Source organism: Fictibacillus sp. B-59209, assembly GCF_036216745.1.
Taxonomy (GTDB): Bacteria; Bacillota; Bacilli; order Bacillales; family Fictibacillaceae; genus Fictibacillus_C; species Fictibacillus_C marinisediminis.
Window position 1 is genome coordinate 1 of the sequence record NZ_JARMMC010000029.1, and the last position, 50821, is coordinate 50821.

At 41.3% G+C, this 50821-nt stretch carries 56 protein-coding genes and 2 pseudogenes; 36 read left to right on the forward strand and 22 right to left on the reverse strand.

Annotated elements, in window-relative coordinates; translation table 11 throughout:
* Positions 1 to 237: 237 nt before the first annotated feature.
* Positions 238 to 1206 (reverse strand): NAD(P)-dependent alcohol dehydrogenase, encoded by a 969-nt coding sequence (locus tag P4361_RS20145; RefSeq protein ID WP_328090707.1) that lies wholly within the window; start codon positions 1204 to 1206, stop codon positions 238 to 240.
* 344 nt (positions 1207 to 1550) lie between these two features.
* On the opposite strand from P4361_RS20145, the gene P4361_RS20150 reads away from it, so the two are divergent.
* Positions 1551 to 2006 carry a GNAT family N-acetyltransferase gene (locus P4361_RS20150; protein WP_328090708.1) on the forward strand — a complete coding sequence of 152 codons (456 nt, stop codon included), beginning with the start codon at positions 1551 to 1553 and terminating at the stop codon, positions 2004 to 2006.
* Positions 2007 to 2113: 107 nt separating this feature from the next.
* Entirely contained in the window at positions 2114 to 3199 is a 1086-nt protein-coding gene (locus tag P4361_RS20155) for a glycerophosphodiester phosphodiesterase (protein ID WP_328090709.1), read from the forward strand.
* 93 nt (positions 3200 to 3292) lie between these two features.
* On the opposite strand, the gene P4361_RS20160 is transcribed toward P4361_RS20155, so the two are convergent.
* Together P4361_RS20160 and P4361_RS20165 are read right to left on the reverse strand one after the other, a co-directional pair.
* Complete coding sequence (locus tag P4361_RS20160) at positions 3293 to 3730, reverse strand: YybH family protein (RefSeq protein WP_328090710.1); 438 nt, start codon at positions 3728 to 3730, stop codon at positions 3293 to 3295.
* Positions 3731 to 3900: 170 nt separating this feature from the next.
* A complete protein-coding gene (locus P4361_RS20165) occupies positions 3901 to 4296 on the reverse strand; it encodes an SRPBCC domain-containing protein (protein WP_328090711.1) in 396 nt (131 codons plus the stop codon).
* Between the two features lie 337 nt (positions 4297 to 4633).
* On the opposite strand from P4361_RS20165, the gene P4361_RS20170 reads away from it, so the two are divergent.
* The 4 genes from P4361_RS20170 to P4361_RS20185 all read left to right on the forward strand — a co-directional run bounded on the left by P4361_RS20170 (position 4634) and on the right by P4361_RS20185 (position 7779).
* Positions 4634 to 5293 carry a hypothetical protein gene (locus P4361_RS20170; protein ID WP_328090712.1) on the forward strand — a complete coding sequence of 220 codons (660 nt, stop codon included), beginning with the start codon at positions 4634 to 4636 and terminating at the stop codon, positions 5291 to 5293.
* 21 nt (positions 5294 to 5314) lie between these two features.
* Positions 5315 to 5698 carry a nucleoside 2-deoxyribosyltransferase gene (locus P4361_RS20175; RefSeq protein ID WP_328090714.1) on the forward strand — a complete coding sequence of 128 codons (384 nt, stop codon included), beginning with the start codon at positions 5315 to 5317 and terminating at the stop codon, positions 5696 to 5698.
* An 18-nt stretch (positions 5699 to 5716) separates the two neighbouring features.
* Positions 5717 to 6241, forward strand: a complete 525-nt coding sequence (locus tag P4361_RS20180) for an ATP-binding protein (protein WP_328090715.1) — start codon at positions 5717 to 5719, stop codon at positions 6239 to 6241.
* Positions 6242 to 6822: 581 nt separating this feature from the next.
* On the forward strand, positions 6823 to 7779 hold the full coding sequence (locus P4361_RS20185) for a patatin-like phospholipase family protein (protein WP_062239081.1): 957 nt from the start codon (positions 6823 to 6825) through the stop codon (positions 7777 to 7779).
* A 133-nt stretch (positions 7780 to 7912) separates the two neighbouring features.
* Here P4361_RS20185 and P4361_RS20190 read toward each other — a convergent pair whose 3' ends face one another.
* The 3 genes from P4361_RS20190 to P4361_RS20200 form a co-directional block, all read right to left on the reverse strand.
* On the reverse strand, positions 7913 to 8248 hold the full coding sequence (locus P4361_RS20190; RefSeq protein ID WP_053355958.1) for a DUF1516 family protein: 336 nt from the start codon (positions 8246 to 8248) through the stop codon (positions 7913 to 7915).
* Positions 8249 to 8388: 140 nt separating this feature from the next.
* Complete coding sequence (locus P4361_RS20195) at positions 8389 to 8919, reverse strand: HXXEE domain-containing protein (RefSeq protein WP_328090717.1); 531 nt, start codon at positions 8917 to 8919, stop codon at positions 8389 to 8391.
* Positions 8912 to 9409 (reverse strand): GNAT family N-acetyltransferase, encoded by a 498-nt coding sequence (locus P4361_RS20200; protein WP_328090718.1) that lies wholly within the window; start codon positions 9407 to 9409, stop codon positions 8912 to 8914. The genes P4361_RS20195 and P4361_RS20200 overlap by 8 nt, the downstream gene beginning before the upstream one ends.
* 125 nt (positions 9410 to 9534) lie before the next feature.
* On the opposite strand from P4361_RS20200, the gene P4361_RS20205 reads away from it, so the two are divergent.
* The 5 genes from P4361_RS20205 to rlmD all read left to right on the forward strand — a co-directional run bounded on the left by P4361_RS20205 (position 9535) and on the right by rlmD (position 13619).
* Positions 9535 to 10104, forward strand: a complete 570-nt coding sequence (locus P4361_RS20205) for a TetR/AcrR family transcriptional regulator (protein WP_328090719.1) — start codon at positions 9535 to 9537, stop codon at positions 10102 to 10104.
* Positions 10105 to 10117: 13 nt separating this feature from the next.
* The gene (locus P4361_RS20210; protein WP_265408777.1) at positions 10118 to 10459 is read left to right on the forward strand and encodes a DMT family transporter; all 342 of its coding nucleotides are present in this window, start codon (positions 10118 to 10120) and stop codon (positions 10457 to 10459) included.
* The gene (locus P4361_RS20215) at positions 10459 to 10773 is read left to right on the forward strand and encodes a DMT family transporter (RefSeq protein ID WP_053355953.1); all 315 of its coding nucleotides are present in this window, start codon (positions 10459 to 10461) and stop codon (positions 10771 to 10773) included. The genes P4361_RS20210 and P4361_RS20215 overlap by 1 nt, the downstream gene beginning before the upstream one ends.
* A 146-nt stretch (positions 10774 to 10919) precedes the next feature.
* Positions 10920 to 11840 carry a diacylglycerol kinase gene (locus P4361_RS20220; protein ID WP_328090720.1) on the forward strand — a complete coding sequence of 307 codons (921 nt, stop codon included), beginning with the start codon at positions 10920 to 10922 and terminating at the stop codon, positions 11838 to 11840.
* Between the two features lie 384 nt (positions 11841 to 12224).
* Positions 12225 to 13619, forward strand: a complete 1395-nt coding sequence (gene rlmD, locus P4361_RS20225; RefSeq protein WP_328090721.1) for a 23S rRNA (uracil(1939)-C(5))-methyltransferase RlmD — start codon at positions 12225 to 12227, stop codon at positions 13617 to 13619.
* Between the two features lie 85 nt (positions 13620 to 13704).
* Here the strand turns inward: rlmD and P4361_RS20230 are convergent, their stop codons facing one another.
* The 4 genes and pseudogenes from P4361_RS20230 to P4361_RS20245 form a co-directional block, all read right to left on the reverse strand.
* Complete coding sequence (locus P4361_RS20230; RefSeq protein WP_328090795.1) at positions 13705 to 14595, reverse strand: recombinase family protein; 891 nt, start codon at positions 14593 to 14595, stop codon at positions 13705 to 13707.
* 150 nt (positions 14596 to 14745) lie between these two features.
* On the reverse strand, positions 14746 to 15378 hold the full coding sequence (locus P4361_RS20235) for a type 1 glutamine amidotransferase family protein (protein WP_248251256.1): 633 nt from the start codon (positions 15376 to 15378) through the stop codon (positions 14746 to 14748).
* Between the two features lie 75 nt (positions 15379 to 15453).
* Positions 15454 to 16416, reverse strand: a complete 963-nt coding sequence (locus tag P4361_RS20240) for a YafY family protein (protein WP_328090722.1) — start codon at positions 16414 to 16416, stop codon at positions 15454 to 15456.
* Between the two features lie 64 nt (positions 16417 to 16480).
* Positions 16481 to 16675, reverse strand: a pseudogene (locus P4361_RS20245) (helix-turn-helix domain-containing protein); the annotation flags it as partial.
* Positions 16676 to 16819: 144 nt separating this feature from the next.
* Between P4361_RS20245 and P4361_RS20250 the strand changes: the two are divergent.
* Together P4361_RS20250 and P4361_RS20255 are read left to right on the forward strand one after the other, a co-directional pair.
* Positions 16820 to 17767: a YafY family protein gene (locus P4361_RS20250; protein WP_328090724.1), complete on the forward strand. Its 948-nt coding sequence runs from the start codon at positions 16820 to 16822 to the stop codon at positions 17765 to 17767.
* A 78-nt stretch (positions 17768 to 17845) separates the two neighbouring features.
* Positions 17846 to 18250 carry a VOC family protein gene (locus tag P4361_RS20255; protein WP_248254562.1) on the forward strand — a complete coding sequence of 135 codons (405 nt, stop codon included), beginning with the start codon at positions 17846 to 17848 and terminating at the stop codon, positions 18248 to 18250.
* Positions 18251 to 18493: 243 nt separating this feature from the next.
* On the opposite strand, the gene P4361_RS20260 is transcribed toward P4361_RS20255, so the two are convergent.
* Positions 18494 to 18988, reverse strand: coding sequence for a DinB family protein (locus P4361_RS20260; protein WP_328090726.1), 495 nt, complete (start codon positions 18986 to 18988; stop codon positions 18494 to 18496).
* 292 nt (positions 18989 to 19280) lie between these two features.
* On the opposite strand from P4361_RS20260, the gene P4361_RS20265 reads away from it, so the two are divergent.
* Positions 19281 to 19943, forward strand: a complete 663-nt coding sequence (locus tag P4361_RS20265; RefSeq protein ID WP_328090727.1) for a Type 1 glutamine amidotransferase-like domain-containing protein — start codon at positions 19281 to 19283, stop codon at positions 19941 to 19943.
* A gap of 176 nt (positions 19944 to 20119) precedes the next feature.
* On the opposite strand, the gene P4361_RS20270 is transcribed toward P4361_RS20265, so the two are convergent.
* The 4 genes from P4361_RS20270 to P4361_RS20285 all read right to left on the reverse strand — a co-directional run bounded on the left by P4361_RS20270 (position 20120) and on the right by P4361_RS20285 (position 21854).
* A complete protein-coding gene (locus P4361_RS20270) occupies positions 20120 to 20368 on the reverse strand; it encodes a hypothetical protein (protein ID WP_328090728.1) in 249 nt (82 codons plus the stop codon).
* Positions 20355 to 20507 (reverse strand): hypothetical protein, encoded by a 153-nt coding sequence (locus P4361_RS20275; RefSeq protein ID WP_328090730.1) that lies wholly within the window; start codon positions 20505 to 20507, stop codon positions 20355 to 20357. The genes P4361_RS20270 and P4361_RS20275 overlap by 14 nt, the downstream gene beginning before the upstream one ends.
* Before the next feature lie 70 nt (positions 20508 to 20577).
* On the reverse strand, positions 20578 to 20988 hold the full coding sequence (locus P4361_RS20280) for a cupin domain-containing protein (RefSeq protein WP_328090731.1): 411 nt from the start codon (positions 20986 to 20988) through the stop codon (positions 20578 to 20580).
* A 119-nt stretch (positions 20989 to 21107) separates the two neighbouring features.
* The gene (locus tag P4361_RS20285) at positions 21108 to 21854 is read right to left on the reverse strand and encodes an SDR family oxidoreductase (protein ID WP_328090732.1); all 747 of its coding nucleotides are present in this window, start codon (positions 21852 to 21854) and stop codon (positions 21108 to 21110) included.
* A 177-nt stretch (positions 21855 to 22031) separates the two neighbouring features.
* On the opposite strand from P4361_RS20285, the gene P4361_RS20290 reads away from it, so the two are divergent.
* From P4361_RS20290 to P4361_RS20320, 7 genes are all read left to right on the forward strand, one after another.
* Positions 22032 to 22577 (forward strand): TetR/AcrR family transcriptional regulator C-terminal domain-containing protein, encoded by a 546-nt coding sequence (locus P4361_RS20290; protein ID WP_328090733.1) that lies wholly within the window; start codon positions 22032 to 22034, stop codon positions 22575 to 22577.
* Between the two features lie 148 nt (positions 22578 to 22725).
* Entirely contained in the window at positions 22726 to 23709 is a 984-nt protein-coding gene (locus tag P4361_RS20295; protein WP_328090734.1) for a tRNA-dihydrouridine synthase, read from the forward strand.
* A gap of 421 nt (positions 23710 to 24130) precedes the next feature.
* Entirely contained in the window at positions 24131 to 24967 is an 837-nt protein-coding gene (locus P4361_RS20300; protein WP_328090736.1) for a metallophosphoesterase family protein, read from the forward strand.
* Positions 24968 to 25041: 74 nt separating this feature from the next.
* On the forward strand, positions 25042 to 25341 hold the full coding sequence (locus tag P4361_RS20305) for a hypothetical protein (RefSeq protein WP_328090737.1): 300 nt from the start codon (positions 25042 to 25044) through the stop codon (positions 25339 to 25341).
* Positions 25342 to 25490: 149 nt separating this feature from the next.
* Positions 25491 to 26462 (forward strand): SHOCT domain-containing protein, encoded by a 972-nt coding sequence (locus P4361_RS20310; protein ID WP_328090738.1) that lies wholly within the window; start codon positions 25491 to 25493, stop codon positions 26460 to 26462.
* A 66-nt stretch (positions 26463 to 26528) separates the two neighbouring features.
* The gene (locus P4361_RS20315; RefSeq protein ID WP_328090739.1) at positions 26529 to 26903 is read left to right on the forward strand and encodes a hypothetical protein; all 375 of its coding nucleotides are present in this window, start codon (positions 26529 to 26531) and stop codon (positions 26901 to 26903) included.
* 79 nt (positions 26904 to 26982) lie between these two features.
* A complete protein-coding gene (locus P4361_RS20320; protein ID WP_328090740.1) occupies positions 26983 to 27246 on the forward strand; it encodes a hypothetical protein in 264 nt (87 codons plus the stop codon).
* Positions 27247 to 27342: 96 nt separating this feature from the next.
* Here P4361_RS20320 and P4361_RS20325 read toward each other — a convergent pair whose 3' ends face one another.
* The gene (locus P4361_RS20325; RefSeq protein WP_328090741.1) at positions 27343 to 27780 is read right to left on the reverse strand and encodes a VOC family protein; all 438 of its coding nucleotides are present in this window, start codon (positions 27778 to 27780) and stop codon (positions 27343 to 27345) included.
* Positions 27781 to 27897: 117 nt separating this feature from the next.
* Positions 27898 to 28848 carry a helix-turn-helix transcriptional regulator gene (locus tag P4361_RS20330; RefSeq protein WP_328090742.1) on the reverse strand — a complete coding sequence of 317 codons (951 nt, stop codon included), beginning with the start codon at positions 28846 to 28848 and terminating at the stop codon, positions 27898 to 27900.
* A gap of 106 nt (positions 28849 to 28954) precedes the next feature.
* On the opposite strand from P4361_RS20330, the gene P4361_RS20335 reads away from it, so the two are divergent.
* Positions 28955 to 29434: a GyrI-like domain-containing protein gene (locus tag P4361_RS20335; RefSeq protein WP_328090744.1), complete on the forward strand. Its 480-nt coding sequence runs from the start codon at positions 28955 to 28957 to the stop codon at positions 29432 to 29434.
* A gap of 22 nt (positions 29435 to 29456) precedes the next feature.
* Positions 29457 to 29918 (forward strand): phage tail protein, encoded by a 462-nt coding sequence (locus tag P4361_RS20340; RefSeq protein ID WP_328090745.1) that lies wholly within the window; start codon positions 29457 to 29459, stop codon positions 29916 to 29918.
* Between the two features lie 105 nt (positions 29919 to 30023).
* On the opposite strand, the gene P4361_RS20345 is transcribed toward P4361_RS20340, so the two are convergent.
* A complete protein-coding gene (locus P4361_RS20345) occupies positions 30024 to 30896 on the reverse strand; it encodes a LysR family transcriptional regulator (protein ID WP_062239034.1) in 873 nt (290 codons plus the stop codon).
* 176 nt (positions 30897 to 31072) lie between these two features.
* Between P4361_RS20345 and P4361_RS20350 the strand changes: the two genes are divergently transcribed.
* The gene (locus P4361_RS20350; RefSeq protein WP_328090748.1) at positions 31073 to 32281 is read left to right on the forward strand and encodes an MFS transporter; all 1209 of its coding nucleotides are present in this window, start codon (positions 31073 to 31075) and stop codon (positions 32279 to 32281) included.
* Between the two features lie 106 nt (positions 32282 to 32387).
* On the opposite strand, the gene P4361_RS20355 is transcribed toward P4361_RS20350, so the two are convergent.
* Both P4361_RS20355 and P4361_RS20360 read right to left on the reverse strand, forming a co-directional pair.
* On the reverse strand, positions 32388 to 32756 hold the full coding sequence (locus P4361_RS20355) for a MerR family transcriptional regulator (RefSeq protein WP_328090749.1): 369 nt from the start codon (positions 32754 to 32756) through the stop codon (positions 32388 to 32390).
* Between the two features lie 10 nt (positions 32757 to 32766).
* Positions 32767 to 33477, reverse strand: a complete 711-nt coding sequence (locus P4361_RS20360; RefSeq protein ID WP_328090750.1) for an SDR family NAD(P)-dependent oxidoreductase — start codon at positions 33475 to 33477, stop codon at positions 32767 to 32769.
* A gap of 321 nt (positions 33478 to 33798) precedes the next feature.
* On the opposite strand from P4361_RS20360, the gene P4361_RS20365 reads away from it, so the two are divergent.
* Positions 33799 to 36609 carry a DEAD/DEAH box helicase gene (locus P4361_RS20365; protein ID WP_328090751.1) on the forward strand — a complete coding sequence of 937 codons (2811 nt, stop codon included), beginning with the start codon at positions 33799 to 33801 and terminating at the stop codon, positions 36607 to 36609.
* A gap of 5 nt (positions 36610 to 36614) precedes the next feature.
* Here P4361_RS20365 and P4361_RS20370 read toward each other — a convergent pair whose 3' ends face one another.
* Positions 36615 to 37028, reverse strand: a complete 414-nt coding sequence (locus P4361_RS20370) for a (deoxy)nucleoside triphosphate pyrophosphohydrolase (protein ID WP_328090753.1) — start codon at positions 37026 to 37028, stop codon at positions 36615 to 36617.
* Positions 37029 to 37196: 168 nt separating this feature from the next.
* On the opposite strand from P4361_RS20370, the gene P4361_RS20375 reads away from it, so the two are divergent.
* From P4361_RS20375 to rbsK, 7 genes are all read left to right on the forward strand, one after another.
* The gene (locus tag P4361_RS20375) at positions 37197 to 38261 is read left to right on the forward strand and encodes a hypothetical protein (protein WP_328090755.1); all 1065 of its coding nucleotides are present in this window, start codon (positions 37197 to 37199) and stop codon (positions 38259 to 38261) included.
* A gap of 2 nt (positions 38262 to 38263) precedes the next feature.
* Positions 38264 to 40270, forward strand: coding sequence for an McrB family protein (locus P4361_RS20380; RefSeq protein ID WP_328090756.1), 2007 nt, complete (start codon positions 38264 to 38266; stop codon positions 40268 to 40270).
* Entirely contained in the window at positions 40254 to 42038 is a 1785-nt protein-coding gene (locus P4361_RS20385; RefSeq protein WP_328090757.1) for a DUF2357 domain-containing protein, read from the forward strand. The genes P4361_RS20380 and P4361_RS20385 overlap by 17 nt, the downstream gene beginning before the upstream one ends.
* Positions 42039 to 42280: 242 nt before the next feature.
* Positions 42281 to 43330, forward strand: coding sequence for a LacI family DNA-binding transcriptional regulator (locus P4361_RS20390; protein ID WP_328090758.1), 1050 nt, complete (start codon positions 42281 to 42283; stop codon positions 43328 to 43330).
* A gap of 384 nt (positions 43331 to 43714) precedes the next feature.
* Positions 43715 to 45061: an L-fucose:H+ symporter permease gene (fucP, locus tag P4361_RS20395; RefSeq protein ID WP_328090759.1), complete on the forward strand. Its 1347-nt coding sequence runs from the start codon at positions 43715 to 43717 to the stop codon at positions 45059 to 45061.
* Between the two features lie 64 nt (positions 45062 to 45125).
* Positions 45126 to 46148: an aldose 1-epimerase family protein gene (locus tag P4361_RS20400; RefSeq protein WP_328090761.1), complete on the forward strand. Its 1023-nt coding sequence runs from the start codon at positions 45126 to 45128 to the stop codon at positions 46146 to 46148.
* A gap of 12 nt (positions 46149 to 46160) precedes the next feature.
* Positions 46161 to 47081 (forward strand): ribokinase, encoded by a 921-nt coding sequence (rbsK, locus tag P4361_RS20405; protein WP_328090762.1) that lies wholly within the window; start codon positions 46161 to 46163, stop codon positions 47079 to 47081.
* A 51-nt stretch (positions 47082 to 47132) separates the two neighbouring features.
* On the opposite strand, the gene P4361_RS20410 is transcribed toward rbsK, so the two are convergent.
* Positions 47133 to 47333: a hypothetical protein gene (locus tag P4361_RS20410; RefSeq protein ID WP_328090764.1), complete on the reverse strand. Its 201-nt coding sequence runs from the start codon at positions 47331 to 47333 to the stop codon at positions 47133 to 47135.
* Between the two features lie 77 nt (positions 47334 to 47410).
* On the opposite strand from P4361_RS20410, the gene P4361_RS20415 reads away from it, so the two are divergent.
* From P4361_RS20415 to P4361_RS20430, 4 genes and pseudogenes are all read left to right on the forward strand, one after another.
* Positions 47411 to 47635, forward strand: a complete 225-nt coding sequence (locus P4361_RS20415; protein ID WP_328090765.1) for a hypothetical protein — start codon at positions 47411 to 47413, stop codon at positions 47633 to 47635.
* A 170-nt stretch (positions 47636 to 47805) separates the two neighbouring features.
* Entirely contained in the window at positions 47806 to 49893 is a 2088-nt protein-coding gene (locus tag P4361_RS20420; protein ID WP_328090766.1) for a DUF262 and DUF1524 domain-containing protein, read from the forward strand.
* Between the two features lie 186 nt (positions 49894 to 50079).
* Positions 50080 to 50475: a VOC family protein gene (locus P4361_RS20425; RefSeq protein ID WP_053355925.1), complete on the forward strand. Its 396-nt coding sequence runs from the start codon at positions 50080 to 50082 to the stop codon at positions 50473 to 50475.
* 130 nt (positions 50476 to 50605) lie between these two features.
* Positions 50606 to 50680: pseudogene (locus tag P4361_RS20430) on the forward strand (DUF1801 domain-containing protein); the annotation flags it as partial.
* Positions 50681 to 50821: the final 141 nt, after the last annotated feature.

Consider the following 50821-nt stretch of genomic DNA (forward strand, 5'->3'; position numbering starts at 1 on the left):
CTGTCCAGAAAGTCGAAAATTGACCTTCAGGCAGCCCCTTTTTGGCTTGAAAAATCTTCAATGAAAAGTTAATTGAAGTGGAAGATGCGAGACTCCTGCGGGACTAGCGTGACAGGTGAGACTCCCGCCGGTGCTTGCACCAAGAGGCTCACCGCACGCCCCGCGGAAAGCGAGCAGCCTGGAACGGAAATCAACAGCTTACAGACTTCTTGGACAGCCCCTTTTCTTGCTTATGAATCACATAGTGATGACAACTTTTCCTTGGGAGTGTCCTTCTGCAAAATACCTGAATGCTTCGGGAACTTCACTCAGCTTATAACTTCTATCAATAACTGGTTTTACTTTGCCGGACTCAAGAAGTTCTTTCATAAAAACCAGATCCTTTTGGTTTTGCCTTTGTAAGATGTTACCCATTTTCTTACTTCCGGCCATTGAAATCCAAGGCCCAAATGCCATGGCTTGGAACATTTGAGCACCGGAACCTCCAACCATAACATAATTTCCATTGGGACTTAATAAACGCTTATAAGCTGAAATCGGCTGATATCCGTTAGCGGCAAGAATCAGGTCATAACTTTCCGCTTTCCGGGTAAAATCCTCCTTTGTATAATCAATGGCATGGTCTGCGCCAATCGACCGGACAATCGTTAGATTTCTTGTACTGCACACAGCCGTTACCTCAGCCCCGAACGATTTGGCGATCTGTACTGCGAAAGTCCCCACACCACCAGAGGCACCATTAATCAAAATCTTTTGCCCCGGCTGAATCTTGCCTTTATCCCGCAGAGCCTGCAGGGCCGTTACTGCCGCCATAGGCACAGCAGCCGCTTCCTCGAAAGATAGATTGGCTGGTTTTAGTGCCAATGTATTTTCGGGAACAGAAACATATTCGGCAAAACCACCCCAGCCACAACGGGATAAATCACCGAACACCTCATCGCCAGGTTGAAACTGCTTAACATCTTTGCCAACCGCTTCAACCCGGCCTGCTATGTCACCACCGGGTATGGAGTATTTAGGTTTTAGAAGACCGAAAGCAAAGCGGGCCAAGAGCGGCTCCCCTTTCAAAAGAACCAGGTTCCCATAATTCACAGACGCAGCATGAATTTTCACCAGTACTTGGTTGTCCTCAGGAATAGGCTTTTCCACCTCTGTTAATTCAAGAACATCCGGCGGACCATATTTGTGATAAACAATAGCTTTCATAACATTCCTCCCTACTAAACTTTGATTTGTTCATTTTTTCTCATGAATAAATAAAAATATCGCTTAAAAAACCTACAAAAGACCCATTAATCTAAAGATATTCGAACTAAGAAGAAGGTAGTCATGCGTGCCAAATTCTTTTAAGGTAAAATAAAAACGATTGTATGAAAAAAATTCAACGTTGTATTAAGTATAATCCTGAAAAATCGGTATTGAAGTACAATGCCGGAGATGCCATTCATTTAAATGAAAAAGATTTCGAATTATTATCGAAGGCTTTTTTTGCTGAAATGGAAAGTGCCTTTATTAATTAATGGACCAAAAATCAAGGAGTGTTCTTTTTCATGGAGATCAAAGCAGATAATCTAACAGGACCTGAAATAGCCAGATTAATAGGGGAGCATCTTCAGGGGATGGAGCTTCATTCTCCGCCAGAAAGCAGGCATGCCCTTAACCTTGAAGGACTAAGGAAACCGGATATTACGTTCTGGAGTGCTTGGGAGGATGGAGAATTATTGGGCTGCGGGGCACTGAAAGAACTGGACCGCCAGCATGGAGAGATCAAATCCATGCGAACGTCGGCTGTCCATTTAAGAAAGGGAGTTGCGAAGCGGATGCTGCAGCACATTATGGAGGAAGCGAAGCGGCGCGGCTATCGGAGGCTCAGTTTGGAAACGGGCTCCATGAAAGCCTTTGAACCGGCAAGGAGTCTTTATGCCAGCTTCGGGTTTCAATATTGTGAGCCATTTGCAGATTACATAGAGGATCCGAACAGTGCATTTATGACAAAAGAATTATGATTTCATTTAAAACCATATAATTTCTTTACGTTTGCTTCAATAAGGCTTTATATACCCTCTTTACACTTTAAAAGTAAAACACTTTAAAGTTTTGAGGAGATGAGCAAATGACGAGGAAAAAGTTTATTTTAGCAACAATTACAGCAGTCATGGTGAGTTCACTATCAAGTTTAGGGATGGGGCAGTCCGTTTCAGCAGCTGAGCAAAACGGAAGTGATTTTGGTCCTGAAGGATTTGATCTCCAGGCTCACCGCGGCGGGATGGGACTTACTGTTGAATCGACGATCGCATCGTTTTCCCATGCACTTGAGCTAGGAGTCAGCACACTTGAACTGGATGTCCAAATTACGCAGGATCATAAAGCGGTTGTTACGCATGACCGTAAAATTTCAAGCGGGAACTGTAAGGATACCAAGCCTGCGTATCCAGGAGATCCGGAGTATCCTTATGTCGGCAAATATATAAAAGATCTGACGCTCAAACAGATTCGTACCCTTGATTGCGGTTCAACCACCAAGCCGCAGTTTCCAGGGCAGGTGACAAGTCCGGGAGCGAAGATGCCATTGCTGACGGAAATCTTCGACCTGGTCAAACGCTATAAGGCAGATAACGTTTGGATGAACATCGAAACAAAGGTGGAAGCTGGTGCTCCCGAGGAGACCGCACCCCGCGAAGAATTTGTCCAAACGGTAGCCCGCCAAGTTCGTGAGGCAGGCATGCTGAATCGGGTATCGATTCAAAGCTTTGACTGGGGTTCACTCATGCGCATGCGTGAAATAGAGCCGAGATTGCCTTTAGTGGCACTTACCAATGGACCGCAGTTTCTTCAGCCTGGCCAGCCGGGAGCCTCTCCGTGGTTAGGCGGAATTGACATTGACGACTTTAACGGGGATTTGGTTGCAGCTGCCCACTCTTTCGGTGCAAACGCAATATCTCCAGTGCATGGCTTTCCGCAGGATGGCAAAGTAACCGATGACAACTATGAGCCTTACGTAACAAAACAAATGGTTGAAAAGGCACATAAAGCAGGGATGAAAGTTATTCCTTGGACGGTTGATGACAAGCCAACAATGAACAAACTATTCAACGACGGTGTAGACGGAATGATTACCGACTATCCGGACCGGCTGCGTGAAGTGATGGCAGAGCATGGCTTGGAGCTGCCTAAGCAATATCCTGCACCAACCAAATAGTTTGCTAGAAAAGAAAGGCGGTATTGCTGAAAAGCATGCCGCCTTTTTTGTTGTGCAAACGTTCAAGCAGCCCATAGGGAGCTTGTATCGTTCTTACTTTAAGTTGAAAATACCCTTCCCAGTTTCCATATTTATTGGCAATGATGAATGTTCATGTGTGATGGTCCAGGATTCGTTTTCTTTTCTTAAACCGAATGTGAATCGATTTGTCAGCTGACGAAGTTTCTCTCCAGATTCGTTGTGAGCAGCGAACGTAACAGCACAATGAACGAAAGCGAGATTCGTATTTTCTTCAACTACTAAATCATTAAAATCTATTTTGAGTACAACACCTTCCTCACGTAAACCACTAAACCAGCCATTCACCATTTCCTTCCATTGGGAAATGCCGATACTCTCCCAGTTTTCCCAACAATCATACACATGTATGTCAGAATTGTATGCAGATAAAAATCTCTCAACATCTTTCTCATATACTGCAGACCGGTAATTTTCCAGAACGTCCTGAACTTTATTTAAACCAACCCTCATGAATTCATCTCCTTTACTTATAAATTTAAGTTTATTTATAACCATTACTATATTCGATGGCCACAACATTCTTCCTTCCTCAACGATCGTGACCCTTAAGTTCAGGATTCTGAAGAACTCTATCACCCCTACTATTTGGCTGAGAAGTACTATTCTTCATTTTATTTCTATCATTCGGTGTAGACAGCAAGATTCTCCAGAGTAGACCTCAAACCAACGTCGTGATCTTCCTTCCGTATTCCTTCAGGCACGTTCTCGCAAATGATGGTAACTTTGGTGCCTGCCGGAACGGCTGCTAATGTCCATGTCATGATCATCTCTCCCGCGAAAACTGGGTCCTCGGACTCGAATTCTACTAACTGCACAATCCGCTCGTTTGGGGTGAACTCCAAGAATCTCCCTTTGACGACGTCAGCATGTTCCGAGGTCTTGCCTTGCGTTGAATGGTCCGTTCCGGTATAGGTTAGGGACATTCGATAGGCACCGCCGGCCCGAGCGTCAAACTCGCAGATATTGCCTTTCATTCCTTTCGGTGGAAGCCACGCAATCAGAGCTCCCGGAACCAAGAATGCCTTATAGATAGTATGTGGTAATGCCTTTATAACCCTCGAAGAGAGTCAGTTCTCTTCTTGCTTGATGCATTTGTCATGACTTGAACCTCCTTTTTGGTAGTTCGTTCAGGTCTTGATGACTTCTGCGCTATCCACATAATACCATATGCCAATCAGCCTTCTACACGCCCTGAAGGTACACATCTGTCGGATACAAACCAGTTGGAATCAAGCCTTTGACCCGAGCATATCGATAGAAATGAAGAACTTGTAAAGCATTCATGTGAAATTCCCGCTGTAATTTTTGTTATCATTTACCTGAAACTACTCTTTCGTGATGGAGGATATTCAATTGATAAAGAATAAAAGATTACTATACATCTCCTTCGTTTTTATGGTTGTCTCGATGGCTTTAAATTTCCCGTTTCCAAACGCAAGTCCCTATGGCGAAGAAATGGTTTCAGTTTTAGATCGGTCCGTTGAGACCGTGAATGGTTTAAATGTTGTTGGGTTGACTTCATTAGGAGTATTAATTGCAGGGCTTTATTTTCTTGTGCAATCATTGGGGAAATATCATGCACGATTTGTAATCCTGGCTTGTCTGGTTTCAATGCTTGCTCCTCATTATTTAGCAAATTCCTTTCAGAAACACTTTGCAACAGGCATCTACGCCATTTCTTATAAAAGTGATAAAGGCAATTGCCATTTTGAAATGGCGAAGAAAACGACATTGCATGCGGTATGTAAACTTCCTCTGATAAATTACAGTCAAAAGGATGTTCGATTTACGGTAGAACTTAGGGAAAAGAACGGAGATAACGATATAAAGAAAATGTTCTCGCTTTTAAACGCCAATGCCCCTTATGACGTCATGTTAAGAGCAGGAGAAAGTAAATCCATAAAAATTGAAAGAGATATTGATGTATCACATATAAAGAATCATTTGGAAAGCGGGGAATTAACTTCAGTCAATATCATCATTAAATCGGGGAAAAAGACGAGAAAATTATGAGTAGAAACGGTGTGATAAAGAATGAAGTTTTATATCGCCTCAAGCTTTAAAAATATACCAAGTGTGACTTATGTTAGTGAAAAGCTGAAAAGCAAGGGCTTTATACATACCTATGATTGGACGAAAGAAAGAGCCTCAACGATTGAAGATTTAAAGGATATCGGGCAAAAGGAAAGGGAGGCTGTGATCGAAGCTGATTTTTTAGTCGTGCTGCTCCCCGCAGGAAAAGGAAGCCATATCGAACTTGGAATTGCACTGGGCACAGGCAAAAAAGTATATCTTTATTCACCAAATGAAGCAATCTATGACTTTGAAGCAACGGGTACGTTTTATCACTTGCCTGAAGTGGAGCATGTAATGGGGACGCTCGATGATTTAGTTTTTATTCTTACAGGTTCTTCTTAAAAATCGGGGGGTCATTCGATGTTTTTTGTGCAAATGTCAGGTTTTCCGGGTTCCGGCAAGTCCACACTTGCTCGAGAAATAGCAAAAAGATCGGGAGCAGTCATTATTGATCATGACATCGTAAAGTCTGCTTTATTGTATAGTATGGAGGAAATCCAAATAGATTCAAGGGCAGCAGGCAGGGTTTCCTATGAAATTGAATGGGCGTTGATTGACTTTCACTTATCCCAAGGACATGCTGTTATATTGGATAGTCCTTGCTTGTATGATGAAATGGTTGATAAGGGAACAGCACTTGCTGAAAAATATCATGTGAAATACAGGTACGTGGAGTGCTGCCTTGATGATCTAAGTAAAATAAACGCCAGGCTGAAAAACCGTAAACAAATGATCAGCCAAATAAAAGATATTAAGTCTGAAGCTGCCTTTGAAGAAACGATGGGAAACAGCAAAAAACCAGCCAATCATCAGTGTCTTGTTGTTGACACTGGACAGCCTTTAGAAAGTTACATTGCCGAGGTTATGAACTACATTAACGAGTGAAAAAGGGGATGGAAATAGAGGTGGCTCGGTTGTTCGGGAGAAAATTCGATCAGTTCTACATGTAATTTTGAAGCAATATATGTACCATCCACCCAAGTTTAAGAACTCGACAAAAATAGTAGATTTACTCGTAAAAATATGGAGCACCTAGTGATTTAATGATCAAGTGGCCTTTTTGGCGACCCTCAAATGGCTTGTGCAGAACCGTTACTTGCGGTTCGACACATGTTACTTGCGAAAATGATGAGTTTACTTGCAGAAATCCTCCATTTACTTGCGAAAACCCAGCTTTTACTTGCAGAACGCATCATTTTCATAAAAAATCGATCTGCCATACGCGTGCACCCATTGCGAGAGCGAGGCTAAACAGTATAGGACTTAGATTACGAAAACTAATTCGAAGGACCTGGGGGCGGAGGATTGTTTTATTAATATTGACGCTAAGGATCAGCTGCATGCTTGTTTAGAGAGTATGTATTGTCTTCAAAGAGAACTCAAAATTCAAAGGTATTCATTGCCCATACAAGATAGACATATACTGAATGGATACTTGTGATCGGATGAGAAAGGAGCTATCACCTTTGACAAAATATCGGATCATGACCTTTGATGGAGGCGGTACCCTAGGTGCTTTAAGTTTACAGCTTTTGAATAGACTGGCTCAGCAAAATCCAAAATTAATTAGTCGGACCCATGTTTTCGCGGGAAATTCAATCGGTTCATTTACTGCCCTTGCGTTGGCAAGTGGGAGATCACCGAAGGAGACTTTCCAGTTCTTTAAGGAAAAAATCCTGCCGGCATTCAGCATTTCCCGACCAGGTGGACCTGTGTTTAATCAACAATTGCCATATTCTGGTTTCATTAAAGCGGTACGAACATTTTTTCCATCAGATCTTCGTCTCAAAGACTTAAAAAGACGAATTGTTGTCCCTTCATTTCAATTATTCTCACCGGAGCTGAATCGTTGGACTCCTGTGCTATTCCACAACTTCCCTGGCTCTCCCTATTTAAATGAAAAAGCGAGTGATGTGATACTGCGGAGCAGCGGTGCTCCCGCAACGCAACGAGCCTATCAAAACTACGTGGATGGGTATACAGTAGCAACCAACCCCAGTACAGCCAGTATCGCGTTTGCAGTGGGTAAAGCCAAAGTGCCGTTAGATCAAATTGCGGTATTATCCATTGGAACAGGTGAAGCCCCGACTCAGTTAAGAAGAGATACGAAGGGGTGGGGAATGGTGAGTGCAGATAACATACGCCCCGAAAATCTGAAGAACCTTCCTCCAAATTGGGGAGTCCTTTTGGACCGATCGCCCAATGAACCCTTACTGCCATTTCTTCAGATTGTCGCGGGTGGAAATGGTTACTATGAATCCATGGTCAGTTCTAATCTTCTGGGAAATCGTTTTTTTCGGTTAGATCCACGGATTCCTAACTTCTCCAAAACGGACCCTGCCGTGGTTCCGGCTGTCATTGAAATTGCGAACAAAACCAATTTACAGCCTGCCGTTCAATTTATAGAGAAAAACTGGAACTAATAGTACTTACATCTCCTTAACTTTCAACTTTCCCCCACGAAAAACAGCTAAAAGCAGTGTGATTTCACCTCCGAAATCCACTGCTTTTAGCTGTTTTTATACAATACCTACTGCGGGAGCCATGATTTTTCAGTTAAAACGAAATAACGCCGTATCCCATCATTACAATGACGACGAGCAGGATGATCAATACAATCCACATCGCAGGCATCGGGCTGCCTTTGCGTTTGCGGGCAACGAGCATTTCCATAACACCGATCAAGACGATCGCGAGTACGCCTTTTAGGACGTAAGTTAGCGGGAAGTGAAGGATGGATAGCATCCATACCCCTGTAACGATCATGATGAGGTAGAACAGACGCTGCAGCATGAGCGTGATCTTTTGGCTCTTTGTAAAGTAGGTGATCAGGAACAAGATGACCATAATCGCCCATGAACCCGAGTGAGTATGTAATAGCGCATTAAACATTGGTTTTCCTCCTTTTAAACGTAATAACCGTATAAGTGCATATGAAACAATTCACATATTCATAGTATCGGTTCCCATCTGTTAAAACAAGGGAAAGCCATCAACGTCCCAAAAATGTTCAAATGTGGTGCCAGGCACCATTACAATAGCAGACTCCCCGCGATAAGCGCTCCAACTGCAAGCGGAATCTGCAGCACCATTCCGGCCGCTAAATATTTGGCTAACTCCACGCCATGAACTTTATTCATCGATCTCCATGCCCAGATCGAATAAGGGAAAATGATGAGAACAGCCGTGGCCACCCCGGGGGTATAGCCTCTAAAGTACAGTGCTTGTAGCACATGCGTCACACCGTTCATAAAAAGCGTCGAAGCCAACAGCAGAAAAAGCGGCTGGCCCGAGTGGCGGTTTTTCGTAATATACGAGCACAATCCCACAATAACAAACAGGATGAGCAGGACGCTCATCGCAAACGTACCCGTGGTCATCTGGCTGACCGGCAGTCTGTTAAATGGCGCCTCTTGGCGGTGTGCGCCCAGAAACGCTTTAATGGTTAACGTCTCCTCGGCATCATGAACGATAAAAGCGGCAGGAAAGAGCCAGATCAGCTTCATTGAAATCGTGGATCTGGTACCCGCCTGTTTCTGTTGATTCAGTTCTGCCCTAGTCATCCAGCATTTTATACATCATGATGTCATCCACATATTTGCCATCGATATAAAATTCATTCACCAGCAGACCTTGTTTGATAAAGCCGTACTTTTCATAAAAACGAACGGCTTTCGGGTTTGTCGCCATCACCCGGAGTGACAGCTTCTTTTTGCCGAGGCGCTTCATCCAGTCTTCGCCGGACTTCATTAATTCCTGAGCGACACCTTGACCCTGAAAATCAGGATGGATGGCCAATGCCAGCTCAGCGACATGCTTGTTGCTGTCGAGCGGGGTAGGGATACGGTAGGAAAAATAGCCGCAGATCCGGTCACCGGAAAGGGCCAGGAGCTGGCTGCCTTCTGGACAGTGCTGGGCATATTCTTCAGTCGAATGCCAATAGATTTCAGCCGGAGCGGTATTTGTATTCCATACAAGGTTCTCCAGTTCAACCAGCTGCGGAAAGTCAAAGCGGCTGGACAGACGAAAGGTAAGATTGGTGATAGTCATCATATTCTCTCCTTCAAAGATTTCCACCCTTCTACTTCGTGCTTTTCATCATAAAACCCTTCTTCTTTTGACAAGTGAAGAAGAGTGTGAGATGATTTAACTAACGAACATTAGTTAGGTGATGAGATATGACAGCAGATAAAATTAAAGCAGCAGCACTTGCCCATTTTGCGAACCACGGCTACAGCGGGGCATCTCTATCGGGAATTGCATCCGACGTTGGAATTAAAACACCGTCGATCTATGCCCATTTTAAAAACAAGGATGAATTGTTTTTAGCGGTGACAGAAGAGGCGATCGTACACGAATGGGAAAAGGCAACCGCCTATTTTAACGACAGCTGCCTTTCGTTTAGAGAGAAGCTGTACGGATTTTTACAGCTGCAAATGGAAAACTACGAGCAGGATGAGCGGGCAAAATTTTGGCTGCGCACGTCGTTTTTTCCCCCAGAACATTTGGAGGAACAACTGATGGATCATGTGTACAGCTATCTGGATAAAATGGAGAGTCTGCTGCTTCAGGAATTTAAAGAAGCGAAAGAACCCGGGCTTCAGGAATTAAACATCAAGCAGGCGGCCAAAGCGTACATCGCGCTTCTGGACGGCGTGTTTGTGGAGATGCTCTATGGCGGAGAGGGAAGCGCGGAAGAACGCCTTGAAGCATCATGGTATATGTACGAACGCGCGTTATTCAACTAAGAGGTGAACAGAAATGAATCGATATTGGACATTGGTCATCATGGGAGGCATTCTGGAGGTGCTGTGGGTCAGCGGACTGAAGCATGCGGATTCTGCCCTCGGATGGATCGGAACCGGACTTGTGATCGTCGTCAGCTTTTTTCTGATGATCCCATGCCTGGGTAAACTGCCGGTCGGTACGGTGTATGCCGTCTTTACCGGAATCGGAACCGCAGGAACCGTGCTGGCGGAGATGCTGTTCTACGGGGAACCGGTCAGCTGGGCGAAAATTTCACTGATCGCGCTCTTGCTCGCCGGAGTTATGGGTCTAAAAGCCGTAACGGGAGAACCGAAAGAGAAAGGGAGTGAAGCGTAATGGGCTGGCTGTATGTGGTGCTTGCCGGAGGCTTTGAAGTCTTGGGGGTCATTGGCCTGAACAAGGTGAGCCAGAAGAAAAGCTTTATGACGTTCCTTTTTCTCATACTCGGATTTGCCTGCAGCTTCTCGCTTCTGTCCCTCGCCATGGAAACCCTGTCCATGGGAACCGCCTATGCGGTATGGACGGGAATCGGTACGGTCGGCGGTGTGCTTGTCGGCATGCTCGTGTACGGGGAATCACGGGACTGGAAACGCATTTTATTTATGGCGATGGTGCTGAGCGCGGCCATTGGTCTGAAGGTAATTTCATAAAAATTTCCTTTTTTGAGTTTTGCTTTTTTTATGGGGAATCACTATAATAAGAGTTGGTAATAAACAGTCCAAATTCGGGCTGTTTTTTCTGGTTAGAGCGTATCATGTTTATAAGAAACCAATAGAAAATAAATCAGGTGAAAAGTATGAAACGAGCACGATTAATATACAATCCAACATCAGGAAGAGAAGCGATCAAGAAGCAGCTTCCTTATATTTTAGAGCGGCTTGAAATTGCAGGCTACGAAACGTCCACCCATGCAACGACACCGGAGGAAGGCAGTGCGACCCGTGCAGCCAGGCTAGCCGGTGAACGCGGCTTTGACCTTGTTATCGCAGCCGGCGGGGACGGAACCATCTATGAGGTAGTCAACGGTCTTGCCGATCTTGAACACCGTCCGAAGCTCGGACTCATTCCGGCGGGAACGACGAACGACTTTGCCCGTGCCCTTGGCGTGCCAAGAACGATTGAAGGCGCGTGTGACGTCCTTTGTCAGGGTGCTGAAATGCCGGTCGACATCGGAAAAGTGAATGATAAGTTCTTCATCAACATTGCAGGCGGCGGCCGTATTACCGAGCTGACGTATGAAGTGCCGAGCAAGCTGAAGACGATGATCGGGCAGCTCGCCTATTTCCTCAAAGGCATCGAGATGCTTCCGTCCATCCGTCCGACGTACGTTGAGATCGAGTATGACGGCAAGCTGTTCCAGGGCGAGATCATGCTGTTCCTCGTGGCCAACACGAACTCCATCGGCGGTTTTGAAAAACTCGCGCCGACGTCCGAGTTCAACGACGGCATGTTTGACCTTATTATATTGAAGAAAACGAATCTGGCTGAATTTGTCCGTATCGCGTCCATGGCGCTAAAAGGTGACCATATCAATGATGATCATATCATCTACACGAAAGCGAACCGGATCAAAGTACGGCCAACCGATAAAATGCAGCTCAACCTGGACGGTGAATTCGGCGGACTCTTGCCGGGCGAATTTGTGAACCTTCGCCACCACTTCCAGATGCTCGTGCCAAAAGAGCGCGTGAAACTAACAGAGGATGAGGCTCTATAACTAGAGCCCCATCTTTTCTTTTTGCCCGTTACGGGGAGAGTGATGTGGGTATACTCTTGCTAGAGCGGAAGGGATTTGCGGGTATGGAATGGGTGACCAGCTTGGAGTTGTGATCCTTTAACTAAGCGAGCTTAGTTACGGTTCACAACTCGGCTGGTCATTTGCTTCACAAATCTCCTGGCTCATGCTTCGCCAGCGTCCCATTCCAGTCTATATAGAAGAAAAAGATTTGTCGTCTCTTTCAGGCATCAGTTTGCGATGAGTAATTGGAAGAGGACTCAAACTAATGTTTAAATTAAACGACTGTTTAATTAAACGATCGTTTAACAAGAGAAGAGTTGTGCTACAATCAGGAAAGAACTGAAGATAAAGGAACGATGTCTAATGACAAAGGCAAATGTGCCGGTCTCAAAAAATGAAATCATAGATGTGGAATTCGTGGATTTGACCCATGACGGAGCCGGAGTGGCGAAAGTCGATGGGTTTCCGCTGTTTGTACCGAACGGTCTGCCGGGCGAGAAAGCCAAGATAAAGGTCGTTAACGTGAAAAAAGGATACGGCTTTGGCCGATTGATGGAACTAACCGAAGAAAGCGGGCAGCGGATCGAACCGCCATGCCCGATCTATAAATGGTGCGGAGGCTGCCAGCTTCAGCATCTGTCATACGAAGGCCAGTTGGAGTTCAAACGCAAGCAGGTCGAGGACGTGCTGCAGCGGATTGGAAAACTGGAAAACGTTCCGGTGCTTCCAACGCTTGGCATGGGAGACGAGCCTTGGCGCTACCGCAACAAAGCCCAGGTGCCGGTCGGTGAACGTGAGGGCCGTCTGATCACAGGCTTCTATCAAAAGCGAAGCCATGAGATCGTGGAGATGGACAGCTGCATCATTACAGGAGATACGGCCGATGAAGCAATCCAGGCGGTCAAGGACATCCTGAACAAGTACGGCATTTCTCCGTATGAAGAGAAGCGCCACAAAGGAATCATCCGCCACATTATCGCCCGCTTCGGTAAAACAACGAACGAGCTGATGATCGTCCTCGTGACGAATGGAAAAGAACTGCCGAACCGAAAAAAAATCGTGGATGATATCGTATCGACGATTCCACAGATTAAATCGGTCGTGCAAAACGTGAACACACGGCGTACAAACGTGATCTTCGGAGACGAAACGAAAGTCCTCTGGGGCTCTGAATATATTTACGATTACATCGGCGACATCAAATTCGCCATCTCCGCCCGCTCGTTCTATCAGATCAATCAGCAGCAAACGAAGGTTCTGTACGGTCAGGCCCTGAAATACGCGGAGCTGACTGGTGGCGAAACGGTCATCGACGCCTATTGCGGCATCGGAACGATTTCTTTATTCCTGGCGCAAAAAGCGAAAAAGGTATACGGCGTAGAAATTGTACCGGAAGCGATAGAAGACGCCCGCCGAAACGCCGAACTGAACGGGATGGACAACGCCGAGTTTGCGGTTGGTGAATCCGAAGTCGTCATTCCAAAATGGAAAGAACAAGGCATCACACCAGACGTCATTGTCGTCGACCCGCCGAGAAAAGGATGCGACGAAGCCCTGCTTCAAACTATTATTGAAATGAAGCCGAAGCGCGTGGTGTATGTGAGCTGCAATCCATCAACATTGGCGAGGGACATGAGGATTTTGGAAGACGGCGGATTCAAAACAGTGGAAGTCCAGCCGGTGGACATGTTTCCGCAGACGACGCACGTTGAGGTAGTATCGCAGATGATTTTAAAAGAAGAAGCAGGCTCCCGTTAAGGGGAAAACCTGCTTCTATTCAAATGTTGGGGCGGCAAATCGGTAATGAATTACAGGTGTGCCGTCTTCTTTTACATCGATCCGATTAATCAGGTGATGAAAAATTTTGTGTTAATTCATCAAAGTCTAGAAATTGGAGAAGCTCTTGTTTTAGTTTGTCGATATTATCCATGACTGTCTCACTTTCCAGTATTGAGAGCATTTCATTTTTCTTTTCCGAAAGTTGAGCAAGTTCTTGATTGTTATCTTCCACCATCTCCAAATACTCGTCATGTGTGATTTTTTCATCGGCGAGCATATTGATGAATTTCTTTTTTCGAGTTTTTAACATTTCGATTTGCTTGTTGAACTTATCCATCTTTTGTTGGATATCCTTCTTTGATTTCTTCGACTTTGCTTCCAACTCTTTCAAATACTGTTCTTTATCAATTTCTTGAACGAGTTTTCGTATATCATACAAAATCGTTTCTTTAAGATGCTCCTCTTTAATCGTGTGAGCGCTACAAGCTTTTTTACCATGACGAGCATAATTGCAGCAAATGTAACCACTCGGTCGATTACTCCTATACCACATTCCCTTTCCGCAATCCGCGCAAGAAAGAATGTTCGTAAATAAGTGAAGCTTCGGTGCTGTAATGAATTTCTTCCGCTGCTTCATCAAATTTTGCACGGCTTCAAACATATCTCGTGAGATGATGGGTTCATGAGTATTCTCAATGATATACATATCATCTTTGTCTTGATTCTTTCGTTTTTTACTTGTAACACTTACTGTGGTGGTGCGCCCTTGAACTAAATCCCCAACGTAATGAGGGTTTGTGAGAATGAGCTTGATCGTGGAATCATTCCATTTGTTACTCGCATTTTTCTTCCCAGCAACATCAGCTGGTGTTTTGACACCTTCATTGTAAAGTCGTCGTGCGATACTTTCGCGACCGCTTCCTTCAGGGTACTCCTTGTATATTCGTCGGACAATATCAGGCGTCCCAGTTTCCTAGTTCTTCAAACCACTCCATGTAAGGGTAGCGTCAGGAAAATGCGGATTTACAACGATAAGGAAATCCCAAATTAAAAAGCCCAACTTCTCTGCAAATCAAAATAGAGAAATTGAGCTTTTTTAGTTACTTCATTTATTTATGGAATTCATTAACTGGAAGAAGTATTCAGGTTTATGAGTCTTATTCAGGTTATACCATGAATGTAATGTATCTGATGCAAATACATCTAATTTTTTCAGTACTTCCATCGCAAATTCAAGAGGAGCTATTCCTGATGCAGTAACTAAATTCGCATCAGATACCGCAGATCCCATCTCATAGAACTTTTCTCCTTTATAGTTAGGACAAACCATTTTAGTGTATTCTAAATTATTACTTGTATGCTTTCTAGTATCTAAGTATCCCATATTCGCAAGGGCCTCAGTTGCACCACAAATTGCAGCAACAATAGTGCCAAGCTTTAAAGCTTGGCCAATTCTTTCCAAGATAGGCTGATGAATTTCTTCACTCCAAGTAGTCCCTCCTGGTAAAATTAAAAGATCTTTACTCTCAAGAGTACATTCATCAAGGGAAATATCTGGTTTTATGCTCAGTCCTCCCATCGTAGTAATCATTTCTTTATTAGCTCCTACTGTAATTACTGTTAAAGGTGATAAATCTTTTTTGAAATATCTTCCTGAGTTTAGTTCAGCAATTAAATATCCATATTCCCAGTCCGACATTGTATTAAATACATATAGAAAAACTTTTTTTGTTTGCATCCAATAACACTCCCAATCACAATTGATACAGCAATTATAATAAAACTTCCCTGACAGCTATCGTCAGGGAAGTTATCATACTTGATGAAATTTTATTAATTCCGACAGAACTTCAACAAGTCTTTTCTTAAGACTTATTGGCTCAATAACTTTAATCGATTTATTGTACGGTAAAAGTAGATAAGGTACATATGTATGTATTATATCTTTTTCAAGAAGAAAAACGGCTTGATTTGAAGTCCGTTCTTGTAAATAATGTCCTAAAAACCAATGTTGGCAAATATCATTCAGCGTACTTTCATTTCCATTAATAACTAAAGAAGTAATCCCTTCCTTATCTTCTATAGTTGGAAGAAGATTTTTTATAAAAAAGTCACGTGCTGAAAAATTTTCTGGCCGGTTAAACTTATTTTCGGTTAGCATGAGACTTTCAATTCGATCTACTCTAAAACTACGGATATCATTCCTAAGATGACAAAATCCAATCACATACCACTTATTATTCCAATAGATAATTCTGTACGGATCGACCAATCTATCATTTAATTGCTTTTCGCCGCTTTTATGGTAAAGAATTTTTACTGAGTACCCGTCAGCTACGGCCTGCTCCAACTCCTTCAAAAAAGGTTCCGTAGAGAGTGAACTTAATCGACTTATTACTTCAAGACTAGTTAAATGTTGGTTTAACTTTGTTTCCTGCTCTTGATTTGAGTATTTACTTAGTTTTGAAATGGCCCTATTTAGTGCTTCACCTCCATAATACCCGGCTTCTTCTGCAAAAACAGCAGCGTGAAATAGTGAAGTTTGCTCCTCAATATCAAAAAAAAGAGGAGCCTCAATAAAATGGTTCATTAAAGTGTATCCACCGTTATGTCCTGGTTCTGAAATGATAGGTACGCCACTTATTGAAATTGTATCAATATAACGATACACAGTCCTTATATTCATCTCTAACTTTTCTGAAATTTGTTTTGCAGTAATTTTTTCACCTGAACGAAGCATCCATAGAATGGCTAACATATTGTCAATTTTAGGCATATAACTCCACCTCTATATGAAACTTATTTTCTATTATATATTTCCTATTTTTTGGTATGAACCATCAACTTTTCCTTTCCGATGGCTTTCTATATAATGAGGCCCTAGACACATTCGTAATTTCACAAATTTGATTTACAGTCATATCTCCCTCTTTATAAAGCTTAACCGCATAATTCAATCTTGCATGATTTTTATGGTACATCTTTAACAGACCTTTAAAATTTCCTTCTTTCTTAGCCGGTTCAATCGAATAACGCCAACAGAAGCCTTTAATTATTTTTAGAGATTCTCACTTAGATGTCAATACAATTCAATGTAAAAAAACTCCAGATTCACTAAATCATCTTCTCCATTAAGATATGGTATGTTTATTTTACAATGAACATGTAAGGGAGAACCGATGAACAAAACAGACCGTTTGTTAGCCATCGTACTGAATTTACAACGTAAAGACGTTGTACGGGCCGGAGATTTAGCAACCCAATTTGAAACTAGCGTGCGAACCATCTACCGCGACATCCAAGCACTGTGTGAAGCCGGCGTACCGATAATAGGAGCCCCTGGGACAGGATATTCCCTTATGAAAGGCTATTTCCTGCCCCCAATTAGTTTTACGGTTCCAGAAGCCGTGAGTTTGCTGATTGGAACGGACTTTATCGAACAACAATTTGATGATGATTATCGTGTCAAGGCTCAAGATGCCCGCGGCAAAATTGAGGCCATTCTTCCTGAGAGCGTACTCGATGAAACATTTCGTGTACGCAAGGCTATCCGTTTGCTCATTTCTGATAAGCATCTTAATCAGTCAAAAGAAAAAGAATATCTAGAAAAGATCCGTCGAGCGATATTAGATGAGAGAAAGATTGGATTTCATTATTCAAAAAGACATGCAGATTCGGAGGGGAAACGACATAGTGTTCGTGTCGTTGCTCCCTATGGATTGGTGCTAGTTGAAGGATCCTGGATGCTCGTAGCCCGGTGTGATCTGCGCCAAGAAATTCGTCATTTTCGCTTGTCCCGGATGACAGAATTGATAGATTTGGGGGAACGATTCGAATTACCAATACATTTTAACTTAAGGGAGTACACCCCTCTGGATGATCGACACTTACTCGTCCGCCTTCGATTTAACAATGAAATCGCTGATAAGGTGAAGGAATCAAACTTTTATTACATAGAGGATATGGAAGAGCATCAAGATGGATTTCATGTGGTCTTACGTGTTCGTCACTTGGACGAAGTGTTGCAATGGGTCCTTGGTTGGGGGAGTGATGCATTTGTTTTGGAACCTAAATCACTCCGAAATGTGATTCGTGAGGAAGCCCAAAAAATCTTAAAACGCTACTGACATACTGGTGTCAGTAGCATCATTTTATAATCGGAGTAAGTAAACATAAAGAGGTGAGAGATAGGAAGGATGGTAACTGTGAATTTTGCTTCTGTACGTATCATTACCGACGACGTGGATCGTCTTGTCTATTTCTATGAAAAAGTCATGGGTGTTTCGGCGGAACGCCCTGCGCCTGTATTTGCCGAACTTGTTGTGCCATCGTGTACCCTTGCGATCGGCCATTCGCAGACGGTACCACTGTTTGGAACTGGTTCCGCAGTGGCGGCCGATAATCACTCTGTCATTATTGAGTTTCGCGTCCATAATATTGATGCCGAATACGAGCGCTTGAAACCGTTTGTAGACGAGTGGGTAAAGGAACCGACCACGATGCCATGGGGAAACCGTGCTATGTTGTTCCGTGATCCCGACGGAAACCTAGTTAACCTCTTCGAGCCGGTGACCGAGGAGGCTATCAAACGGTTCAGCCGAAGGGGTTGAAGGAAAAGTTTGAGTAAGCATAAGGTGAATACTACTACACCATTGCTATCTGCCATCACCATCCAAGCCACGTTGAGGTAGTATCGCAGATGATTTTAAAAGAAGAAGCAGGCTCCCGTTAAGGGGAAAACCTGCTTCTATTCAAATATTGGGCGGCAAATCGGGTAATGGTCATCGGTATGTTGCTTTTTTTTACATCAATCCGATTGAACAGGCTAATACTGTAAAGCTGATGAACCTTATTTAAGAGCTGTGTTTCCGTGCCCAAGCGCCTTGCAATTTACTGAGTAGCACAATTTGACCAATATGATATGCGCCGTGCATGGCTAAACTCTTCATTTCAAGCACTAATGGATAATCTTCTCCGGGGACCTGTCTGTACATATCTTCATGTTCTGATCTTGCCAGTGTTTTTTCAAGTTCACGATGAACATAAAAGTATTCTTGCTTGGTTTCCTCCCAATTTTCTAATGTCTCTGTCGGTAATCGGAATGTAGATTTATTATTTTCTGCCTGCGGTTCATTCTCTGTTTCACCAAGAAATCGCATCAGATATCTCTTTTCATAGAAAAGTAAATGACAAACCAATTCCCAAATGGAATTCATTTCTCCATCCGCTGGTTTCCACATGGCTTGTTCAAAAGTGATATCCTCCAGCACTTTTTCAAGCGGTGGAAACCATTCCTCTTTATCTAAGCAGCTTGCCCATTGCTCTAACAAAAGCGTCTTTGCTTCCATTTGCTATTCCCTCCCATTTAATTCCTTTAATAGATCATCCATCGGTCAAAATACATTTGCGGCATGTGTTTTGGCATAACTTACATTTCCAGATGAACCATCTCATTACCTTCTTATTTTTCTCTTGACTCTTGCTGCACCCTTATATAAACATTAAGATAAACAACAACCATATTGGGCCAGTTTGATTCTTGTATGACGCAAAGCTGTCCCAGTTAGAGTCCGCAGCCACATTTTAAAAAGTCAGAAGAAGCAAACGTCAGACACACAAAAAGATGAGGAGTTGAAGGTTATGAAACTTTTGCTTACATCTGGAGGCATCAAAAACAAAAGCATACATGACGCGTTGGTTGACATGCTGGGCAAGCCGATTGCCGAGTCTAGCGCTCTTTGTATACCCACTGCGGTGTACGCCATACCCGGTGGTGCAATGAACGCATGGAAGTTCTTGAATGGACAATCCGGCGCACCGATGTGTGAGCTGGGCTGGAAGTCAATGGGGGTGCTGGAACTCACTGCGCTGCCGAGCCTCAGTAAAGAGCATTGGATTCCTATGGTCAAGGAGACTGACGTTCTGTTAGTGGATGGCGGTGATCCATTGTATTTGAGTTATTGGATGCGGCAGTCCGGACTGGCAGAACTCTTGCCGTCGCTGCGTTCAGTGTATGTGGGACTGAGTGCCGGGAGCATGGTGATGGCGCCGAACATCGGGGAATTCTTCGTTAATTGGACTCCACCCAGCGGAGGCGATGAAGGGCTGAATCTGGTGGATTTTGCGATGTTCCCGCATCTGGAGCACGAGATGCTGCCGTATAACACGATGGCTAATGCAGAGAAATGGGCAGCCGGGATACAGGGGCCTGCGTATGCAATGGATGATCAAACCGCCATCAAAGTGATCGATGGAGAGGTCGAAGTTGTATCCGAAGGCCAGTGGAAACTGTTTGCTCCATGACCTTACTCTGCTGCTAGTTTCTTGGAGGTGCAATCTCGAATGCAACGTACTTCAAAGCCTAAGTGAAAAGCAAATTTAAAAGCGGGAGCCCTTTGTGGCTGTCCGCTTTTTTGTGTTATTCATTTTGTATGATTTTAGCCAATAGGATAAAGCCGTTTAAGCAAAGTCCGTTAAAATCATGATCTGGAAAACTGCTGCCTCGGCAGCATCACATGGTTTCTAATTGAGATAGCGGCCAGGCCGAAGAGCAATGACAGGATTCCGGCCAGGCCGATGTATTGGATACCCATTTCTGTTATGAGCAGCCCGCCTGCAGCTGAACCCAAGGTTGTTCCAAAGTTGCAGGAGGATATAAATAACCCGTTAGCAAAATCAGGTGCTTCGGGAGCTGAAGACATAATCAAGTATTGATTAATATTGGCCATGATTCCACCAGCCAGTATGCCCCAGATGAAAGTGATCGGCAATGGAAGGCAGCAATCCGATAACTCCCATTTCGGTATTCAAGATGCCGAAAACTCCGATGGTCAATATGAAAATCAACAAATGATTTCGTTTAGCCAAAGAAACAACTCCTCTCCAATTTCATAAGTTGACCCCAAAGAGAAACAAGGGGGCAACTTTCTAGATATCTTTATTTTAATTTGCTGTATTCCTCATCTGTGACGGGTTCCAGCCATTCCGGTGTACCTGCAGTGATGGCAATGTGTTCAAACCAGCTGTCTTTTGCCGCGCCGTGCCAGTGTTTTACACCATCATGGGTGACGATGACGTCTCCTGCTTTTAAGAATTGAGCGGGTTTACCTTGTTCCTGGTACCACCCTTCACCGCCAGTTACTAATAAAAGCTGAAATCCATCCCGGTGAATGTGCCAGTTATTTCTGCATCCTGGTTCAAAAGTTACATTCCCAACGCCAACACTTACTTCAGGATCCGCAATCAATGTTTTAAGATAACTTTGTCCCGTAAAATAGCGGGCAAAGGCTTCATTTTTTTCGCCTGATGGAAAAATCACACCATTTTTTACTTCTTCATGTTTTGCCATTTTCAATTCCTCCTGATTTCGTTAAATGGATTTGAGAAAGAAAATAAAAGGCTGCCGAGGTTTTCCCGGCAGCTAAGCCTACATCAAAATGGCTCTTCGTTTTATTTATAGTGCAATGATTACCACGGCTGGCTTGTCGGTCCAATCGTAAACTCATTGATGTTCGTATCTTCCGGCTGATCAATCGCAAATGCCACAACATGGGCCACCCGGTCAGGTGTAATTCCATATTGTTCGTACAGCGCAGTCATTCCTTCTGAAGTATTCTTATCTGAAATGGTATCCAGCAATTCCGTATGGATCGCTGCCGGATAAATCGTTGCTGTACGAATGTTGGTGCCTTCCTGGGCAGATTCCATACGCAAGACTTCCATCAGATCACGAACCGCCCATTTGGTTGCGCCATAAACTGCACCGCCCGGATAAGCTTTAAGCCCGGCTACGGATGAAGTAGTGATGATGTGTCCAGACTTTTGCGATGTAAATGTCGGCAATACGGCGGCAATTCCATTCAATACACCTTTTATATTAACGTCCACCATCAGGTTCCACTCGTCCATTTTTAATTGAGAAAGCGGTGAATTGGGCATGATTCCAGCGTTCAGGAAGATCACATCCACACCGCCAAAAGTGTCTTTCGCCAGTTGAACCAGCTGCTGGCTATCTTCTGGATTAACCACATCTGTGACGCGATAAACGGCTTGTCCGCCATTCGATTTAATTTCTTCAGTCAATCGTGCCAAACGGTCCTCACGTCTTGCGCCAAGTACCACCTTTGCGCCTTTCTCAGCCAAGAGCTTTGCCGCAGCCTCCCCAATGCCTGAACTTGCGCCTGTAATGATAACAACTTTATTTTTAATGGACATTCCAATTACCATCCTTTCAAGTAAAATAAACTACGATTGATGTTTTCTCGACATCTGTCTATAATTTAAAATAGAAATACAAGCCAAACAATCGTTAATTTAATCCGATTCGTTGTTTACACAACAAATTCATATAGATTGTCGACTATCTCTCAAGAAAGGTATGGTTAATAAACAATGGCAAAAGTGGATAGAAGGGTTGCCAGAACCCAAGACGCAATAAAAACAGCATTCCTTGAATTGATGTCCGAGAAAAATTTCGACAGCATCACGATCCAGGATATTTCGGACAGGGCAAACGTCAACCGAGCAACAGTGTATCTTCATTACCTGGATAAATACGATTTGCTGGATAAGATCATAGAGGAGCATATCCAGAACATGGCCAGCCTTTGTGAGGAAGATGCGGATATGGAGTGGATTGAAGCGACAGTCCACTGCATGGAGTATCTAAAAAGCAATTATTTGTTTTTTTCAACGATGCTGACAACGGAAGGAGCCCAATATTTCCGCAGCCGGTTCGTTCAGTACAATATGGAAGAATTCAAAAAAGAGGTGGATATCACCACAGGCAAAAATCTCGGCCAAAACGAAGAGATCGTTGCCGAATTTGTGGCAAATGCCTATGTGGGCGTAGTGGAATGGTGGATAAAGAACGGAATGCCTTATTCTTCGGAGGAAATGGCGGAAAAAGTGGGGGATTTATTGGAGAGAATAATATAGATGGTGTACAGAGAGTAAATATTTTCAATCAGATTGAAAAAAAGTAGTAACACATGGTATAAGTGTAAAGGAAGCAGGACATCTTGCTTTTTAATTTTGGGATTAATGGTTTGTTAAGGGTCCCTCATGAGAGGATTTGGATTACAACATGAAAGACAATTTTTGGCGTGAGTTACCACGGCCATTTTTTATACTAGCACCAATGGAAGAAGTGACGGATGTTGTGTTCCGTCATGTCGTAAGTGAAGCAGCTAGGCCAGATGTGTTTTTTACAGAGTTCACAAACAGCGATAGTTATTGCCACCCTGAAGGAATTCGAAGTGTAAAAGGACGGTTGACGTTTACTGAGGACGAACAGCCAATAGTAGCTCATATATGGGGAGATAATCCTGAAAACTTCCGTAAAATGAGTATCGGTATGGCGGAAATGGGCTTTCAGGGAATCGATATCAATATGGGCTGTCCTGTACCGAATGTGACACAGAATGGGAAGGGAAGCGGTCTTATCCTTCGTCCGGAAGTCGCGGCAGCGTTAATACAAGCAGCCAAAGCAGGGGGATTACCTGTCAGTGTAAAGACTAGGCTTGGTTTCACGGAAGTAGACGAATGGAAAGAGTGGCTGAAACACATCTTGAAACAAGATATTGTCAATCTATCCATTCATTTGCGAACAAGAAAAGAAATGAGCAAAGTAGATGCTCATTGGGAGCTGATACCGGAGATTAAGAAGCTTCGTGACGAAGTGGCACCCGATACCCTTCTAACGATTAATGGGGATATTCCTGACCGTCAAACGGGCTTGAAGCTCGCAGAACAATATGGTGTCGATGGGGTGATGATCGGACGCGGCATCTTCCATAATCCATTTGCCTTTGAAAAGGAGCCGAAAGATCACAGCAGTAAAGAATTGCTTGGTCTCTTACGACTGCATCTGGACCTCTATGATAAATACTCACACTTGGAGCTGCGCCCGTTTACGGCTCTCCACCGCTTTTTCAAGATCTACGTCAAAGGATTCCGAGGGGCAGGCGAATTGAGAAATCAATTAATGAGCACAAAGTCGACAGATGCCGTGCGTGAGGCGCTCGATACCTTTGAGTCAGAGAATCTTGAGGGTATGGGGGAACTGTAGAAGTATTCTTATTCAATATAATTGCTAACGGAATCAGGTGATACTGGTTCCGTTAGTTTTTTTGTGAAATCACCAACATCTCATGTGTCACAGATGACTTTGAACCAAGGGGCTGTCCAGAAAGTCGAAAATTGACCTTCAGGCAGCCCCTTTTTGGCTTGAAAAATCTTCAATGAAAAGTTAATTGAAGTGGAAGGTGCGAGACTCCTGCGGGACTAGCGTGACAGGTGAGACTCCCGCTGGTGCTTGCACCAAGAAAACAGCTTACAGACCTCTTGGACAGCCCCTTTTTTATATGTTGCTAAAAATCCCGCCAGATAGAAGAATTGATTGATAACAAATTAAAACTCACACGAATTACCAACTAATGGTAAAATGGGAATATTCGTTTTTTTTAGATAAGCTTGCAGGAGGACAAATCATGGAACATAAGATTGCATTGCTGGCAGATGTCCACGGAAACGCCAGTGCCTTAAAAGCAGTTATTGAAGACTGCATCAAAGATGATGTCACGGACTATTGGTTTTTAGGTGATTTAATTATGCCCGGGCCTGGAGGAAATAATTTATTTGAACTATTGGATCGTGTGAATGTTACTGCCTATGTTAAAGGAAACTGGGAAGACTGCTTCCTTGACGTATTGGATAAGGACATTGATTTAGAAAACGCAACTGATATTTATGTTTCCAGGTTGGTTCAATACCTGTGTGAAAATTTGGATGATCATCATATACAATTTATTAAAAAGTTGCCTTTACACCTTACAAAACAAGTGAATGGCCTTTCCATCAGCATTAGCCATAATTTACATAGTAAAAATTATGGTGGAGATTTGTGGCCCACTAATAGCCAGAAAAATTTTGATCAGTTATTTGTAAATGAAGATGATGATATTGCGATTTATGCTCATACCCACCAGCAAATTTTACGATATGGCAGCAATGGTCAATTAATTATTAATCCAGGATCTGTCGGACAGCCTCATTCTAAATGGAACAAGCTACATTCTGACCTACGTGCTCAGTATGCGGTTCTTGAAATTGATAAAACGGGAGTTGCGGAAGTCAAATTTAAAAAAGTTGCCTATGATGTTGAAAATGAAATAAAGAACGCAATTGACAATAACCTTCCCTATTTAGATTTATATCAGGAAATGCGTGAGACAGGAAAAACGTATACACATGACATTGACCTATTACAAAAAATCAATGACAGACTTAATTACAAACGGGAAATCATTAATTATTTTGGGCTTTAAAGTGTTCCTGATATCGTTTCCCAAGAAAGAAAATAAAGTTTAAATATGTTCCTTAGAGAAGAGGAGGAGAAGACATGAACTACCTAAAGTATTATATTTTGCTTATCATTGGGACAGTCATATTTATATATAATGACATTGCTGCAGGAATAGTAGGAGGGAAGATGGTATTAGATGATAAATACAAAGACTACTTAGTATTCTCGAATCCTCCATATACTGCACGTAATATCAGTGAAATCGATAAAATCTTATATTCTGCACAAACTTCAGGTTACCCTTACATTGCTATCATCGCTTTGATTTTTATCGTAGTAGTTATAGTTATGATGAGAAAGAACAAATCAAAAAACAAAAATGGAAGTCGAACTTAACAGAAGAGAATCGAGGATAGATCTTTTGAACAGATTCGATTGTTAGAAGGAAAACGTGAGAAATTTATCGAAATATGTAATTAGTAAAATTTACAAAAAAGATTATCCTGAATCTAAGGATGAAATCTTTGTGAAAGGAAGTCAGAGTTTTGAGCAATACAGAGAAAAGTAATTCATTGGAGTTAATTATAACAAACGCATTAAAAATACCAGGAGTTAAGGTAAATCGGACGGAGTTTTTATCCAAAATCTTGGCAGACCAAATAGAATACAATGATCTTGTAATAGTATTGGAAAAAGGTCCTATTGAAGCAGGAGTAAATATTAATACGTTAGATAAATTGGCTAAATCCTTAATAGAGAAAAGAACTCTTCAAAGTACGGGGGCATCATTTGCAGCTGGATTACCTGGAGGTTTGGCAATGGCAGCTACCATTCCAGCAGATACTCTTCAATTTTATGGGATTTCCTTGAGATTAGCTCAAGAATTAGCCTATATATATGGGTATAAAGATTTGTGGGAAGATAACCAAGTAGATGCAGAAAGAGTAAGAGGAGAGCTTACTTTATTTTTAGGAGTTATGTTTGGTGTGGGCGGTACTGCTTCAGCATTAAAGGTATTATCTTCAAAAGTAGCACAACAGGTGTTAAAAAAGCTCCCTCAAAAGGCATTAATGAAGACAATCTATTACCCGATTTTTAAAAAAGTAGCGTCCACCATAGGAGTAAAGGTGACAAAAAAAACCTTCGCCCAGGGAGTATCAAAAGCCATCCCATTATTGGGTGGTGTTATTTCAGGTGGATTAACCTATGCTTCTATGAAACCAATGGGCACCCGATTAAGAACTACATTATATGAGTCGGTAAATAATTACTCCAAGGATGATTTGGACAGAGACTTACAAAATATGAAAAGAGAAATGCCAGATTTTATTGATGCAGAGTTTACGGATGTAGAAGAAGACCTCTCAAATGATAATGTGATGTTTAAGGAACAAAAGGTGGTTTTTAGTGCTGCTGATGAGATATTAAAGTATAAGCAATTGTTAGATATGGGAGTTATAACCCAGGAAGAATTTGATAGAAAGAAAGAAGAATTATTATTCAATTCTACTCTATAGTTTTGAGTGTAAGCTAAGCCTCCATTTGTTTATGGAGGCTTATTTACGATAGACAGGTGATGATCATTGGGGTTGATGCTGGCCTTCGAAGCTGTCTGTGAAATTGCCAAGAATCATCTAGTCAAACATATTGTCAGCTTAGGTGGAGCATGGATAAAAATATTAATATCTAATGGTTTCCATCCAACGGTGGATATAACTGTAAGAAGTTCAAAGAATACGGTGCTCGGCAGGCTGATGAAATATGAAATTAGCCCATCGGCTCTCCCTGTTGTAATTCACTTAGTTCCAAATGTAGTGAAATTTCCTACAAGACCAAGTGTAGTTAATGAGATGAGAAGAATGTTAGAAGAGGCACCATTGGAAGTATTTGAACGTGCTCATTTGGATAAGGGCGATTTTATTCAAATAAACAAAAAACTGTACAAGCAACTTATATAAATTACATTATATTTATTTTAACCATTCCACTAATGAGTAAAGGGGGGCAAGAACAGATGTAAATGGAAAGGGAACTCCTTTGATAAGCGGAATTTTTGAGGAATTCAATGATTCAGCAGGTTTGGAGTTGGCGAGACAGAATGCGGTTACTGAGTTGAACCAGGCGATGACGAAAAACAGATTGACGGTCAAACTGACGAGCGCCTACTTTGACGGAAATGTGGTGTCCGTTACGGGATTTGTAAATGATGAGGTTCTAACTGCAAAGGCATCGTCTTCACTTATCTACGAGACCGTGCAGAGGTACAGTTTTAAGCTGAAAAAACCCCATTCTTCAGTTTAATCTCTCTCACTTCGTTCCGGCGAAGGATCTCAAGCCCATTACGGTTGAGTTTCCATAAACATGAAAAAGCACTGCAAACCGCAGTGCTTTTTTATATTAATTGATTTTCTCCGCCAGCTCTATGATAATTCCTTCTGGTCCGCGGATGTAGCATAATTTATAAGTGTTTTCATAGTTCTGTATCTCGCCAAAGAGTTCTCCGCCTTTCTTTTTCAATTTGGCGACAATGGCTTCAATATCTTCAACCGCAAATGCAATATGCTGGATCCCCAGGGTGTTTGCATAAGAGGGCTGAATTCCTTTTTCATCTATAGGAGTATGGAATTTGACCAGCTCCAGCGTTGCCTCGCCATCCGATGTTCCCAGCATGGCAACCGTCTCTCTAACATCAGTAAGCCCAATGATCTGTTCCACCCATTTGCCTTCCACTTCTGCTTCTCCCAGCACCTTTAATCCAAGTTCAACAAAAAACGCTTTCGCAGCAGCAAGGTCCTCTACAATGATACCCACATGATCAATTCTGCGAATCTTCATGTCTACCTCCCATGTTCCGAAGTTTAATCCAGTATGCTTCTAAAGGAACTTCTCGATGGCTTCATCGTTTTCCTCTTTATTAACCAAACAGACATGGACTCATAAACAAAGTACTGCTTAGGGCCCGTATATACCTAACCTCTCTTCAATACCTTTCAAAACTTCTTCCGGCCTTTCCCTCACTTTGATATCTTCACCCAGAAACAGCAGCCAGTTGGTGATTTCCGTAAGTTCTTCCGGCTTATTCACATCGATAAACGTCTTAAGCAGAGCGGTGGTTTGGTAAGGATTTGTATACGAAATCGAAACTTTTAAAGGGTGGTATTTTTTGAACTGTGCGATGGCTTTTGGGCCAAGCTCCAGGACAAGGTTGATGGCTTCTTCCTGCTTGCTCAGTTTTTCCAGGATCTTTTTCTTGCTGATTCTTTTTTTAGGCGGATAAGGTTTCACAGCGGTGAGGTGATCGACAGGGATGATTTTCTTTTTTTCTTCCTGTAAGTCAAAGCCTTCGATCAGCCAGGCGCTTTTCTCGCGATAAAGGTGCAGGAGATAGATCGGATAAGACTCTTCTTTGATCGTGATCAGCAGATAGCTATCTACAAGAAGGGTTTGGATGAGTGTTTCGAGCATGGGATGGGGAAGGTCTGACAGATCAAGCAGGTCGGGATTGTGGGGATTGGTCCCTTCAAAAAGCAGGATCTGATTTAAAAGAACAAGCTCGTCCTGCTGATTTTCAGAGATAAGACCCAGTAATTTTTCAGCCAGTGACTGACGGCTCTTCAGGTAAGGAAGCTGCTGGTTTCTTGTGGCCATAAAGGCAATAAACAGAGCCTTCACTTCATTGTTGGTAAAGCGGACTTCGGGCAGGACAGAGTTGTGCATGACAAAATAACCGCCGTCCCTGCCAACCTCAGCGACAAGCGGCATCCCCATGGCCTCAATTTCTCTTATGTCTCTAATGGCGGTTGAACGCGAGATATTGAATTCCCGCATGATTTCTGAAACGGTAAAGTGGGCACGATTGTTGATATACCGCATAATGACATTGATACGCTCAACTTTTTTCATGAGGACTCCTAAACAGTATCATTTTTTGACATGATTTAAGGCTATGATATACCTATTAAGCGATGAATACAAATCATTAAAAAATTTGAGAAGAGAGGTATTGAACATGGCGAATTATACGCTGGAAGAAAAAGAAGGCTTTACCGTGATCGGTCTTGGAACAGAGCTGAAGAGCGATTACACAGACTATGCAGGCATTCACAAGGAAAAGGCCGACTTTTGGGAGGCGGTCAGCCAAGATGGAAGGCTCGATACGTTAAAAGGAATGGCGTCCAATGACTATGTTTTTGCCGTGAACGAGGCGGTGAACAACAAGATGATGCATTATGCCGGCGTCATGACAGAGGAAACGGCACCGGAAGAAGCAAGAGTGATCCAATTTCCTAAAGGGGAATACGTAGTGGTGAAGGGCGAAGGAAAGTCAGCTGATGATTTGAACAACAAGCTTGCTGGTATTGCCTTTGGGCAAGTCCTGCCAGAAGCAACGAATGTTGCCTATGTTGGCGGACCCAATGCATCAGTTGAGATGGGGAAGCGAAACGGCCTGATCTATGGTGAAATGTGGATTCCTGTTGTCAGGAAATAAGAAATAAAAAGGAGAGATGGAAATGTCCACTATCGTTGATTTTAAAAATGTGTCTGCAGCTGGATTAGAGTCTTCACCTGTTGTAGAAGCGCTTGCTGGGCTGCGTGCGAATGAAGCCCGTTACTTTATGAACAAATACAAGCATGAATTTACGGTCGTACCAGCGAGCGAAAGCCAAGAAACACTTGATTATGTGAATCGGATTCTAAAAGAACGCGATATCGAGTTTGCAGCCAAACCGCTGGAAACCTCAAGATTTCAAGTGGAAAATATCAAATTTGCCTACGTCTTCTATGAGGACGGTCTTGCGGTCAACGTCATGTATACGGTTGATAACCCCAAGAAGCGGGCAGTCGGTTTCAAGCTTTCAGATGGGATGGAGATCCCAAAGGAGCTGGAAGGCAAGTTTAAGTTTGCGAGGCAGAAGTCTAAACTGGCCGGAACCATTCGGGGCTCGTTCTTTGTCATTAAAGGAGAATATTAAAGTAAGCGCAGTACTCAAGCATGGCTTACCCCCTAAATTAGGCAGAAACCGATGAAGAATAAATGAAGGCAACAGACACTTTGTGCTCTGTTGCTTTTTTAATGCTTATGAATGTTCCAACACAAACTTCTTAAATTTCTGTGTGGCGGGTGAGACATATCTTCCATCTACCCAAGCAATCCCGATCGTCCGTTGGCAATGCGGATTTTTAATGGGGATTTTTTCGATTTTGCTTTGGTCTGTCCCTTTTAAATTCGGGAGTATGGAAATGCCGAGGCCTGCGGCAACAAGCGCTGCCACGGTATCTGCTTCTTCTCCTTCAAAGGTGATATTAGGTGTGAGACCCGCTTCCTGAAACAATTGTTCGACTGTGATGCGAAGAGAGAATCCTTCTTTTAAATGGATAAAAGATTCATCCGCGATTTCTTCCAGAGTAATGCTCATCTTATCTGCGTATTTATGGTCTTTCGGGACAATGACATAAAGCTCCTCGTTCCATAGCGGGCTCCAGACAATGGGGGATTTGCTCTCCATCGGCGCTATGAGGCAGAGGTCAAATTCCCCCGCCATCAGCTGGGAAATCAGCTGATGGGAAGGCCCTTGGCCCAGGCGGAAATTAATCTTGGGATAGGATTGGCGAAAAGAAGAGAGCAGATCGGGAATACGGCCAGTACTCAGGGTGTGTAAAAATCCGATTGACACTTCCCCCTGTTCAGGATCAAGGAGGTCCTGAATTTCCTGTTTTCCTTCTTCAAATTCTTTCATGATGTTGTCCACGCGCTGTAAAAAGAGCTGTCCATATTTATTCAGTCGGATCGATCGCCCCTTACGTTCAAACAACGGTACCCCGATTTCCTCCTCAAACCTGGTAATCGAACGGCTGAGGGCGGGCTGGGTAATGGACAGGGCTTCTGCCGCACGTGTGACATGCTGCATGCGTGCCAGTGTCCTAAAGTATTCAAACTGCTGCCATTCCAATCGATAACACCACGTTTCTTTTAGATTATATATTACATAAATACATTAAAAATATGATTATAATGAATTATACATCATAAGAGGATGATGCTACTATAGAAATATGGAAAATAAAAATTTAAAGGGATGATAGAGATGCAACAAGATGAATGTCAAACCAATGAGATGATAGCAGTATGAGCTACATTCAACAGGGAACACCGCTTTTTCGAAAAACCAGCATGGCGTTTTTTGCCGCTGGCTTTAATACATTTGCGATTCTTTACTGCGTACAGCCGTTAATGCCCGAGTTCACAAAGGAGTTCAGCATTACACCCACAACAGCAAGTCTGTCTCTTTCTGTAACCACGATCGTACTTGCTGTCAGCATGCTGATTTTTGGTTCATTGTCCGAAGTTTGGGGGCGAAAACCAATCATGGTCATTTCCATGCTTGCAGCTTCCGTGATTTGTATTTTTACAGCGTTCAGCCCTAATTTTCACGTTCTGCTGATTTTACGGACGCTGGAAGGGATATCGCTTGCCGGACTGCCTTCCATTGCCATGGCGTATCTTGGGGAGGAAATCGAACCCAGAAGTCTCGGAACCGCAATGGGGCTTTATATATGCGGAAATTCAATCGGAGCGGTGTTTGGAAGAGTATTCTCAGGGCTGTTGAGTGATCTCGTGAGCTGGCATGCAGCGATAGGAGGAATCGGAGTCATAAGCTTAGTGGCTACCCTCATTTTTTGGAAGAGCCTGCCGTCTTCACAGCATTTCAAAGCACGTCCATTACAGATTGGGAAGTTAGGAAAAACACTTGTTGACCATCTGAAAGATCCCGGTCTCGTTTGCCTATTTTTTTTGGGATTTTTACTTTTGGGGAGCAACGTCGCGTTATTTAACTACATCGCTTACGTATTGCTCGGAAAGCCTTATTTGCTTAGCCAAACCATTGTCGGCTGGATTTTCTTGATCATGATTATTGGAATGTTCAGCTCGGTCTGGACCGGGAAATGGGTAGACCGCCACGGGAAGCAAAGAATACTATTCATTAACTTATTGCTTGCTTTAATCGGTGTTGGTTTGACGTTGGACACCTATTTATTCATTAAAATGCTGGGGCTCGGAATGTTTACCTATGGCTTCTTTGGCAGCCATTCCATTGCAAGCAGCTGGGTTGGCCAACGTGCGACACATGACAAAGCGCAAGCCTCTTCACTCTACTTATTTCTTTACTATACCGGCTCAAGTGTAGGGGGAACACTCGCAGGATTCTTCTGGAGTGACTTCGGATGGGTAGGCGTGATCAGTATGACGGCAGGCTTCCTTGTGATTGGTGTAATGCTTTGGGCTCTTGTTTCAAAAATTGGACAGAATGGAAAGAATGTTACTGAAGTAGCTTGAATTTAAAAGCTTTTAGAAAAGCAGTGGGATTCTCACGTGAGATCTCACTGCTTTTTCATTGAAGGACAAACTACAAAGAAATGGAGTTTGTCCCTTTTATGTTTCTCTATTGATTTTCCTTCTGCTCACATTCAAGCCTTGCGATCTTCTGCTGGATTTTCGTTAGATTCTCTTTCGTACGCTGGATTTGCTGCAGCAAATGGATCTCTTGCTGCTTCATCATTTCCAATCTTTGAGGAATCGTCTCGTTCCCATCCATGCACCAGTCCACGAACTGCTTGATCTCTCTGATGGGCATTCCGGTCTCCTTTAAGCACAGAATCATCTCAAGTAATTTTAGGGAATCCTCTTCAAAGACCCGGTCTCCCTTTTCCGTCCGTTTCAGAAAGGGAAGCAGTCCCTGTTTGTCATAGTAACGCAGCTGGGAGATGGACAGCTCATTAATGGCTGCAACCTGTCCAATCGTATAATTCACCGTCTTTCACCTACCAAGGAATTACTCCGTTTTTATCAAGTATTTTACCATGATAATTCACTTTGCTTAACGCGTGGTTCAAAATAATCTCCGCACCACCTGCCGTTGTTTTGCCTCCCGGTGCATTTCCGTTCAAGTCCGTCGTTGTGAACCCAGGGGTTACACCGAAGATTTCAGGACCATCTGCACCGAGCTCTTTACCGAAGGCCAAGGTTAAGGAATTGACAGCGGTTTTAGATGAATTATACCCCAATAAATTAAGCTGTCCTGCTTCACCATTGTTAAACATCGTCTGGGAGGCCATATCGGTCGTGACGTTCACGATCTTCCCACGCTGTGATTTTTTTACCAGCGGCAAAAAGGCTTGAATCATTTGAAATGTGCCAAAGAAGTTAACGTCAAATGCTGAACGCAGGGTCTCTACTTTCAATTCACTCGGCAGGATATTGAAGTCGGGAGCAATCCCCGCGTTATTGATCAGTAAATCCAAGTGATCGCTCATCTCAAGGATATTATTCTTTGCATGTTGGACAGATTGTATATCCGAGATATCGACCTGAACAAACGAAACATTCGAAAAGCCCAAGGATCGCACTGCTTGCTGCGCCAGTTCCTCATTCCGCGCTCCCAAGAACACGTGATATCCTTTCTCCGCCAGCTGCCGGACAAGCTCATACCCGATTCCTTTGTTAGATCCTGTAACAAAAGCAAATTTAGTCATATGTTGAATTCCTCCAATGATTTCTGATTGAGATACCATTAAAGATACAGCCTAGACCTAAGTTTAGGTCAAGGGTTTTATGGCAGTAAAATTTATATATAGTTTTTAATAATCATAATGAAAATATTATTTCGGATTTTCCATATATTACATTAATGTTTATGGGATAATGATCAAGGGGTTTGAAATGAAATCTTTTTAGAACTGTTCTTATTTTTTTGTAGAATAACATCCTGTTTTTAGATTTTTTGGTTTAGATTAGATAATTTTGGTGAACAGGATTAACATCTTTTTATTCTGACTCAAGAAGGTTGGAGCTATATGGAATTTGAAAAGAAACTAATTGTAAATTCAGAGAAAGAAAATCTGCTTACAGAACTAATTACCTCAATAAGTGAATGTAAATCATTTTGTTTTAGCGTAGCCTTCGTGAATTTTAGTGGACTCCAACTTTTATTAGATCCATTAAAAGAAGCGCAGGAGAGAGGGATTAAAGGAAAGATAATTACCTCTACATATTTGAATTTTACAGATGCCAAAGCTCTCGAGAGGTTAAGTAAATTCAATAACGTTGAACTTAAAGTTTTTGTTACAGACAAGGAACTAGGCTTTCATACTAAGGCCTATATTTTTGAATACAGTGATTGTTATAAAGTAATAATCGGTTCTTCAAATATTACACAGAGCGCATTGAAAAGTAATGTTGAGTGGAATGTTGAAATTGTTGCTAAAGAAGACGCTCATTTTATCAAAAAAGTGCTAAATGAATATAATCATCTTTGGGGTTATAGTACGTTGGCTAACGCTGAGTTTATTGCTCATTATGAAGAGTTTTTGAAGAGCTTAAAGAGAAGTGAGCTGACCCAGCAGGTGATTTATGAAAATAAAAATTATATTATTCCTAATCGAATGCAGAAACGTGCAATTGAGAACTTAGATCGTCTACGACACTTTGGGGAAAGTAAGGCATTAGTCATTGCAGCAACTGGAACAGGAAAGACATATATGTCAGCTTTTGATGTGAAAGCGTACCAGCCTCAAAAGCTATTATTTGTTGTACATAGAGAAGAGATTTTACGAAAAGCAAAAGAAACCTTTGAAACTCTCCTACCTAATAGTAAGAAGACATTTGGTTTATTGACAGGGAATTACAAGGAAAAACATGCTGATTATGTGTTTGCTACTATTCAAACACTATCAAAATGTTATAAAGAATACTCTAATGATTATTTTGACTATGTCATTATTGATGAAGCGCATCATGCTACTAGTCCATCGTATCAAGGTGTTTTAGATTACTTTAAGCCAGACTTTACTCTCGGAATGACAGCCACTCCTGAACGTTGTGACAGTGGAAATGTATTTGATTTGTTTGATAATAACGTAGCGTTAGAAGTTCGGTTACATGAGGCGTTAGAGGATGAATTAATTATTCCTTTTCATTACTTTGGAATAACTGATATTGATTCTGTAGATTTAAGTGATGTTAATATTGATGATATTGCTGAGATTACGAAACGACTCAAAGTGAATGAACGAGTAGATTTTATTATTGAGAAAATGAATTTCTATGGACAGGATGGAGAAAAAAGAAAGTGTCTTGGATTTTGTGCAAGCATTGAGCATGCACAGTATATGTCTACTGAATTTAATGCTAGAGGCTACAAAAGTGTCTGCTTATTCGGAAGCCATTCTCCAGAGCAAAGGGAGCAATATGTTCGAAGTTTAGAAGATGATCAGGATGAGCTTGAATTTATATTTACAGTGGATATATTTAATGAAGGGGTTGATATTCCTTCAATTAATTTAGTATTAATGCTGAGGCCAACAAACTCTCCAATAGTATTTATACAACAGCTGGGGCGAGGGCTACGAAAGCATGCGAATAAATCATTCCTAACAGTTCTTGATTTTATAGGCAATCATAACAAAACGTTTTTAATTGCTATGGCCTTAAACGGAAGTCGTTATTATGACAAAGAAAGCTTAAAGGTTGCTATTGTGACAGGCTTTGCCAATGTGCCCGGATGTACTCATATTCAGATGGACAAAATCTCTCAAGAACGCATTTTACAACAAATCGATAACGAAAACTTCAATTCAATGAAGTATTTAAAGGAAGAGTACTTTGAATTTAAGAAACTAAATCAAGGTCATATTCCTTATTATCTAGTTGATTACTTAAAATATGACGGTGCTCCAGATCCGATTAAATTCATTGATAAAGAGAAGTCGTACTTACAATTTGTAGCCAAGGTAGAAAAGCATGATAAGTTAAAAACTCTATTACTAGATGATTTGTTTGAAAGCTCGATTAAAGAATTATCTAGCATGCTCCCTCTCAAGAGAATCTATGAGTTCGTTGTTATTAAGTATCTATTAGACTACGACGAAATGGATATCCATACAGCAAAAATGGAAATCTTAAAAATGATTAAGCATGTGGATGATGATAGCATTCTGCATGCCTTTGAGTGTCTTAATCAAAACTACTATGATAGTGGTCAAAAGAAAAGTAAGCCAAAGCTATTTCAGTTACAAGATATGGTGCTCAGGAAAACGGAGCCTTTTGCAAATCTCTTACTGAATGAGGAGTATAAAAGGTATATTGAAGATGCTATATTATACGGTATCTTCAGATATGAAAAAGAATATAAAGAAGAGTATTACGGTGTTCCTCACTTCAAGCTATATGAACAGTATCAAATGATGGATACCGCATTTCTTTCAAACTTTAGAAAGACTCATAGCTCTTTTCGGGGATCTGGTTTACTAGCCAATGGTAAAGAATACTTTTTATTTATCGATTTACATAAAGAAGAGAGTATTAAGGAGAGCTTAAACTATAAAGACAAGTTTCTTGATGAGCAACATTTCCAATGGCAATCTGTAAATAATACAACACAGGCGTCAGAAAGAGGACAAAATATCATTAAGAATAAAGAGAGAGGCGTAAATCTCCATTTATTTGTTCGCAAATTTAAGCAACTAGATAATAAAGTGGAGCCCTACATTTATATAGGGAAAGGTGATTCTATTGCTTATGAAAGCGAACGGCCTATAACTGTAAAAATTAAATTAGAGAATGAAGTGCCCGCTAGCCTTTATAATGAATTCACTATACAAGTATAGACTTCTCAGTTGAGAAGTCTTTTTTTTAGTTCTTCAATTAATCCTTCAACAGCTGGTATGTCAGCAGGTGCCCACTTTAATGAGGATAAGTTATCTCTTTTTAACCAAATAAGAGTGGAATGCTCACTAGGTATAGGAGTCCCCTCGACAATTTTACTTTTAATCGCAATTAAGTTAATGGTGAAGGAGTCATATTCGTGAGTGTGATCATTAAAGTAATCAATAGTCTCAATGGTGCACCCTAACTCCTCTTTAATTTCCCGCTGAAGTGCAGAAAACATATCTTCACCTGACTCAACCTTTCCTCCAGGAAACTCCCACATGTTGGGTATAGACATTTCCGGTGACCTTAAGGCACATAAAATTTCATCTTTTTCATTTTCAATAATTGCAGCAACAACTTTAATGATTTTTTTCAAAACGTTCCTCCACAGAGATTAAAAGTTTATTTTGTATATAATAACATAGTTTTGAGGAGGGGTATTTATCATTTATTATTAGAAATTATCAAAATATGTTAGAAATTGTAATGTTTTGTTGGTATAATTTATCTAGGTAAAAATTACCACGAAACAAGGGGGATCATCATGAATGAAAAGGAAATATGGAAATGGATATTCGAAACAATGCCTCAGGGAGAGTTATTAACACTAGGAAAAACATGTAAAGTTAAAATAGCAGGGTTCAGGCAAATCAATTGGAAATCACAATTCAAAATCCTTAAACCAAAATTAATTAATAGTCTATTAGAACCACTTAAGATTAAAGCAATAAAAGAAATTACCAGAATGGAAGTTGAAGAAAATGATGAATATTACGAAATATTGACCAGTACAGAAACAAATTTAATTAATAATATATCCAATCAACAAGATGGAAGAAAAATATTGAGAATTTTATTATCTTCAATAGAAGAAGATAAACACAAACTGGCTTACACTTTGTTTGAAAATAAAGTACAAGGACTCCCAAATGAAGAGATAGAGGGGAAAAATGAAAAAAGTGAAGTAAAAACAGATGAAAAAAAAGAAAGAATTGTAAGTAAAGATATCAAATCACTTGAAACTCAAGTAAAGAAAAAAGAGATACAAATACAAGAATTGCAAAAGATAGCTTCAAAGGCAGAAAACAATTTAAAAAAAGAACGAGATAAGTGGGAGAAGGAAAAAAAACAATATCTTGAACAGATCCAGAATCTTAGAGAAAAAACTACAAATCAAGAAAATCAAATAAATGAAGATTTATCCAAAGTAAATTCGTCAAGTAAGGAAATATCTAAGCTTAATCAAATTCTCGTGGAAAAGCAGGATGAAATAAATCGCCTTCATGCTATATGCTTAACATTAAAATCGAACGAGCAAGTGGCTGTTACTGTAGAAAAACCCAAAAAGAAAATAGCTCTAATTGGGAATGAGAGAAGTCTTAAAAATGTTAACTGTTACAGCCACAATCCTGAAATTATTGAACCCGCAACTATTGATGAAATTGATAACAATGAAATTTGGAGTAAATTTGATGAAATTCATGTTATATCATTCGAATTAACATCAGGTAGACTTAGAAAACTTAGAAATATGGCACCTAATGAAGTATTAAAAGAATTTAATACAATACATAACTTAATTAGCTATGTAGATGCACAGGGGGTATAAGAATGATTAATCACAAAACATGGGATGTATTTTTATTAGGAACTTTAGCTGAAGATGAATATGTTGAACAGGAAACAGGCCGTAGAAAAGGTATATTTATTAACAGCCAGAATGTCATACAATTCTTAATAAAAGTTATTTCACAAGAACCGGATAATTTTCCAAATGAACGGTTATTTACGGGCTATGCTACAGATTTGGAGCCTTATGGATTTGTTGATGATTTAACAAAAATGGATTACCAAAGAGAAGAAAATTTTGTGAATTTTATTAGCGACTTTGTCCTTGTTTTTAGTCCTGCCAAGAAAATGACTACATCACAAAATGAGGTATATCATGCTAAAGATCTACAATTAAAAAGAAAAGTTGATAGCCATCTCGACAACGACACTTTGGTTCCCTTACCAGTTTTTAGCCAACAAAAGCATGGATATGACTATGAGGAATTTATTCAGCGTTTGTTGTCCAAAAGGTATGTGGGAAAAGTAGATAAGCTCTCTATCGAGCAGAATGATACACCACAATATATTTTATGGAAAGACGATAATGGTTCATACAAGGTAGTTGGAGATTTTGATAATCACTCATATGCACATGGGGGTTTTTGTTTTACATATGCAGATCAATTAAGATTAACAAGCTTAACGGATGACTGGATCGATGAATCTTATGAAGTAAATGATTCTATTATTTTTATAAATATTAATATGTTTGATTCATTGGAAGATCTGTTAAATCTGGATAATGCAGAAATTTTGGAACCAATAACTATTGCATCTGAAGAAGTTGCAGCTGCAGTTGCTGATCCTCCGGTACAAAAAGTAAGCGACTTAACGATGAACACCTTAAATACTTCTATATTGCCTGTTGATCATCAACCGATAGTAATAACTGATGAAACTGAGGACGAAGAGCATAAATTCATTGAACAGTTTATTCTTGTTACACGCGATAATGGGTTGCAGTATGAAGAAAAAGATTTAATTAATTTTCATACCGCAATGAAAACTTCTAATCTTGTTATTCTTCAGGGAATGAGTGGGACCGGGAAATCAAGATTGGTTTCCTCCTACGCAAAGGCACTCCAGATTCATAATGATGAGCAGCTAACCATTATACCTGTACGTCCTGCCTGGAGTGATGATGCAGACTTAATTGGTTATGTAGACTCCATGCACATGGTCTATCGACCAGGTGATTCCGGTTTGGTTGATACATTAATTAATGCATCCAAAGAAAGAAATAAGTTGTTTATTATAGGATTTGATGAAATGAATCTTGCCAGGGTAGAACATTATTTTTCTCAATTTCTATCTGTACTTGAAATGGAACAAGGTCGACGCGTATTAAAGCTTTATAATGAGAGCCTTGAAAACCGTCTTTACAATTCAGCCCAGTATCCTTCTTCTATTCCAATAGGAGAGAATATTATGTTTGTTGGGACTGTTAATATTGATGAATCAACTTATCACTTTTCTGATAAGGTGCTTGACCGCTCAAATGTTATTTCATTAAACGTGCTTCCTTATGATCAATTGAGAGAAATAAAAGAGGAACGGAAAAGAAATGACAGTTATGATAAAATCTCCATTCAGGCATTTAGTGGGTTTAAAAACAACAGCCAGGTTTTGCAACTTACAAGTGAAGAAACTGATTTACTTTGGGAACTACACACGGAATTTCAAAAAATTACTGTTAATATGGGGATAGGCCCACGTGTTGTGAGACAAATTGATATGTATCTAAAAAATTTACCACATAGTCTTTATTTAAATAGAAGACAAGCCTTTGATCTACAGCTGGTACAGCGTATTTTAACAAAAGTAAGAGGGCCGGAAGAATTCTTAAAAAATTTAATTGGGACTTACAATATAGAAACAGATGAACTCTCTGAAAGTTTATTAAGTGATATTTTATTGAAATATAATAATGTATCTGATTTTGAAAAAACATTTAAAATTTTAAAGCATAAAGCGAAAGAGTTGAAAGTTAATGGATACACTTTCTAATCTCCCATTTATACTGGAATTTAAAATTGGAAATAAACTTCCTAATCGAATTGTAGACTTTTATAGTGATGAAAACTCTGTCTCTGAAGATACTTTGTTAGAAATTACTGAAAATGTACCAGTAGAAGTTCTTTTTAAAAGTGAACATGAAGATTCAAAATTATTTTTTGAGGGTCTGGAGTCTATTCCAGAAAGGTTTGTCGAGGAGGAGGATGGAATACCTTATCTTGCGCCTGCTGAGTATCCTATTAAAATTTTTAAACAAGAATCTTACCCATTAATACCAGGGAAGTACCTATTGCGTGTGGACTGTCTGAGTATTAGTTATTACACTCTTGTAGCAGTAAAGCCTAATCGTGTTACGGAAGAACAGTGGGAGATAATGAAGGAAGAGGTTGAGGAGCAACTTTCGGGATTAGCACAAGATCTTATAAAAAGCAGAATGGGGTTAGTATATAAAGAGTTGAAAATGCTTGCTCCAAGGCAAATCAGTCAGTTTCTCATCCTTCAAAAACATTATGCAAAAGCACTTGCCGCTATTACTGATTTATATACGAAAGCAAACTATAGGATCAAGAAGAATTATCAAATGGTTCCTATTGAGAGGGTTAAAACAACTGATGAAAAGTCAGTAATTCATCGATTAAAATATCCTGAAAAACAGACCGAGCTTAAATCTCCAATTAACACATTTGAATATGATCTACCGGAAAATCGTTGGGCCAAAAAAATTGCTCAGTTTGTAATTATTAATTTGAAAGAATTTAATAATTTAGTTACAAGTTATGCAGAAAATATAAAGTTCGAAATTGACTATGAATTAAGGCCGTATGCTGAATTTCAAGAAAACACTAGGAACGTATTAATCGAAAAAGAAAAAGTACTATCAAAACTTGAAGAGTATTTAATTGTTACAAAAAAAATACAAAATGCTTTTCAAATGCTTCAGTCTGCTAAATGGTATCATGAAGTAAATGAACACAAGCCATGTCCTTTACCTCATGTTATGCAGCTAGATGCACGTTATAGAGTGCTTTACCAAATGTATAGAGAAATGAAGCAGGAAAAGCCTGAACTAGGCATTGATCCTATTTATGCTTTGCAATGGAAACGAACAGACAAATTATATGAAATCTGGGGATTTGTCCAACTCGTAAATGCAATTAAAGAGCTGGAGTTTAATCCGATAAACGGCTGGATATATAGTGGAGCGTTTAACCAACAAAAAAACTTAATACCGAATTTAAATGGTGGAACTACCATAACTTTTAGAAATGAAAAATTAATTCTCAAGTTAACATATGATGGAAAAATTCCTTATCAGCGGCAGGATACAGATCCTTTGAGTGAACCTTTATATATAAGTAGTAATAATAACCGTCCTGACTCCAGATTAGATGTATATGAGGAAGATATATATATTGGCAGCCTTATTATTGATTTTAAATATAGGTCAAAAAGAAGTGTATGGGATTTAGGGATCGTAAATACCAGTCATAAAAGCAAAACAATGTCTCAATTGTTAAGCTATGGGAGTTCATGTAAATCTATTCATTTATATGGTGCAAATAATGGTATAACCCACAATAACCCAATTCAAGAGGTATGGGCTATATATCCATCACAATACAATTCCAACCATCCTATAGAAGATTATGAGGATCATCATTTGCGTTTGATAAAGCTTAGTCCAATACACAATAAAGACTATTTGAAGACAGCTTTTCAAGAAGTAATAACAAAATTAATAAGCAGAAGAAATAAATAGAGATTTAGATGATTCACTTTGAAATAGCTCCCACCCAAGGGAGCTATTTCATTTAGTATGATTTAACATGTAAACGCATACAAAAACTTCTTGCTTTCTATCTTTAGTCATGCTAAATTATACCCAAGAACAAAAATCTAAACGTTTACATTATGATTCAAACCGGACAACTAAGATAAAGCAGACTAATTCTATTTTTTTCTGTAAAAATCTAAACGTTTACATTTTAGGAGTTATGTCCAATGGAAGGTAAGGCGAATATTCAGGATGTTGCGAGAAGAGCGAATGTGTCGATTGCGACGGTTTCTCGGGTGATCAATAACCAGGGCGGCGTGCGCAAGGTGACGGAGGAGAAGATCCTTAAAGCCATTCAGGAGCTCGGGTATATCCGCAACGCGGCGGCCCGGACGATGAAGAGCAAGGATACGAAGACGATCGGTGTCATTGTCCCTGACATCAGCAACCCGTTCTTTCCGCTCGTCATGGCCGGGATTGAACAGAAGGCCCGGGAGAAAGGGTACTTTGCGATCTTGAGCAGTACGAATGAGTCGCCGGTCGTGGAGGAAGAGATTCTGAGGAACTTCATTGAGCGCGGTGTGGATGGTGTCATCATTACGACGGCCAACGAGAACGGCGACCATCTAAAGCAGCTTCACGAGCAGGGCATTCCGATGGTGGCGGTTGACAGAAGCATCCAAAGCTATGACGTCGATACGGTGCTGGTCGATAACGTGAAGGGCTCCTACCAGGCGGTTCAGCACATGATCCTCCAGGGGCATGAGAAGATCGCAATCATTTGCGGTCCGCAGAACACGACGCCGGGGCGTGAGCGTTTCATTGGCTACAAAAAGGCGCTCAAGGATTACAACCTGAAGCTGGACGAGCGTTATATTTTTCAAGGGGACTTTGGAGAGCGAAGCGGCTATCAGGCAGCTCACGAGTTTTACTCCCAGAACGACCGTCCGACTGCCATCTTCTCGTCCAACAACTTGATGACGACCGGGTGTGTGAAAGCCATCGGTGATCTGGACTGGAAGCTTGGCGAGGAAATCTCGTTTTTCGGCTTTGACGATGTGGATATTGCCACGTTCCTGAACCCGAAGCTCAGTGTTGTTTCACGTCCGATGAATGCGGTGGGGGAGATTGCATTTCAGCTCCTGCATGAACGGATTCATTTTAAGGGGGAGATGCCGAAGCGGGAGTACAATCTGTCACCGGAACTCATTATTCGTGATTCCTCCCGGCTGCGTTTTCCGAAAGGTGCACACACTGGACAATCTCTTAAAAAGTAAATGAGGCACTGGAGCAGGTCACTCTGTGCCTTCTTGTTACCGGTTATCTGTAAGCGCTTTAATAAAGGCTCTTTTCTCAAAGATTGTTGCTTTTGGAGTTTATTATATACTTCATTGCTAAGAGTTGATTGGAGTGCAAGGTGAGAGACTCCTCGAAAATGAATTTCACATTTTCTTCGTGCGATATAACGCTGCCGAAGCTTTCCTTGTCCTGCGGGAGTAGCGTGACAGGTGAGACTAGGTAGGCGTTTACGCCGGTCACAGGCTCACCGCACGCTCCGCGGAAAGCGAGCGGCCTGGAACGGAAATCAACGGCCCACAAGTGCAACAAAGATTAAGAAAACAGCCTTAATAAACTAAAAGTTAGAAAAGGGGATGTTACACATGAAGAACAACCAATTGATTCAACTGCCGGACGGTTACTTGAACCGCACACCGATTTTCCAGTTTATCCTTGTATCACTGCTGTTTCCGTTATGGGCGGTAGCAGCGAGCTTGAACGATATTCTCATCGCGCAATTTAAACATGTGTTTGAATTGAGTGATTTCGCAAGCGCTTTCGTTCAGAGTGCGTTTTACGGAGGATACTTCCTTGTAGCGATTCCGGCGTCGATGGTCATCAAGAAAATGAGTTACAAGTTTGCGATTATGACAGGCCTTCTGTTTTATATCGTCGGCTGCTCGTTGTTTTATCCGGCGTCACACATGGGGACGTACACGATGTTCCTGGTTGCGATCTTCGCGATTGCGATTGGGCTAAGCTTTTTGGAAACGGCGGCGAATACGTACAGCTCGATGATCGGGCCGCGACAATATAGCATTCTACGCTTGAACATTTCTCAAACGTTTTATCCGCTTGGTTCTATCGCAGGGATTTTACTCGGAAAGTACCTGGTGTTCCAGGAGGGGGCAAGCCTTGAATCACAGATGGCGAAAATGTCTCCGGCTGAAGCGCATGCGTTTGGGTTGAAGATGCTGCAGCATACACTTGAACCATATAAATATATTATTTTCGTACTGATTGCCATGTTTGTCTTGTTTGCCTTGACGAAGTTCCCGATCTGTAAGCCGGTTGCGAATCGTGCAAAGAGCGCAGAAAAGGCACCAGGAATCGGTCAGACGCTCAAATATTTGGCAGGCAACAAACGCTTCAAAAAAGGGATTGCAGCACAGTTTTTATATGTAGGAATGCAGGTAGCCGTTTGGTCGTTCACGATCCGTCTGGCACTTGATCTGAACCCGGATTTCAATGAGAGAACGGCTTCCAACTTCATGGTCTATAGTTTTGCGGGCTTCTTTGTCGGCAAGTTCATCGCGAACTTCCTGATGGCACGCTTCTCATCTTCAAAGGTCTTGTTCGGTTATTCCATTCTCGGATCGGCGATGCTGGCATATGTCATTCTCGTGCCGAACATGACGGCAGTTTACGCGGCCATCGTAGTAAGCATGCTGTTTGGACCTTGCTGGGCAACCATTTATGCTGAGACGCTTGAAGTGGTAGATAAGAAGTACACGGAAACAGCAGGAGCGATCCTCGTAATGTCGATTGTCGGCGGCGCGGTGATCCCGGCACTTCAAGGGTACGCATCTGACGCATTTGGCTCCATGCAGACGGCGTTCCTCGTATCGATGGCATGTTTCGTATATGTCGGCATTTACTTCTTTGGTGAAATGAAAAAACAAAAATCTATGGTGAAGAAGACAGATGAAACGATCGAAGTGGCTCGATAAAAATAGAAAACCTGCGGGGCAGCCGTTGCTGGCTGCCTGGACGGGTTAATTTAGCAGGAAAGGGATGCTAGAAATGAGAGGAACCATTGAACTTCAGCGCGAATTTTTTAAAGAAAGCAAAAAAGTAATCTATCGAGATCATGAATTTACAGCAAGCCTATTCCGCTATCCGTCAGGGGTGGAGGCGATTGAGCTGACCAACTCACGGGGGCGAATGGTTGTGCTGCCGTATATGGGACAGATCATCTGGGATCTTGAGTTTGACGGTACAGATCTGAAGATGAAGAACATGTTCTCACAGCCGAAAAAGGTCAATGCGATCGTGGATACATACGGTTGCTTTGCGTTTCACTCCGGCTTGATCGCCAATGGCTGTCCTGGACCTGACGATGACCATGAACTGCACGGTGAAATGGCTTGTGCCGAGATGGACCGGGCATGGCTGGAAATCAGTGAAGAAGGAATCAGTGTTTGCGGGGAAACGGAGTATGTGAAAGGTTTCGGACATCACTATTTAGCGTCTCCGAGTGTTAAAATGATGAAGGAAAACTCATTCATTGAGATGAATATGAAGGTGAAGAACCTGTCAGGGTCCGACATGCCGCTTCAATACATGTGCCACACGAATTATGCGTATGTGGATGGTGCAGAGATGAAGCAGAACATGCCGGACGATTGCTTAGTGCTTCGGGAATCGATTCCAGCCCACGTGAAGCCGACCGAACAATGGCTGGCGTACAATAAAAAGCTGTTGAGCGGGGAAGAAACGCTGAACGTGCTGAACAAGCCGGAGATGTATGACCCGGAGATTGTCTTTTTTGCGGATAAGCTGGATGCCTACGGTGAGGAAGCAGTATTTGAGATGACGTCACCGGATGGCACGTCATTTTTCACGAAGTTCTCAACTGCGGAATTGAACCATGCGACACGCTGGCTTTTGCATAACAGCGACCAGCAGGTAGGCGCATTCGTCCTGCCTGCGACATGCCGGCCGGAAGGATTTTTGGCCGCAGAAAAAGCAGGAACACTGATCACGTTAGGTGCCGGGGAAGAGCGTTCCTTTACGGTCGTGACCGGGAAGAAATAAGGAGGAAGAAACATGGATATTGCAGTGATCGGATCCAACATGGTGGATCTCATTTCATACATTGATAAGATGCCGAAAGAAGGAGAAACACTTGAAGCGCCGGACTTTGAAATCGGATGCGGCGGAAAAGGAGCGAACCAGGCAGTAGCGGCAGCGAAACTTGGCTCCAACGTCATGATGGTTACGAAAGTCGGAGATGATTTGTTTGCCGACAACACGATCAACAACCTGGAGAAGTACGGCATTGATACGGAATTTACCGTCAAGGTGCCTGGCACCTCAAGCGGGGTTGCGCCGATTTTTGTGGATCCTGAGTCCAAGAACCGCATCCTGATCATTAAGGGAGCGAACCAGCATCTTGCACCAGAAGATGTGGATGGGGCGGCAGAAAAGCTGAAACAGTGCTCCCTTATCGTCCTGCAGCTGGAGGTTCCGCTTCCTACCGTATACCGTGCCATTGAGTTTGGAAACGAGCATGGGATTCCGGTGATTTTAAATCCGGCACCGGCCTCAAAGGAACTGGATTTTGAGAATGTTTGCAAAAGCGACTTTTTCATTCCGAACGAAAGCGAACTGGAAATCTTAACAGATATGCCGGTGGACACCGACGACCAGATTCGAGTGGCTGCCATGACCTTGATCCAACGGGGCGTGAAAAACGTGATCGTAACGATGGGAAGCCGGGGAGTGATGTGGGTGACAAAGGATGATGTTCAAACGGTCGCTTCACATAAGGTTGATGCAATAGACACAACGGGTGCCGGCGATGCGTTCATCGGCTGCTTCTCTCATTATTTTGTACAGAGCGGTGATGTGCTGGAGGCGATGAAAAAAGCGACGGCGTTTGCGGCATTAAGTGTGATGAAGCGCGGGACACAGACTTCATATCCTGGTTTGGAAGAAGTAGAAGAGTTTTTAAAAGAGAGAGTTTAATAAATAAAACAAAGAAGCAGGTCCATTTTGTACCTGCTTCTTTGTATTTTATTATCCTTTGTACAGCTTAGGAAGCTTCAGTTCCTGTTCTGGTGTTGAATTTTTGCTACTGAATCGGCTAATCGTCAGCCCTACAACTGTACCGGCAAGTACGGGTATGACCCATTCCAATCCTACAAAAGATATCGGCAGGAATTTGAGTTTGTGTGCAAAAGCGATTTCTTGTTTCCGAATGAAAATGGCTAACGACATGCCGTTGGAAACCGATGTACAATGACCCTGATCGAGCGCGGCTTGAAGAATGTCATCGTTACGAGGGAAGCCAGAGCGTGATGTGGGTGACTAAGGATAATGTCAAAATGGTGGCTTCCCACAAAGTGAATACAATTGACATAACGGGTACAGGCGATGCGTTTATTGGTTGCGGTAATGTACTGGAAGCGATGAAGGCAAAGGCATTTGCAGCACTCAGTGTAACGAAGCGCCACCGACTTCGTATCCATGCCGTGGAGGAATTTGAATGGGTTATTCAAAGAGAGAGTTTAAATCAGTAAGACATCGGCCTAGTTGGTCGATTTTTTTGATTTTTTTTTCGTTGTTAGTAAGGAGTTAGTGTAATAAAGGGTATGTAAAAAATGAAGGTCGTGTTTCTTCTTATTACGCAGTTTCAAAAAACCATTTGTTAGTTCCTGATTAATAATTGACAAAAAAGGGTGATGATAACGTGAAAGCTTCTGAAACCAACCTATTGAAATTCCTTCAAGGAACAAAACAATTTATAATTCCAATATATCAAAGAAAATATAGCTGGACTACAGAACAATGTAAGCAATTATGGAATGATATTGTTCGCGCTGCTAAGAATGAAAATATAAAAGGCCATTTTGTTGGTTCAATTGTTTATATAGAAAAAGGATTATATCAAATTTCAGCAGTGCCTCAGTTGCTTGTTATTGATGGACAACAGCGTATGACCACACTTACTTTATTATTACATGCCTTGAGCAAGGCTATAAATAACAGTGAACAAAAGCATGATGTTACTAGTAAAAAAATTATGAATTACTATTTAGTGAATAATGATGAAGAGGATGAACTTTATTATAAACTTCTTCTTACTCAAACGGATAAAGACACTCTACTTCGATTGATCGATGAGAAAGAGATTCCTGAAGAATATTCACAAAGAATTTATGAAAATTTCCATTTCTTTTTGGAACAGATTAAAACAAGTGAGATTGACTTGAATTTACTTTTTCGTGGCATATCTAAGCTAATAGTAGTTGATATATCTCTCGATAGAGATCATGATAATCCACAACTGATATTTGAGAGTTTGAATTCTACGGGCCTGGATTTGTCTCAAGCAGATTTAATCCGCAATTATGTTTTAATGAAACTTGAGCCCAAAGAACAAGAATTACTTTATAAAAATTATTGGGATCCAATGGAAAAGGGATTTGGTAATCTTAACGATTCGTCCATATTTGATAGGTTTATGCGAGATTATTTAACCGTAAAGACGGGTCGTATTCCGAATATAAGAAACGTCTATTCTGACTTTAAAGAATATGTAGGTAAGCAAAAGGATTTTACAATAGAAGAAGTTTCAAAAGATATCTATCAATTCTCCAAGTATTTTGTACACTTAGCTTTCCAAACCGAAAAGGATAAACAAATCAATGAAGTTTTAAAAGATATAAATTCCTTAAAAGTTGATGTTTCGTATCCTTTTTTACTTGAAGTTTATGATGATTATTACAAACAAAAGTTATCTAAAGATGAATTTATTTTAATTTTAAAATTGGTAGAGTCATATGTTTTTCGCAGAGCGATATGTGGAGTACCAACAAACTCTCTTAATAAAACCTTTGCCACAATGAGTAAGGAAATAAATAAAGAAAAATATTTAGAAAGTGTGCAGGTTGTTTTTGCACTTAAGGACTCCTATAAGAGGTTCCCTAACAATGAAGAGTTTATAAGAGAACTAAAAGTAAAAGACGTATACAATTTTAGGAACCGGAACTATTTACTAAGGAAGTTAGAGAATTACGAACGAAAAGAAATTGTCGATATTGAAAAATATACGATAGAACACATTCTCCCTCAAAATGAAAATCTGTCTCCTGAGTGGAAAAATAACCTTGGGGAAAATTGGCAAGAGATTCAAAAAACATATCTTCATACATTAGGAAATTTGACTTTGACCAGGTATAACTCTGAATTAAGTGATAAACCATTTAAAGTGAAAAGAGAATTGGAAGGTGGGTTTGCTGATAGTCCTTTACGTTTAAATAGAGGTTTGGGAAGACTTGAAACATGGAATGAACAAGAAATTGAAAGTAGAGGACAAAGACTTGCGGAACAAGCAGTATTAGTTTGGGGATCTCCACAAGTGTCAGAAGAAGTCTTGTCACAATATAAGAAACAGTTTGCAGATAGTAAGAGCGACTCCTATTCAATAAATGATTTTCCAGAATTATCGGGTTCTAAGCTAATATTATTTGAAGAAATTAGAAAAAGAATATGTAACCTGGATAGTTCAGTAAGAGAAGAGTATAAAAAGCGTTATATAGCTTATAAGACTACAACAAACTTTGTAGATATCATTCCCTTAAAAAGTCGCCTTAGTATAATGCTTAACATACGTTTCAGTGAAATTCATGATCCAATAGGAATCTGTAAAGATGTTACCAATTTAGGCAGATGGGGAAATGGTGACGTAGAGTTTGGGGTTTCAGACATCAATGAAATTGAAGATGCAATGTACCTTATTCAACAGTCATTTGATAAACATAGGGATGAAGACTAACAATTTCTTATGGCTTTTAGGGAAGTGTGATCGTAAAACTTTAAAATAAAGTTTTACGGAAAAAGCGAGAAAAAGCATGAAAACCCTATAAAAAATTGAATTTATTCCCAGGGTTGTTATACTAGTTAATAGGATAGTGTAAGCGCACTCAATGATTGCTGATTCTTGAAAAAATAGGAGGGAATCATGGGAAGATTAGTTCATTTTGAAATTCATGTAAGTGACATGGACCGTGCAAAGAAGTTTTATGGAGAGGTATTCGGATGGTCATTCCAGGATTGGAGTGAGTATGCAGGAATGCCTTACTTTGGAGCAGTAACTGGCGATGAGAGAGAACCTGGAATCAATGGTGCTTTGATGCAGCGGCAAAGTGCTTCTCCGGAAACCAACCAGGCGTTAAATGGATTTGCTTGTACAATGGGAGTGGAAGATTACGATTCCACGGAAGCTAAAATTATGGAGCATGGCGGCAAGGTGGCAATGCCCAAATATGCATTGCCTGGAATGGCGTGGCAAGGATACTATATTGATACAGAAGGAAATATATTCGGAATTCATCAACCCGATGAGAATGCAAAATAGAATACTTGAAATCTGATAGAATAAATAAAACCAGAAGGTAGTGATTCCTTCTGGTTTTTAGCTGTTATTAAGAATACAACCCATTATAAATGTCTAATGGAGCTGTTCGGCAAAAAAAGGAGAGATCAATATGTACGAATTAAAAACCAAAGAAACCGACAGCAGTGTGATCGAGTTTATTGAAAATGTGGACCTAAAAAAACGTGGACTGGGTGTATTCGTTCAGCTGGTCTTCCGGCTTTTCTCTTTTGAAACCACGGCCATCCAGCATGAGAACCTTGGGCAAACCTTTAAAGCTTAGGCTGTTTTTGAACTCCAAATTAAAATAGAAGGGGCTGTCCAAGAA

Coding starts and splice junctions, on each gene's coding strand:
- P4361_RS20145 (WP_328090707.1), bottom strand. CDS start 1,206: ATGAAAGCTATTGTTTATCACAAATATGGTCCGCCGGATGTTCTTGAA.
- P4361_RS20205 (WP_328090719.1), top strand. CDS start 9,535: ATGACAGCAGATAAAATTAAAGCAGCAGCACTTGCCCATTTTGCGAAC.
- P4361_RS20330 (WP_328090742.1), bottom strand. CDS start 28,848: ATGAAAAAAGTTGAGCGTATCAATGTCATTATGCGGTATATCAACAAT.
- P4361_RS20270 (WP_328090728.1), bottom strand. CDS start 20,368: ATGGCCAATATTAATCAATACTTGATTATGTCTTCAGCTCCCGAAGCA.
- P4361_RS20300 (WP_328090736.1), top strand. CDS start 24,131: ATGGAACATAAGATTGCATTGCTGGCAGATGTCCACGGAAACGCCAGT.
- P4361_RS20425 (WP_053355925.1), top strand. CDS start 50,080: ATGGGAAGATTAGTTCATTTTGAAATTCATGTAAGTGACATGGACCGT.
- P4361_RS20305 (WP_328090737.1), top strand. CDS start 25,042: ATGAACTACCTAAAGTATTATATTTTGCTTATCATTGGGACAGTCATA.
- P4361_RS20365 (WP_328090751.1), top strand. CDS start 33,799: ATGGAATTTGAAAAGAAACTAATTGTAAATTCAGAGAAAGAAAATCTG.
- P4361_RS20215 (WP_053355953.1), top strand. CDS start 10,459: ATGGGCTGGCTGTATGTGGTGCTTGCCGGAGGCTTTGAAGTCTTGGGG.
- P4361_RS20400 (WP_328090761.1), top strand. CDS start 45,126: ATGCTAGAAATGAGAGGAACCATTGAACTTCAGCGCGAATTTTTTAAA.
- P4361_RS20375 (WP_328090755.1), top strand. CDS start 37,197: ATGAATGAAAAGGAAATATGGAAATGGATATTCGAAACAATGCCTCAG.
- P4361_RS20150 (WP_328090708.1), top strand. CDS start 1,551: ATGGAGATCAAAGCAGATAATCTAACAGGACCTGAAATAGCCAGATTA.
- P4361_RS20280 (WP_328090731.1), bottom strand. CDS start 20,988: ATGGCAAAACATGAAGAAGTAAAAAATGGTGTGATTTTTCCATCAGGC.
- P4361_RS20340 (WP_328090745.1), top strand. CDS start 29,457: ATGTCCACTATCGTTGATTTTAAAAATGTGTCTGCAGCTGGATTAGAG.
- P4361_RS20350 (WP_328090748.1), top strand. CDS start 31,073: ATGAGCTACATTCAACAGGGAACACCGCTTTTTCGAAAAACCAGCATG.
- P4361_RS20410 (WP_328090764.1), bottom strand. CDS start 47,333: ATGTCGTTAGCCATTTTCATTCGGAAACAAGAAATCGCTTTTGCACAC.
- fucP (WP_328090759.1), top strand. CDS start 43,715: ATGAAGAACAACCAATTGATTCAACTGCCGGACGGTTACTTGAACCGC.
- P4361_RS20335 (WP_328090744.1), top strand. CDS start 28,955: ATGGCGAATTATACGCTGGAAGAAAAAGAAGGCTTTACCGTGATCGGT.
- P4361_RS20385 (WP_328090757.1), top strand. CDS start 40,254: ATGGATACACTTTCTAATCTCCCATTTATACTGGAATTTAAAATTGGA.
- P4361_RS20220 (WP_328090720.1), top strand. CDS start 10,920: ATGAAACGAGCACGATTAATATACAATCCAACATCAGGAAGAGAAGCG.
- P4361_RS20195 (WP_328090717.1), bottom strand. CDS start 8,919: ATGACTAGGGCAGAACTGAATCAACAGAAACAGGCGGGTACCAGATCC.
- rlmD (WP_328090721.1), top strand. CDS start 12,225: ATGACAAAGGCAAATGTGCCGGTCTCAAAAAATGAAATCATAGATGTG.
- P4361_RS20390 (WP_328090758.1), top strand. CDS start 42,281: ATGGAAGGTAAGGCGAATATTCAGGATGTTGCGAGAAGAGCGAATGTG.
- P4361_RS20295 (WP_328090734.1), top strand. CDS start 22,726: ATGAAAGACAATTTTTGGCGTGAGTTACCACGGCCATTTTTTATACTA.
- rbsK (WP_328090762.1), top strand. CDS start 46,161: ATGGATATTGCAGTGATCGGATCCAACATGGTGGATCTCATTTCATAC.
- P4361_RS20260 (WP_328090726.1), bottom strand. CDS start 18,988: ATGGAAGCAAAGACGCTTTTGTTAGAGCAATGGGCAAGCTGCTTAGAT.
- P4361_RS20325 (WP_328090741.1), bottom strand. CDS start 27,780: ATGAAGATTCGCAGAATTGATCATGTGGGTATCATTGTAGAGGACCTT.
- P4361_RS20290 (WP_328090733.1), top strand. CDS start 22,032: ATGGCAAAAGTGGATAGAAGGGTTGCCAGAACCCAAGACGCAATAAAA.
- P4361_RS20175 (WP_328090714.1), top strand. CDS start 5,315: ATGAAGTTTTATATCGCCTCAAGCTTTAAAAATATACCAAGTGTGACT.
- P4361_RS20265 (WP_328090727.1), top strand. CDS start 19,281: ATGAAACTTTTGCTTACATCTGGAGGCATCAAAAACAAAAGCATACAT.
- P4361_RS20155 (WP_328090709.1), top strand. CDS start 2,114: ATGACGAGGAAAAAGTTTATTTTAGCAACAATTACAGCAGTCATGGTG.
- P4361_RS20190 (WP_053355958.1), bottom strand. CDS start 8,248: ATGTTTAATGCGCTATTACATACTCACTCGGGTTCATGGGCGATTATG.
- P4361_RS20285 (WP_328090732.1), bottom strand. CDS start 21,854: ATGTCCATTAAAAATAAAGTTGTTATCATTACAGGCGCAAGTTCAGGC.
- P4361_RS20200 (WP_328090718.1), bottom strand. CDS start 9,409: ATGATGACTATCACCAATCTTACCTTTCGTCTGTCCAGCCGCTTTGAC.
- P4361_RS20210 (WP_265408777.1), top strand. CDS start 10,118: ATGAATCGATATTGGACATTGGTCATCATGGGAGGCATTCTGGAGGTG.
- P4361_RS20250 (WP_328090724.1), top strand. CDS start 16,820: ATGAACAAAACAGACCGTTTGTTAGCCATCGTACTGAATTTACAACGT.
- P4361_RS20180 (WP_328090715.1), top strand. CDS start 5,717: ATGTTTTTTGTGCAAATGTCAGGTTTTCCGGGTTCCGGCAAGTCCACA.
- P4361_RS20235 (WP_248251256.1), bottom strand. CDS start 15,378: ATGCAAACAAAAAAAGTTTTTCTATATGTATTTAATACAATGTCGGAC.
- P4361_RS20360 (WP_328090750.1), bottom strand. CDS start 33,477: ATGACTAAATTTGCTTTTGTTACAGGATCTAACAAAGGAATCGGGTAT.
- P4361_RS20160 (WP_328090710.1), bottom strand. CDS start 3,730: ATGAGGGTTGGTTTAAATAAAGTTCAGGACGTTCTGGAAAATTACCGG.
- P4361_RS20380 (WP_328090756.1), top strand. CDS start 38,264: ATGATTAATCACAAAACATGGGATGTATTTTTATTAGGAACTTTAGCT.
- P4361_RS20240 (WP_328090722.1), bottom strand. CDS start 16,416: ATGCCTAAAATTGACAATATGTTAGCCATTCTATGGATGCTTCGTTCA.